The organism is uncultured Marivirga sp. (assembly GCF_963974845.1).
GTDB lineage: Bacteria > Bacteroidota > Bacteroidia > Cytophagales > Cyclobacteriaceae > Marivirga > Marivirga harenae.
Genome location: NZ_CAXBEQ010000003.1, coordinates 115,343 through 173,013, shown reverse-complemented (window position 1 = coordinate 173,013; position 57,671 = coordinate 115,343). Strand labels below are relative to the sequence as shown.

The following is a 57,671-nucleotide window of genomic DNA, read 5'->3' as shown; positions in this document are numbered from 1 at the left end:
CTTTCACTTTTTCGTCAAGCTTCAATACTTCTTCTGGGTGGTTAATTCTACCCCATGAGATGTCAGTAATGTGCAATAAACCATCAACGCCACCAAGGTCAATAAATACACCAAAGTTGGTCATGTTCTTGATTACACCTTCTAGAACTTGTCCTTTTTCAAGGTTGTTCAAGATTTCAGCTTTTTGCTTCTCAAGGTCTTTTTCTATCAATACTTTGTGTGAAACTACTACGTTATCATTGCTGTAGTTAATTTTCACAACTTTTACTTCCATTTTCTTTCCAACGAAAACATCGAAATCGCGAATTGGCTTAACGTCAATTTGAGAACCTGGTAAGAAGGCTTCAACACCGTGTACATCCACGATCAGACCACCTTTAGTTCTTCTTTTCACTAATCCTTCAATTATTTCGTCATTGTCAAGTGCAGATTGGATTTTGTCCCATGCACCAACAATTTTTGCTTTTCTTCTGGATAAAACTAATTCTCCATTTTGATCTTCACGCTCTTCCACGTAAACCTCCACTTCATCACCTACTTTTAAGTCAGGAGTGTCACGGAATTCATTGGTAGGAACTAATCCGTCAGATTTGTAGCCAACGTTCAATACCACGTCACGATCATTAATCGCAACAACGATACCTTTAACCACTTCCTGCTCTGCTAGATCAGTAGCAACATTGTCATACATTGCTGCTAATTCTTCTCTTTTAGATTTTGAGTAGCCTTCACCAAATCCTTTGGTTTCAAATGCTTCCCAGTCGAACTCTTCGTTCTTCACGTTTTCTTGATTTTCTGCCATAATGTGTCAGGGCTCTTTAATTACAATAACAACCCGAGCCAAGATTGCCATCGTTTTGGTTTACAAATACTTATCTACTCAGATAAGCCCGTTCACTTGAACGGAATGCAAAGGTACGATTTATTTATGAAGTCACAAGATGTTGGGGCTCAGATAATAAAAAAATCAATCTTCTTTTAAATCGAATAGATCGGCCTCAGAAAAGCCTACTTTGTAGTACTTGCCAAGTTCGAATTCTGAATGAATTGATTTTACAACTAAGACTTGCGATTTTGAAAACTCAAATTGATAACGGTAATAAGTTCCGATAAAAAGCTTCTCTGTCAACATCAAATCCAGCTGATATTCAGTTTCTCGTTCATCTTCAATAATAATATTTTCACTCCAGATCCCTAACACATTTTTTTGCCACTTACCTAAGGTAGCAATGGGAAGGACATTGACTTCATTTAATAAATTAGCTACAGATACAAATTCGGGATTTCTATACAGATTCTTAGGTGAAGCGCTTTTTATAATGTCACCACTTTGCAGTATATGGACGAAATCCGCAAGATAGAAAGCCTCATATAGATTATGACTTACCAAAACAATATTGCTATCAAATTCCTTTTTTACTTCTTTAATGGCATCTAAAAGGATCTGACGAGTTGGGTAATCTAGTTGGGTAAAAGGTTCATCAAGTAAAAGGACTGCAGGTTGCGTTGCTAAAGCTCTAGCTATTGCCAATCGCTGCTTTTCCCCGCCTGATAATTTTTCAATTTTTACTGATTTCAAATCTCCAAGTCTCATCAATTTTAATAATTGATTAATCTGCTCTTTCGCAAACTCGTCCTTAAAAGAAAGTAACGCATCTTTCAGGTTCTCAAGCACTGTTCTGTTCCGTAAGAGATTGAAGTTTTGTGCAACATATGCAAGTTCTTCATGCCCCGCAACCAAAACTTCCTCCGGATTTTCCAATTTCTGATTTTCAAACAACACTTCTCCTTTATCTGGAGCCACTAATCCGGCTAAAATCTTAAGTAAAGTCGATTTACCCTGTCCACTTTTACCCATGAGCACATGCGTTTCTCCTTCCTTTATCTGCAAAATAATGTTTGAAAGAATGGGCTTATCGAATGTTTTTGAGATACCTCGCGCTTCTAAAATAATTTTAGCCATGTAGAGAGAGTGATGATTAAATATCTACAAACAAAAAAAGCGAACTGATGTTCGCTTCATTTTTATATCTGCAAAAAGAAAAAGTATTAGTCTTCTTTCTTATCTTCTTTTTTCTTGGTAGCCTTTGGCTTATCGTCTGTCTTTGCTTCCTCTTTCTTAGGAGCCGCTTTCTTTTTAGGAGCTGCCTTCTTTGCTTTCGGTGCTTCTTCTTTTTTTTCAGCCTTAGCAGTATCTTCTTTCTTAGCAGCAGGTTTCTTCTTATCTGCTTTTGCGAAATCTGCTTTAATTGCTTCTATATCAACATTTTTGATAACAGGCTGCTGTTGCAACTTTTGGATACTAGTTACCCTTTGCTTTGCTACTACTCTGTTTCTTCTTGCTTTTCTTTTAAGACTTGTTCCTGCCATGATTAGTTCTTTGTCAAAATTGGATTGCAAATGTAGGGCTATAGTTCTTTTAATCAAAATATAAGTGAAATATATTTTGAGCATCAATAAAAAATTCTTTACCGAAAATTTATCAGTAAAGAATTTCATGATGTCACTGCTTTATTATTCTATTTATAACTCCCCTCTTTTTCTGAATCCTCTGGCTTGTTTTTAACGTACTGCTCTAACCATTCATGTTGTTCCCAAAGCATATGCAATATACTTTCTTTTGCACTATAACCATGACTTTCTTTAGGTAGCATAACTAATCTCGCAGTAGCTCCCAATCCTTTTAAAGCATTGAAATAACGTTCACTTTGTAATGGATAAGTTCCTGAATTATTATCTGCTTGACCATGAATTAACAGTAATGGCGTTTTCATTTTTTCAGCATGCATGAATGGCGACATGTTATAATAAGTCTCAGGCGAATCCCAATAAGAACGTTCTTCACTCTGGAATCCAAATGGGGTAAGCGTCCTATTATAAGCTCCACTTCTGGCAATCCCTGCCGCAAATAAATCGGAATGCGAAAGTAGATTGGCTACCATAAAAGCTCCGTAAGAATGACCCCCAACTGCAACCTTATCCCTGTCAATATAACCTAATTCATCAACGGCATCTATAGCAGCTTTAGCATTGTCAACTAATTGCTTCCTGAACGTATCATTTGGCTCTTCCTCTCCTTCGCCAACAATTGGAAATGCTGCACCGTCCAATACAACATAGCCTTGCGTTACCCAATAAATAGGGCTTCCATAATATGGATAGATGAATTCATTAGGATTAGAAGTATTCTGTCCTGCACTACTTTTATCTTTGTACTCCCTTGGATAAGCCCATAAAATCATTGGTTTCTTCTCTTTTTGGGATTTATCGTAGCCTACTGGTAGATACAAAGTGCCGTCCAAAGATAAACCATCTTCTCTTTTATAACTTATCACTTCTTTATGAACATCCTGCATACTTTTAAATGGATTATCAAATGAAGTAATTTGTTTTAGATCATTTTTCTTCCTAACATTTCGAAAATAGTAATTTGGATACTCGGTTTGAGACTCTATCCTTACCAAAACTGTTCCCTTCTTCATATCAATGGATGAATATAAACTCTCTAGTTTATCAGTGTAGGTTGACTTATAAAGTCTATTCTTCTTTTTTGTTTTCAAATCAAGCTCATCGATAAATGGGAACTGACCCTCAGGAGTATATCCAGCTCCCATCAAAAAAGCCTTGCTGCCATCCATTTCAATTACGTATTCGTTAAAATCGTTTTTAGTAGTTACAAAACTCCCCGGGTCACTATAGCTATCTTGATAATTTCTATCAAACAGTACTTCTGGCTGCTTTTTGTTATTGGAAGGATTAAAAATATAAGTCTTCATATTTCGAGTATTCCACCAATAATCATGAGCAATGGCTATATTATCATTTCCCCACTGGATATATCGATACCTATTGATGGTTTTTAATAACGGTTTGCCTTCTCCTTTAAAAGGGGCATCTAACTGATAGACTTCATCTCTAAACTCTACTTCATTTTCAGGATCACCCTCATCCAGAGCCATGGCATAAATCAAGCTTGCCGGTTTATCATTTCTCCAACTCATACTTCGCTTACCAGTTCTTACTGACATAAATCCTTTAGGCAAAACCTCTTGAAGGGGTACATCATTCACTTGATTGACTAAATCACCGTTCATGTCATAAATATTGGTTTCATTTGGAAACCTATAATATGGAACCAAATAAGAAAATGGTGTTTTGATTTCACTCACCATTACATATTTTCCGTTTGGTGAAACGGAAATATCGGAATACATAGCTGTAGGCAGGAATTCTTTTTGATTTCCATTTAAATCCAAAGAGACTATTTTCGATAATACCAGTTGTTGAAAATTAAACTCGTCATTAGGATTGCTCAATAAATCCTGATATGTCCTGTTTTGTGCCTTTTCGCCCTTACTAACAGAGATTACCGGACCGCTAGGTGTTGAAGTTTTTGTGTCGATAAGGTCCTTTCTATCTTCAGGGAGCACCTTGACCAGCAGTCCCGAATTGTCTTTTCTCCACTCTATGGGGTTCCCCATGTTAGCATTAGCCTTCGCCTCCATTAAACGGCTTACTTTACTTTCTTTAATATATAAGACCCAAACTTCCACGCCAACTTCAGTGGTATGAGTAAATGCAATCATACTCTGGTCAGGTGACCAATTAAAATTAGCCAGCCTCGGGTTTTTTGGCAAACCCTTTACCTCTGTTATTTTATCTCCAAGAGCTTTCTTAGTTTTTACATTATTATAATAGCGTGTTCTACTACCAATATTTGTTTTTGGATTAATTCGTAAACCACCTAATCTTAATTCCTCTTCAGACAGCTCAGCAATTGATTTGTATGGATCTCTATAAATCAACACCACATTTTCACCCTCCTTGTCAATTAAAACAGAAGGCGCTAAAGGTGCGTCTACCAATTCTAGAATGTCTTTAGGTGGTTTTTGATAGTCTAAATTCTCTTGTGCAAATGTATTCCAGCTGATGAACAACAGCAGGAAAAGATAAATTACTTTGTTCATGTCATTTAATTTAAGGGTTAAATAAGACCATTTAACCACAAGCTTAGGAATATTGTGATTAATTGATTGATATAATTGAATTTATACAAACCCGAGCTCTTTTACTAATCAAAGTACGTAAAAGGAGTAACTAAATGTTTAATGGTTACGAAGCGCATCAGTTGCTAGTATTTTCCAAATAACTAGCAAAGCTTCTCTTTACAATTGGCAATAGTGTTTCTTCGAACGGATATGGCTGTAAGGCTACTACCCTGAAGGCGGAGTAATTACTAACTAACTGGATGTTTTGTAGTATCTGGATTTTGAGCTGTTCCAAAGTAGTTCCAAGCGACTTCTTTATTTTATTGAGAAAAACAGTCTGTAAACCTCTGATTTTTTCCTCTGTAGCTTCAAAAATCGAAATTCGATATTGATAAAAAAGATAATAGGAATCATACTGAGGGTCAATCACAAGTAAACCTTCATTTTCCTCTAAGGCCTTTACTCCTACAGGCTCAATTATTATTTGCTGCTCAACTTGGTCGAAAATATCTTTTCCAATTACTATGTGATCTTTCAGCTTATTCATTGTAAATTCAACAATGTCTTCCAATTCCTTTAGTTGAGTATCTTTTTCAACTTTCGATTCAAAAAACATTCTAAAATTCTTTAAATCAAGTTTCGTTAATTTTTTAGGAAATGATTTTAAAAGCTTATCCTTACCTGCCTTTAATTGGGCTGCATTTTTATAATGCATGATTAAATCGGCAAATGTTGGATACAGCCGATGTTGCTCAAAATCCTTACTCACATGCTGCAAATAAGCCAAGAGAATATACTTTTTGTATTCAAAATCTAAACTACCTTTAGTAATCCAATCATCTGATAATTTCTCCATATTCATCAAAATTAACAACTTAACTGACATAGAAATATAGTAAAAATCTGTCAAAAATTCACAAAGAATTACGGGATTAATATTACATGACATTTTATAGATAAAAAGCCTGCAATTTTGACACACTTTAAGAAGTGGCACATTTAATGATACCAGCATCACAGATTAAATAAAAAATCAAAACATAAATAATAACTAAAATGTCAAACGTATCATTTAAACCAAACGAGGACAGGGTTCTAGTAGAACCAGCTCCTGTAGAAGAAAAAACAGCATCCGGTATTATTATTCCAGACACAGCGAAGGAAAAACCTCAACAAGGTACTGTAGTTGCGGTAGGACCGGGAAAAGATGATGCTCCTGTGACCGTTAAGGTTGGTGATTCTGTTTTATACGGCAAATATTCCGGAACAGAATTTACATTAGAAGGAAAAGAGTATTTAATCATGAGGAATTCCGACATATTCGGTACTATTTAAAAATTAACTAAAAAATTATAAGACAATGGCAAAGGATATTTCATTTGATCTAAAAGCTAGAGATGGCTTAAGAAAAGGCGTTGATAAATTAGCAAACGCAGTAAAAGTTACCTTGGGACCAAAAGGTAGAAACGTAATTATTGACAAGAAATTCGGTGCTCCTACTATTACTAAAGATGGTGTTTCTGTTGCTAAGGAAATAGAATTAAAAGACGCAATCGAAAATATGGGTGCTCAGCTTGTAAAAGAAGTGGCATCTAAAACAGCCGATGAAGCTGGTGATGGTACTACTACTGCTACGGTTTTAGCACAGTCTATTTTCAAACACGGTTTGAAAAACGTAACTGCTGGTGCAAACCCAATGGACTTGAAAAGAGGAATTGAAAAAGCAGTAAAAGTTGTTGTTGAAAACCTAAGAAAGCAATCTAAAGATATTTCTAACAGCAACGAAATTGAGCAAGTAGGTACTATCTCAGCAAACAATGATGCCACTATCGGTAAAATGATTGCTGAAGCAATGGACAAAGTGGGAAAAGATGGTGTTATCACTGTAGAAGAAGCAAGAGGTACTGAAACGGAAGTGAAAACTGTAGAAGGTATGCAGTTTGATAGAGGGTATCAATCACCATATTTCGTGACCAACACAGAAAAAATGGAAGCGGAATTAGATAATCCTTATATTTTAATTTATGATAAGAAAATTGGTAGCATGAAAGAGTTGCTTCCAATCCTTGAAGCTGTTTCTCAAACGGGTAAACCTTTGTTGATTATTTCTGAAGAAGTTGAAGGCGAAGCTTTAGCTACTTTAGTGGTAAACAAAATTAGAGGTTCTTTAAAAATTGCTGCTGTTAAAGCTCCAGGCTTTGGAGACAGAAGAAAAGCAATGTTAGAGGACATCGCTATCTTAACTGGAGGAACAGTTATTTCTGAAGAAAGAGGCTACAAATTAGATGGAGCTACTTTAGAATATCTTGGTACTGCTGAGAAAATAACCATCGACAAAGACAATACTACTATTGTTAATGGTGCTGGTAAGAAAGAAGACATCCAGGCGAGAGTAGGTCAAATCAAGTCTCAAATGGAGAACACTACTTCTGATTATGACAAAGAAAAATTACAAGAGCGATTGGCTAAATTGTCAGGTGGTGTAGCTATACTTTACATAGGTGCTGCTACGGAAGTAGAAATGAAAGAAAAGAAAGATAGAGTAGATGATGCATTGCATGCTACAAGAGCTGCAGTTCAAGAGGGAATTGTTGCAGGTGGCGGTATTGCCTTATTAAGAGCTATCAAATCTTTAGAAAAAGTTGACGTGGAAAATGAAGATCAAGAAACTGGTGTTAATATCATCAGATTAGCTCTTGAATCACCTCTAAGAACAATTGTTGAAAATGCTGGCCAAGAGGGTTCGGTAATCATCAATAAAGTATTGGAAGGAAAAGACGACTTTGGGTACAACGCACGAACTAATAAATTTGAGAATCTATTCAAAGTAGGTGTCATTGACCCAACGAAAGTAACACGTTTAGCACTAGAAAATGCAGCTTCTATCTCAGGATTGTTGTTAACTACGGAATGTGTGGTAGCAGATGAAGAGGAAGAAGAAGCCGGTGGTGGAATGCCAGGCGGTGGAATGCCAGGTGGCATGGGCGGAATGGGTGGAATGATGTAATTTCACCAGTTCAAAGAAGAAAATTAAGGCTTTGTCGATTGACAAAGCCTTTTTTATTTTTTTATTCTTAAAAAGCTTAGATTTACATAAACATAACTAAGAAATGGACAAGCATCATATTTTTAAGAATTACGAAAGCTTTATTTTATTCCTACTGATTCACGTTGGAAGCTCAGATTATAGCTTAAAAGGATCTGAAATTGAAGTTATTCTATCTAAAATGGAAGATTATTTTCCAGATATTGAAGATATGGATCAACTTCAATCAAAATTTGTGAGCTTGAAGGATGACTACGAAGAACTATCTGATTCTGACATCAACCATATCATATATCATAATTACCTCCAGTATAAAAATGATAATATCAACGCAAATAGAATCATGAATGATTTACAAGAAGTAATTATGGCCGATGGATTTATTCATGATATGGAAACTAAAACCATTGAAGCCATAAAAAAACTTTTAAATATCCGTGAATCAGATTATTAAATCTTATAAAAGATACATTACGGCTATGAAATGCGTTATCGTTCCAATCAACACAAACACATGCCAAATAGCATGTGCATAATGCATTTTATGGTTCGTATAAAAGATTGTTCCTAAAGTGTAGCTCAGCCCCCCTCCTATCAATAATAACAATACAGTAGTTGACAGTTCTTCATATAATGGTTTTGCAATAAAGATTGCAATCCACCCCATCCCCAAATAAAGTATTAGAGAAAGCTTAGGAAAACGATGAGTAAAAAAGATTTTAAAGATGGTCCCGAATAAAGCAATGCCCCAAACAATCCCAAACATAATCCAACCCATTGTACCTCCGATTCCTAATATCAAAAATGGAGTATAAGTGCCGGCAATAAGAAAATAAATGCTGATATGATCAAATACTCTTAAAATTGCTTTTGTTTTTTGATGTTGAATAGCATGGTAAAGCGTTGAAAACGTGTACATTAACAAAAATGCTCCACCAAAAAAACTACTACTTATTATATGTAGCACACTCCCTTCTAAGACGGAAAATGTGATTAAGAGAGATATGGCAACCACGCTAAATAAAATACCAAAGCCGTGAGTAAGGCTGTTGGCTAGTTCTTCTTCAATTGTTTGGGATCTTTTCAAATTAATTCAATTTAATATGAACCAAAAGTAAAACTTCTGACTTAGCAATACAAGAATACTAGCGAGCTGATTGCTTTAAATAATAGTTATTTCAAAAGCTTTTTGGTAGCTTTGTATCTACTCGAAGTCAGTTTGACCATTTGTGCATCTATCTTTAACGATACCTTCCCATGGTTACTCTACTTTGAACCCTTTCAAAGGGGGTATTTATATTCAAGTAGAATGCTTGTCTTACACTATTAATTAAAACCCTACTTTATGGCAAGATCACAAAATAGCTTTATCAAAAAACAAAAAGAGAAAAAGCGCATGAAGAAAAAAGAAGAGAAGCAAGAGAAGAAAGAATTGCGCAAAGAACAATCCAAAGGAGGCAATTTAGATGACATGATAGCATATGTTGATGAATACGGTAATATATTAGACAGCCCACCAGAAGAGCCTAAGAAAGACAAGAAAAAAGACAGAGAAGAAAATTCTGAAAATAAAGAGAATTAATTCTTTAGAAGTTACTACCCCAAAAATCAAAAGGCGAGCTTAAACTCGCCTTTGGGGTGATAATGGCGGTACTTCACCATTAATCCTACCTCTTGATAACGTTTGGGAAATCAAATCTCCCTACTCGTTGATATGAATGTACATATTCTAGTCAATCTTTACAAGAAAATTCAAGATTATCTTTTTACAATTTGGCTATCCATTTCTTGAATTTTGTGCGTAGAAACATTAAATAGCATCTATACTAGATCAGAAATGAAATAATGAAAAAAGAATGCCCCTCTTGTGCTATGATGATTGAAAAAAATGCTCATTTCTGTCCTATTTGTCAATATGAATTCCCAAGTCGTAGCTACCAGAATAATCTTAAATGGATTGCCATTTTACTTGCTATTCTTTTTTTAATTGTAATTTTAATTTAAATAAAATTCTATGAAATCTGCATTTCCATTTTCCATCATTAATGTATTTTCTAATTCCAAGACTGGTACTTTAGGAAACCCTTCAGCTGTAATTCTTCTTAACCAAGAACTATCTGATGAAAGGCTACAATCAATAGCCACCGAAATGAAGCAGCCGGCAACCACCTTCCTATGGAGAACAAATCATGAAAATGAATTTAAGATCAGGTGGTTTGCGCCAGACGCTGAAATTGGTTTATGCGGTCATGGGGCAATGGCGGCCACAGTATTCCTAACTCAAGAATTTACAGAACTAGCTTTAGGGAATGGTTTCAAACTATTGAAAGGTAACATAATTATAGAAGCAGATAAACACTCGGAGAATGAACATTTCATAATTTTGAAAAACATCAAAAGAAGTAAAGTCCAAACTCCCCCTGAAGGATTGGAAAAAGCATTGGGACAAAAGATTGTAGAATATTATTCTACTGAAAACAAGCATATTGTGCTCTTAGAAAATGAGGACAGTCTTGCCGACATGAAACCGAATTTTGAAGCATTAAGGAAAATTGACGTATTTGGATATAGCGTGACTGCTCCTTCTTCACTCAATGATGATTTTGTTTGTAGGACTATTGTTCCACATGTTCAGCAATTAGAGGATCATGCTACGGGCTCAACCCAAGCAGTTCTAGTAGACTTTTGGGCAGAAAAATTAGGCAAATCCCAATTAGAATCACGGCAGTTAAGCCCAAGGGGAGGATATTTTAAGACTATTCATAATTCAGAAAATTTTAAACTAATAGCTCAATCTTATTATACAGTAAACGGAACTTTTTTCTTAAATTAGAAATTTAGATTATTAAAATAATAACCACCTACTATGGCAAAAATGAAAAGTCTTCTCGCTTTTTTAATGCTCTTTTCTATTATTCTGATTTCATCTTGCCGGGAACAGGAGCCGGAGCCAGAGGAATTTGAAAAAGGAACCAATGAATATGTGAACAATTGGATTTATGATAATATGAATCTTTACTATTATTGGAATGAGGATTTACCGGATAAAAGTATAAATGGAGCAAGCCCTGACGATTTTTTCTATAGTTTACTTTCAAATCAAGATAGATTTTCTTGGATTCAGCCAAATTTTCAAGAATTACTTAATTCCCTTCAAGGAATCACCTTAGAATCGGGCTATGAGTACATCTTATATAATGACCCAAATAACGAGAATGGCGTGATTGGACAAATCGCTTATGTGAAAAATGGATCTCCAGCAGAGCAGAGTGGTCTAAAAAGGGGCGATCTTTTTACTAAAATCAATGGGGGTGCCTTGACTTTAGATAATTACAGAGATCAACTTGGCAATCTCAGTCAAAACCATACTTTAACGATTGAGCGATATGATTTCGAAAACGAGGAATTTTTAGAAATAGGAGATTTCGAGCTGGGTGCAGTACAATTTGCTGAAAATCCTAATCACCTTGATACGGTTTATACACGAAACGATAAAAAAATAGGCTATTATGTATATAATTTATTTTCAGTAGGGATTGACACTGATAGTGCCAAATATGCCGAGGAAATGGATCAAATATTTGAACAATTCAAATCTGAAGGGATCGATCATCTTGTGCTTGACTTAAGATACAACGGTGGCGGTGCTGAAAGAGCAACAATTAATTTGGCAAGCTTAATAGGCTCCAATATCTCCGAGCAGGACATATTTGTGAAAAGGGATTATAACGAAGGACTAAAACAAGCTTTTATTGATGAGTACGGTGAAGATTTTTTGAACCGGAAATTCGTTCAAAAAACTCAAAATATAGGCTCAAACCTTAAAAGTCCGCAGCTAACTGTGTTAACATCCACCAGAACAGCTTCCGCATCAGAACTTTTGATAAATGGATTAAACCCTTTTATGGAAACTTTTATCATAGGAGATACGACTGTTGGTAAAAATGTTGGTTCCACTAGTTTCTACGAAGAGAACAACCCCGACAACACTTGGGGAATGCAACCTATCATTACCAAGTCTTTTAATAGCCTGAATCAATCTGATTATGATTTAGGATTTTATCCTGACATCCCCTTAAGAGACAATTCTTTAGTAAAGCTAGATTTAGGTGATGTGAATGAAAAACTATTGAGGGAGGCTTTAATCTATTTGGCTGGTTCTGATGAGGTCAGTAGACAGACAAAACTGCAGGAAATTCCTGCCAAAGACCTTATGGGAAGTATGGAGCTAAAAAGAAGGTTTGGAATCTATGATATTGACTTGAAATAAGACTCCAACTGTTTATTTGATTAAGCTAGGCTGATAATTGAGCACTCAATTGACGGAATAGCTTAATCAAATTTTCCTATTTGAAGTATTCGTTACAGTACATGTCCTGCCAAAATCTTTTGCACCTCGTAAACATCTACCGACTTATTAAATTCCTTTTCTAAAATTGGTTCTTGCTGCCCAATGAGCCATATTTTTAAAATTGCCTTGGGATCTAGATTCTTACTTGTTACCAGAGAGAAAAAAGAGATTTGAGTAAATGGAATTGATAGAGTACTTATATCAGTGCTTTCCATCACTTGCTTACCGATAAATATCAACCTCTTATTTGTAAAAACAAAGGTGTCATTGTTGAGTTTAAAACCTACTTCTATCTGTTCCTCATCAAGGAAAAGATGTCCATAGTTTTCCATTATCTTGGAATTTTCCAAAACACCTGAGCTATTGAGAAAGTTTGAAAAGAAATTCATATTATTTTTAGTAAAAACAAACCATGCAAAATATCTTCTTCTTGGCTTAACTATTTTAAAATCTAAATAAAATCAATCAGTATACTTTACACGAAACAACCACAACTGAGTTTCTTGCTCTTGATTAAAATTATCATCTGAAATAAACAACAGACTTTTACTGCCATCAGGGAAATTGGGGCCAAAAGTCATCCCTTCCACATTATCAATTTTCTGATTGAAGTTTGAAAAATCCAGAATCATTTTTTTGCCTACTGCCTTATATTCTTCTTTACTCAAGGCATTAACCTCCTTAATATTTGTAGCGCCTTCAAGATTTATTTGAAATAGCTTCGCAAAATTCCCTACCCCTTTGGTATATGATCTTTCTATTGCCCACAGACTACCATTGTCAATATACAATAATTCAGGTACTGAATTGATATAGAAACCACCTTCAGGAATAGGTCTCTGAACCAAATGACTGATATTATAAGCATATTGACCTAAAACATTATTATTTTTAATATCATGGCGCACCAGACGGACAGGAAAACTACCAACTTCAAATCCAGCTTCATCACCATCTTCCTTTAATGGCAATTCATTGGCATACCAAATGATAGTGTCATTTTCAAACGTCAAACCTTCAAATCCTCCATTAACTCTCAACCCTTTCTCATTGCGAAAGTGAAAAATTTCAGGTACCTCCACTGCTGAAATAAACTCACCTGCTCGATTTATTTCCCAAATAAATGGATTCACCCACTCCTTTGTTCTGCCGCCTTCACTGCCATATAAATAAGTATCAGTTGATTTTCTGTATCTGATTGACTCCGGATCGATCTCATTGTATGCAAAATGTGACTTATCCTTTTTAGATAAAAAGGTGGTCTTAGTAAGAGCATACTCCTTTATTCCACTAGAATCAAAATCTATTTTCATTTCATAGATTCTGGCTGGTGAAAATTCAGATCTGTCATCAGAAATCAATACAAAATTATCTTTACCTAAAAAGTCAATTGAAGATAAGCCTCCAAATCTAGTACTATCAGCAAAATCAGAATTAGAAATAGCTATTTTATCTATAAAATCAATAGTGTAATTGGTGATAGATTGATCAGTTTGATAATTAGAACATGAAATAGATATAAGACCAACAAAAATTAGGCATAAGAAACTTCTAATCATACTATTAAATTAGGAGGTAAATTTTTTGGTAAAATTAATAGAATTAAAATGTGAACTAGTCAATTCTATGTCTTTTCTGAAAAAATTCTTGGTATTTAGATTTTCTTAATAATAAATTAAAAGAGCAAAGTGATAGTAATTGAAAATAAAAGACGTAGCTTTGTGAAAATTAAAATTATTATAATGAATAAAGGAACAGTAAAATTCTTTAATGATTCAAAAGGTTTTGGATTTATTATTGATGAGAGCACACAACAAGATTATTTCGTACATGTATCTGGTCTAATTGATGACATCAGAGAAAATGATGAGGTTGTTTATGAACTTCAAGACGGAAAAAAAGGTTTAAATGCAGTGAATGTGAAATTAGCTTAATTGATAAATATACATTTTAAGATCATTTAATTGAATCAAGGTTTCTCAAATTTGGGAAACCTTTTTTTATGTCTACTACTTAAACCATCAAGAACTTTCTGATTTTAGTAAAACATAGCATCAACTCATCAGTTTATTACTGTATTAAATAATAGCTAACGAATGAACTGGAACGAAGTAATAAAATTTGCAAATAACGGTAGTCCTCAACCCCCGAAAAGAGTTGAAAAAACTGATGAAGAATGGCTAAACATTCTATCTGAGGAAGAATATAGAGTTACTCGAAAAAAAGGAACAGAAAGGGCTTTTTCTGGGGAATATTGTGAAGCTCATGAGGCTGGACAATATGCTTGCAGATGCTGTGGGACAACTCTCTTTGATTCTACCTTGAAATTTGATTCAAGTTCGGGCTGGCCTAGTTTCACTGAACCATTTGAAAATAACGTCATCAAATATGTGAAAGACGTTAGCTTTGGAATGGTGAGAGTCGAAGTCCTTTGCAACGTTTGTGATGCTCATCTTGGCCATGTCTTTCCTGATGGACCTGAACCAACAGGCTTGAGATATTGCATCAATTCTGCATCAATAAAACTTTTAGACAAATAATTATCTAATTAGATTGACGAAAGACGTCCCCAAATTATCTGCCACAATCTTTTTGTAGGTAACGCTTTCTTTAAAGGTAGGTGTAAGAAATTCTTCCCATACCTTTGTCCAATCACTTCCTTTTGGGAAAATGAAACCTAATTGATCTTCTAGTTCATCTAAAGCAACGGGGTGTCTTGTAACGTTCATTTTCTTCCTGACCGCGTCAAAATACTCCGTAAAGTCAATTAAAGTAAAATACTTGTCATTACTCCTTAACTTAGTATTCACTTCAGTTCCAGAATTAGCATATTCGATATTCAAATTAGGATAGTATTGGTCTGCTATCTTCTTAAGGTACTTTTCATGCGTGGAGCCTTTGATGATAATCGCTTTATAACCTTCAAAGGTTTCAGCCATATTAGAAAAATCCCTTAGCGTTTCTGCATCTTGGTTGGAAAGTAAAACAGAGGGATTGTTCATGTAAGCAGGACTAAAACTTAAGTACTGCTTTCTTTCCGATGTAATACTGGTATTACAAACTCCCATCACATTCTTACCATTTCTCACTGTATTAATGAAATTTGTAAAAACTGGCACCTTTTTTTCAAAATTGAAAGTTACATTTACTTTATATTTATCACTTACAAAAGCTTTAAATTCATTCATAATGTCAATACATACCCCTTGCATCTTTCCGTTTTCTTCAAAAACCAGTCCAGGCGTTTGATAATAAACGCAAGTAAGTTCACCTTGCCCTGCGGTTTTAACTTCATTCCAGCTTTTCCCACTAATCTGAGCCTGGGCACCAGAATAAGCAATAGCTAGCAAAAATAAGAGTTGAATAGTAAGTGATTTCATAAAAAGGAGGTTATAAAAAAAGTCAATATACAGAATTGTGAATAAAATTTCAACAAAGCCACTTAGGCATGACGAACTCCCATCAAATCTAATTCAGGAATGTATTGAAGATTCTCTTTTTGGATGCTGTCAGGAACAAAGACAAATTTCTTATCAAAAACCTGGTCGAGAATAAAATAACTCACCCAATATTCATTGTTCAACTTAAAGAGTTCAGGTTGAATGGGCTCAATGCGTTCAAAACTTTGTTGCTCCACTTGTTCAATCATATGACGTAAAACGGAGGTCTCCTTTTCTTCTCCATTGATTTCACCATAACCTTTCGAAGTAATCATTACAGTGGTTAATTCAATCAGGTTTTTATTAATAAGATAAACATCCCACTGGGCATTTCCCTCATTTTCCGATCGAGTAATTACTAACTCTACACCCGTTACAGGTGAAAAATCAATATCTTTTTTCATATCTCTTCCAACAATTTCATTTCAAATAGTTCTGCAATGTATTGCTTCAATTTGCTACTAACCTCAGAAAAATCTTGCTTCTCCCCTAGTTCGGCTTCCATAGACGTAACCGCTTTATCCTCGATTCCACACGGAATAATATTCTTAAAGTAATCTAAATTTGTATTCACATTAAAAGCAAAGCCATGCATAGTAACCCATCTGCTTGATTTCACACCTAAAGCACAAATTTTCCTAGGGTTTGTAGCGCCTTCCTCGTAGTCTAACCAAACACCTGTTAAGCCTTTTATCCTACCAGAGTCAATCCCATAATCTTTCAAAGTGAGGATAACAGCCTCCTCCAATAATCTTAAATATTTATGAATATCAGTGAAGAAATTATCTAAATCTAAAATAGGATAGCCAACAATCTGTCCTGGTCCGTGGTAGGTAATGTCTCCCCCCCTGTTTATTCTATAATAGGTAGCCTCCTTCTCTTTTAATCCATTTTGATCCAATAGGAGATTGCTTTCTGAACCGCTTTTTCCAAGCGTGTAAACGTGTGGATGTTCCAAAAAAATGAGGTAGTTTGGAGTTATTTTGTGACTTACTTCCTCAAGCTTTCTGTTAGAAGTTTTTATCTCTATGGTTTTGAGAAACAATTCTTCCTGATAATCCCAGGCTTTCTTATAGTCCATCATTCCTAAAGAAAGAAACTGAGTTTGTTTATTGAGTTTGAAATTCACGATTTACTCTGCTAATTTATTTTTTAAAAAGTCAATGTTATCAACAGGAAAAGGATCAATTTGGTTTTCCATGGCTAAATAGAAACTTGTCCAATCAATCAAATGAATGAAATAATATAACTGTTGTATAAAGCTATCTCCTTTTCCATGAAGCTCAATTACTTCTGCCTTCTCTGCTATAATTGCTTTACTTATGTTCATCCTTTTTTGATTACGCTCATGGTCAAAATCAGATCTTAAAACCAATGCTTTAGAACTTTTGACATGTTCCTCTGGAAATCTCCAACCTACTAATTCATTGTGATTAAGCTCTGGAAAAACATGCGCATGCGATAACTGCTTACTATTCTCTGCCAATTGTTGCTGAAACCTCAAAACAGCAGGAAAAAACCTTTGATCTGCATATAGTAAAGTGAAAAAACCTTTGATTCGTTTTGACAATTTCTCTGCTTCTGATTGTATTTCAGGTTGAAGCTTATCTAGCAGGGATATAGAAGACTTTATTTCTACCTCAATTTCTAAACCTGGACAAAAACCCAATTTCTGAAGTAGCATTAAAATTGATACTGATGGATACGCAAGTCCTGCCCTTGGACACTTAGCTTCACCTGAAAAATTATATTGTGGGATTTTACCCTTGTCAGATATCGATTTTAATGCCCCGCCAGTTGTAATTGAAAAAATATGATTCGTCCTTTTATTTGCCAGTTCTAATAACGTTAGCGTCTCTTCAGTATTTCCACTATAAGAACATGCAATAAATAATGTATTGCTGTTTAACCATGCTGGTAAATTATATCCTTGAATCAAAGTAACAGGTAAACTGCAGTGATTCTCTACTATGCTTTTCACAAGATGGACTCCAATTCCAGACCCTCCCATTCCACTGATAGCGATATGCTGAATATCTTCTTTGGAAAAGTCATTTGGGTTAATTTGATTTGTTAATTCCAATGCTTCTTTAAGTTGCTCTGGAAAAGTTTTTATTAATTTTATCACAATGGTTATTTAGTTCAGTTTTTTTTCGATTTACAAATATAATATTAGAATGACATCTTCAACATGAACACGAAAGAAATAGGAGATAAGGGAGAAGATTTTGCAATAAATATACTGAAATCTAAAGGTTTTGAAATTTTAGAGAGAAATTATAGGTTTAGAAGAGCTGAAATTGACATTATTGGTCTGCATAACAACTTACTTATCTTTATAGAAGTAAAGGCTTTACATTCTTTTAAACATGGATTTCCTGAAGAAAGAGTAAACCAGGGAAAGATCAATAAAATACTGGAAGCGGCTGAAAATTACATTTTTGCAATAAATTGGCAGAAAGATATACGATTCGATGTCTTAAGCATTGATTTAAATAATCCTGACAACCACTATCATATAGAAGACGCTTTCCATTAAGGCAACCAAAAATCAAATACAATTTTATTCATACAATTAAAATGGCCCTTAGGACATTTTTGAAAACCTATTTTCGAACAGGGCCTGCAATTCACTTTTGTATTTTCTAATATCGTAAATTTGGCCTTGTACGGATACATCCCAAACATGGGAATGGTATTACCCCAAATACAAAATATATTCTTCTTAAACGCAGCCGCTATATGCATTAGACCAGTATCGTGCGAGAAGACGTAAGAAGCATTTTTAACCAAAGAAGCTGATTGATTTAAATTAAATTTTCCACATGCATTAAATATTTTAGCTTTTTTACCCATTTCAGTTAACTTCTCTTCATAAGCAGCAGAATCATCGGTCTGTTTGAAAAACTGTTCAACCCGCTCCCCCATTGCTGCATCTTCTGGGCCACCTAACAAGATAATTGGCTTATTAATTTTATCACATAATTCCACCATTCGCTTAAATGGTAATTTTTTGGTGTTATGCTGTGCACCAATCACGTAAGCTACGTATTCCTTTTGGTGAGTTTCTGGCAACCAGGTAGTTTCCACTTCATCTTTCTCAGGAATGAAATAATCTAAACCAAACTGATCTTTTTTAACCCCTAATGCTGAAGCAGCTTCCAGATACCTATCAACAATATGCTGATTAGGCAGCTTATTGACTTTCATATTGACCATTAACCACTTCTCCCAATTTAATTTGTCAAAGGATTTTGATGGCAAACCTAATCTTAACTTTATAATGCGAGTTCTAAGGTTATTATGTAAATCAACTACATAATCAAAGTTTTCTAATTTTAATCTAGAAACCAAATCGTTTAAATCATTATCTAATTGATGAACCTTATCTATATAGGGATTATTTTCCAGAATACTCGCGTAACTATTTTTAGTAGCGAAATGAACTTCCACATTATTTAACTGTAATTTTACTGCCCTTACAACAGGTGTGGTAAGCACAATATCACCTATAGATGAAAAGCGTACAATTAAAACTTTATTTATATTTTTCAAATTTTAAACTTTTGAAAGTGCAGACGCTTTACGGTCTTTAAAATATTTCGACAAATCATTCAAGCTCTTGGCATTTAAAGTATCCTTAGCTGTTAGACCCGCTTTTCTACCAACGCAGAGTCCATAATACATATCGTGATATCCAATTGTTTCATGAGCATCAGGATTTATTGAAATTTGTACACCTTGATCCAATGCATATCGGACATACCTCCAGTCCAAATCCAGGCGCCAGGGATGCGCATTAATTTCAATCACAACTCCATATTCAGCACAGGCATCTATAACAGCTTTGTGATTGATTGGATACCCCTTTCTTTGCAGTAACAATCTTCCCGTAGGATGCCCTAGTATGGTTGTAAAGGGATTAGCTATAGCATTTAACAACCGCTCTGTTGCCGTTTTTTCATCCATGCTTAGCGGTGAATGGATAGACGATACTACAAAATCGAAACTTTCTAACACATCATTAGCATAATCCAAGGAACCATCATTCAAAATATCGGATTCAATTCCTTTGAAAATCTTAAATGGAGCTAGCTTCTTGTTTAGTTCATCAATTTCTTCATGCTGCTTTTTGACTCTAAATTCTTGCAATCCATTGGCATAAGTTGCTGTTTTACTATGATCGCTTATACCTAAGTACTCATATCCTAAGTCTTTGCAATAAACCGCCATTTCTTCCAAAGAATTTTTACCATCACTGTATGTACTATGATTATGTAAAATCCCTTTCAAATCTTTCATCTCGACTAAGGCAGGCATCTTTTTTTCCTTTGCCCAATCAAATTCCCACAAGCCTTCTCGCAATTCGGGAACGATAAAAGGAAGTCCTGCGGCTTTATAGATTTCTTCTTCAGAAGCAAACAGTTTTTCATTTAAAATAGAATGGAAAGTCTTTCCGTCCTCTAATTCAAAATTCAAATGTTTAGGATTTGCTGTAGTTTTAAATAGTTCATTGGTGAACTGATTCTTGCTTGTAAAAATTAGCTTAATTTCAGCTTTCAAAGGCTTGAATTTAAATCTTAAACTTAAAGGCCCCGAATTTTTTTTATCTAATTCATAATTTTCATTTTTGGCAACAAATTGCACAAGTTTGGCCTTATTTTCAGTGGCAATCAATAGCTCAAGAGGCTTAATGACCTCCATCTTTCGTCTCAAATCTGATGTAATGGACAGTTCAATGACTCCTTCGATCTTTACTAAATCTTCAATGATTTTTTCAGCCAATTGAATGGCTTCTCTGTAGTGGACATATCCTCTCCAATTCAATTTAAATTCAACTGCCTCCATCAATTTGACTTGAGTCTTTTCTCCAAAACCTTTTAGTGAAGCTACTCTATTTTCTTTACAAGCAATCAGAAGATCCTCCAGATTATCAATATTTAACTGATCCCAAATCAATTTTATTTTTTTGGGTCCAAAGCCACTTAATTGAATCATTTCCAAAATGCCCTCAGGTGTTTTATTGCTTAATTCGTCAAAAACATCAAAAGAACCATTTTGGCTAATTTGAGTAATAGACTGGGCTAAACTTTTTCCAACTCCTTCAATATTTTGAAGTTCCGTTAAATCCATTCCCGCCAAACTTTTATTAAATCTCTCGAGCTTAAAAATAGCAGATTGGTAACTTTTAATTTTAAAATCATTCTCGCCATGAAGCTCCATGAGTTTGGCGGTATTCTTTAAAATTTTTATAATTTGTTTATTTTCCAAAGCTTCTTGATTTTTTGTAAAATTAAAGGATATATTGAGAAGGATAATGGATAGCTTCTGTATTTTTTTCTTTTAACAATAGAGATGTAGATAAGTTACTACGAATGAATAAAATATCATGACTTTTAATATGCACTTAAAATTTGTATTCCTGATAATAATATTGTCATTTGGTGAATCCGTAATAGGTCAAATTTCACAGCCTTTAAGGTATGAAATTGAAATCGATAATTTTACTGATGAGTACTATATTGTTTCCGCTAAAGAAAATGGACTTTTCCTTTTTAAAGAAATGGACAAAAGAACAGAAGATAACGAATCAATTTGGGAAATTATCAGACTTGACACTAGTCTCCAGGAAGTAAATAGAAGTGAAGTAATAATCAATAATAAATTTTCATTTCGGGGCTACAGTTATGACAACGGTCAATTTGTAATGCTTTTCCAGGAAGGGTATGATTTTGCAAAAGATCTGCTGTTTCTAACTTTTTCCATAAACAGCGATACTTTCAAATCATATGTATATGAAAATGTTGTGCCTATCAGATTAAGTGAATTTGAAGTTAAAAATGATGCAGTGGTTCTAGGTGGTAACGTAAATATGCGGACTGTGGTATTGATGTACAATTTTACAGCAAAACGAGGGGTGGTCTTGCCTGGTTTTTATGATGAAAGAAGCTCACTTTTGCAAATTGTGTCGAAAACAGATGATGATTGGATACGGGTCATTACCTCTGACCGCTTACCGAGCAAAAGATATGGAATTACTGTTCGGGCTTTCAACACCATGGGAGAACCGATTTTCCAAGAAAATCTACAGGCGAAAGATGACTTAAGTCTTACTGACGGACGAATTATTAACAGCAGTGACGGTGGAAATCTACTAGCTGGTACTTATTCAATCAAAAGAAGAACAGAAACTTCCCGAGGAATCTATGTTGCTGATCTTGAACGAGAGAATCAAGACAAAATTAGATATTACAACTACGCCAATTTAGAAAACTTTTTCAACTACATGAAGGAAAGACGGAAGGACAGAGTGCTAAAGCGAATCGCTAGGAAGAAAATTAAAGGAAAAAAGCTAAGATTCAGTTATAGACTATTTGTTCAAGATATAGTCAGACAAGATAATCAGAATATATTAATTGGAGAAGCTTATTACCCGACCTACTCTAATAGATCTAGTGGTTATGGTTATTCATCTTATACTTATGACGCAGTTTTCAATAATACGAGTTCTCAAGTATTCGATGGATATAAATATACGCATGCTGTCATCATTGCCTTCGATGATGACGGAAAATTACTTTGGGATAATAGCTTTGAAATCAATGACCTAAAAAGCTTCCAGCTGGAAGAACATGTTCATCTAGCTTTTCTTGAAAATGAAATTGTGATGCTATATCTCTTTAATCAAGAGCTGAAAATTAAAGTCATAAAAGGCAGCGAATTAATTGAAGGTAAATTTACTGAAAGCCTAAAATTAATGTATGAAAGTGATGAAATGAAAAGCAATGATGAAGAATTAGAAGGCTTGAAGCAGTGGTATGGTAATAATTTTTATGCTTATGGGGTAAATAGAGTTAAAAATCTAAAAGAAAAAAATATAAAATTGAACAGAAAAGTATTTTTTATCAATAAAATCGTGGTCGAATAAATAGCTAGTTTACTATCTTTGCCCCAGCGCCATGGAAAAACGTCTAATCCTAGATACCGATCTGCTGCAAATAACCATAAACAGGTTAGTGGAAGAACTGATTGAAAATCACAAAGACTTTCAGAACACTGTATTAATTGGTTTGCAACCAAGGGGTAAATTCTTAGCCCAAAGAATTCAAAAAAGATTAAATGAACGTCTCAATAAAGACCTCCCCTTGGGCTTATTGGATACCACATTTTATCGAGATGACTTTAGAAGACGGGACACTCCGCTGCAAGCAAATGCTACAAAAATTCCTTTCATTATTGAAGATAAAAAAGTGATCTTAATTGATGATGTCCTATTCACAGGAAGAACAGTAAGGGCGGCCTTAGATGCTATGATCGCTTTTGGCAGGCCCAGACTCGTTGAATTATTAACGTTTATTGACAGGAAATATACTCGAGATTTACCTATTCAAGCTGACTATGTTGGTAGAAAAGTAAATACAATCAAGACGCAACGGGTGTTAGTGGAGTGGACGGATCAAGGCGCAGAAAATGATAAAATCTGGTTAGTGACAAACGAAGAACAATGACAAATTTAAGTGTAAATCATTTATTGGGTATCAAAGACTTAACAGCTGATGATATTCAATTGATTTTTCAGACTGCAGACCACTTTAAAGAAGTTATCAATAGACCCATAAAGAAAGTCCCCTCACTCAGAGATATAACCATTGCTAATATATTTTTCGAAAATTCTACTCGAACCAAATTATCATTTGAATTGGCAGAGAAACGACTATCTGCAGATGTGGTTAATTTCTCCTCTTCTAATAGCTCTGTAAAGAAAGGAGAGACTCTTCTTGATACTGTCAATAACATCTTATCCATGAAAGTGGATATGGTTGTGATGAGACATTCAAGTCCGGGAGCAGCACATTTTTTAGCACGAAATATTCAAGCAAATATTGTAAATGCAGGTGACGGTACTCATGAACATCCTACTCAAGCATTACTAGATACTTATTCAATAAGAGAGCAAATTCAAGATCTTAAAGGAAAAAAAGTTGCAATCATTGGCGACATCTTACACTCCAGAGTCGCATTATCAAATATTTACGCACTAAAAAAACTCGGGGCAGAGGTAATGGTTTGTGGGCCTGCCACTCTTCTACCCAGATATATATCCGAATTGGGAGTAGAAATAAGTTGGGATGTTAAAGAAGCCTTAGAATGGTGCGATATTGCCAATATTTTGAGAATTCAGCTCGAAAGGCAACAATTGAAATACTTCCCGTCTCTAAGGGAATATTCTCTTTATTATGGAGTAAATAAAAAGTTATTGGATGGATTAGGCAAGGAGATCATTTTGATGCACCCTGGTCCAATAAACCGAGGGGTAGAGATCAGTAGTGATGTTGCAGATTCAAAGCAGTCTATTATCCTCAATCAAGTTGAAAATGGGGTTGCCATCAGGATGGCTGTGTTATACCTACTGGCACAAAAAAGGCAGAATTAAGATTCTGCCTGTAATACAAATTCTGTTAGTTCTTGATTTGCATTTGGGCCAAACCCATCCGCTATTGTTCCTTTTTTTCCAGACTTCGTAGTAATCTGGTATAAAATCGACAAGTCATCAGGGTTGGATTTACCTTCAAATCTATATTCTTTTATCTCTTTAATGTCGTTTTGCTCAAAGGCATCACTTTCAGTTTGAAGCTTCCCATTTTCAAAGAAAAAGTTTTCAACAAACCCCTTCTCTTTCAATTCATCTATCTTTTGAGCCACTGTTTTCATTGGATCCATAATTACATTGTTTGTTTTGGTAAATCAACGGATACAATAAAATATTGTTAAAGAACATTATTCTTCTATAGCCTCAAAATATTTGAGTAATGGGAATTGACCTGTTGGATCCATAGTATCAATAGCATAACCCAACTCACCATCGTTGGTCATGAAAGTAATTACAGCGGATCCTTTATCTTCATATAAGTACTCAGCTTCAACAGAAACTTGTTCTGCAACATAATGCTTTTCAATTTTACGCTCTTCTACTTCTTTTCTTAATACCAATTCTCCGTTTTCAAATTGAAAACTATTGTTGTAACCGTAGTCTGACAACTCACTGATTTTAAATAAGATTTGTGGATTAAGGCTCTGCATATTTTTTTTTATTTAATACTTGACAAATAACGCCACTTTAAAACTGACTGTTCTTCTTAAAAGAATATGAATATTACATACGTCACATTTCAATGATGATTATAAATAACTAACTTTGCGGAAAGCAAACTATTAAAAAATGTACTACAACTCTATTATAGAGACCATTGGCAACACTCCATTGGTAAAATTAAATAAGGTCAACAAGGGAATACCAGGTACAATTCTGGTTAAAGTTGAATATTTCAATCCCGGCAACTCCATGAAAGATCGTATGGCGATCAAAATGGTTGAAGATGCTGAAAAAGAAGGTAAACTGAAACCCGGAGGTACTATAATTGAAGGGACATCTGGCAACACAGGGATGGGCTTAGCATTAGCTGCTATCTCTAAAGGTTACAAATGCGTTTTCACCTTGGCTGACAAGCAGTCTAAAGAAAAAATGGACATTCTTCGCGCCATGGGAGCGGAAGTCATTGTTTGCCCTACCAACGTGAGTCCAGACGATCCCAGATCGTATTATTCTGTGGCCAAAAAAATACACCAGGATACTCCTAACTCTATTTATCCAAACCAATATGATAATATGTCCAACGCACGGGCACATTATGAAACAACTGGACCTGAAATTTGGGAACAAACAGAGGGCAAAATAACGCATTGGGCAGCTGGCGTTGGAACAGGTGGGTCAATGTGCGGTACTTCGAGATATTTAAAAGAACAAAACCCGGAAATACGAAGCATTGGAATAGATTCCTATGGCTCAGTATTTAAGAAATATAAAGAAACAGGCGTTTTTGACGAAAAAGAAATTTATCCATACTTGACAGAAGGTATAGGGGAAGATATATTGCCTAAAAATGTGGACTTCGCCATGATTGACCATTTTGTAAAAGTGACTGATAAAGATGGGGCAATTATGACTAGAAGATTGGCTAGAGAAGAAGGTCTTTTTTGTGGATGGTCTTGTGGTTCAGCTGTACATGGTGCACTTGAGTACGCAGAGGAACACATGAAAGAAGATGATGTAATGGTGATAATTTTACCCGATCACGGAACTCGATATTTAGGTAAAATTTACAATGATGATTGGATGCGTGATCATGGCTTTATTGAAAATAATGATTATGCTACAGCCAAGGATATAATTAAGAAAAGAAGTAAAAGCTACAAATTAATTAGTATTGACAGTGAAAAGAAGATTGGAGAAGTTGTAAGGTTATTAGATGAACTTTCCATATCTCAATTACCTGTTACAAAATCTGATGAATTTGTAGGAAGTATTTCAGACACTAAATTATTAAATAAACTAGTTGAAAACCCTGATTTGAGAGACAAGCCAATTGCAGAAATAATGGATGATCCCTTTAAATTCATTGCAATGAACACGACTGTAGACACAATTTCTTCTATGATGAATCATGGAGATAAGGCCTTGATGATCTTAGATGATAGAAATGAGGCTCATATCATTACTAAGCAAGATTTGCTAATGGCTTTTGCAGATTAAAAACTAGCATTGTGACGTCCTAAAATAGCGTTACAGTTTTACAATAATAAACATTTAGATAGCATCATGAATATTCATGATGCTATTTTTCTTTTATAGGTTTTAATTTTAATTAGTCTTTTTTTGTGCGCACGAGAAGATTCGAACTTCCACGGGCTTTCGCCCACCACCCCCTCAAGGTGGCGTGTCTACCAATTTCACCACGTGCGCTTCACTCTAGAGGCAAATATACATCCTAAAACTAAAAAACCTATCTATTTCTCAATAGATAGGTTTCGCAAATGTGACCCGCTTGGGGTTCGAACCCAAGACCCCATCCTTAAAAGGGATGTGCTCTACCAGCTGAGCTAGCGAGTCATTTATTTCATCAATACACTTTCTCTTTCTTGGGTTCGGAACCCAAGACCCTCCCGACTCTTGTAGTCGGGATACTCTACCAGAAGAGCCAGCAAGTTGTTTTTTAAAGAAAAAAAATGCCCTAGTTCACTTAACTAGAGCTTTATAAAGAATTTGTTATTTAAAATTGTTTTCACAATTCAAAAAAAGTGACCCGCTTGGGGTTCGAACCCAAGACCCCATCCTTAAAAGGGATGTGCTCTACCAGCTGAGCTAGCGAGTCATTTATTTCATCAATACACTTTCTCTTTCTTGGGTTCGGAACCCAAGACCCTCCCGACTCTTTCAGTCGGGATACTCTACCAGCTGAGCTAGCGAGTCATTAACATTAAAATTTATCTCTTGTTAATTCGTTTAATTAACTCACTCGATTCATTGAGTAAAGAGTATTTTTATTGCTTTTAAGGAGTCGTTTTCCTTAATTGCGTTGCAAAGGTAAGTACTAATTAATAAAATGCAAATGCAAAAGTTTAAAATTCTGATTTGGCTACTGATTCTTTTTACTGCAAATAGCAATATCGGTCTTACACAGTCCCTTGAAAAGGAATTAGTTATGGCCGATTCTCTATATGAAAAAAAACAATATATTAGTGCAATAAAAATTTACGATAAAATTTATAAGGAGGGAAAATCTAGCCCTGCAATGCTCTTAAAGCTAGCAAGAATTGAAGAAGGTATGGGTAATATCGGAAATTCTATTTTCTATTTAGAAAACTATTTCCAACAAACTAAAGACGAAACAGCCTTGCAATATCTTAAAGAAACTACAGAGAAAAAGAATGCTATTGGATTTGAATATGGATTAAGCTATAAAGCTGATTTATTTTATAAAGAATGGAAGATATACCTACAATCTTTCCTTTCAATTTTATTACTCTTTGGTTTTGGCATGATGATTAAAAATCAAAAATCAGCTACCAAAAAAAGGAGTTACTTTGCATTTACTATTTTTCCCATTTTAGTAATTGCATTATTAAACAATTACCAAGGAAAATCAGAAGCTATTATAATTAGTACACCAAGTTTCCTTTTGGAAGGTCCTTCATCAGGAGCAAATTTGATTGAAAAAGTAAATTCACCAGCAAAAGTCCAAGTAAAGGATCAAATTGATGTTTGGAGTAAAGTGGTTTTTGAAGATAAAGTGGCGTACATCAAAACATCACAAATTAAAAGTTTATAGGATTATTTTTGAGGCTTTGCCAAGACCTGACAGGTTTGAGTTGGGCATTAATGTTGATGTTAGTATCAATAGACTATTGAAATTTCTGGAAACCTTGCAGGTTTTCATTTCTTCAATAAATCTCTCAAAATAACTGAAATAATAATTGAATTTAAGTTTTCGTATAACTGACGATTTAAATCATCGGATCAATATATAGTATCCAGTTTTTATAATAATGATTTTACAAGTTACATCGTCAACACAGAATATAAATACGTCCAACATTTTCAATTGCTGACTAGAGCAGCGAACATAAATTCAACGCGCTAGCTTTTCCCTTCAAAATTATTAGCCTAATTTTGCTGACTATGGGAAGAAAACCACATCCGATTATACAAGAATTAACAATTGAAAAAATAGCTTCAGAAGGCAAATCATTGGGCTATTATAAAGATAAAGTAGTATTTGTAGCAAATACAGCTCCTGGAGATGTTATTGACGTAAGGGTTCATAAAAAGAAAAAAAGTTTCCTAGAAGGAAGCGCCATAAAATTCCATAAAAAATCTGACTTAAGAATTGAGCCGTTTTGCAGTCACTATGGAGTGTGCGGTGGTTGTAAATGGCAACATTTAAGCTATGAAGATCAGTTGGGTTTCAAAAGTGAACAAGTGAAAGATGCTTTGGAAAGAATTGCTAAGGTTGAGCTGCCAGAAATGCTACCGATCTTAGGTTCCAAAAACACTACTTTCTATAGAAATAAAATGGAGTACACCTTCTCCAACAACAGATGGCTAACGACTGAGGAAATCGAATCAGGTGAAAAATTTGATTCAGACGCGTTAGGTTTTCATATCCCTAAGAGATTTGATAAGATAGTCCAAATAGAAAAATGCTATCTTCAAGCTGATCCTTCCAATGCTATCCGGAATTCTGTTGATCGTTTTGCGAAAGAACATAACATTAGTTATTTCAATTTAATCAAGCAAGTTGGCTTTCTAAGAAACTTAATCATCCGTACCTCTTCTACTGGTCAGACTATGGTAATTCTGCAAGTTGCGGAAGAAAATACTGAATGGCTTAATTTGATGATGAATCACATTAAGGAGAGCTTCCCGGAAATCACGTCCCTGCTGTACATCATAAATCAAAAAGGAAATGAAACTTTCCACGATTTGGACGTGCATGTCTTCCACGGAAAAGACCACATCATTGAGGAAATGGAAGGTTTGCAGTTTAAAATTGGACCTAAATCTTTCTATCAAACAAATTCAGAGCAAGCATACGAACTATATAAAGTGGCTAGAAATTTTGCTGACTTGAAAGGGACCGAAACTGTATATGATCTTTATACTGGAACCGGTACCATTGCAAATTTTATAGCTAAAAGTGCCAAAAAGGTGATTGGAGTGGAATATGTCCCTGAGGCCATTGAAGATGCTAAAGTGAACGCACAATTAAACAATATTGAAAACACTGAATTTTTTGCTGGTGATATGAAGGATGTTTTCAATGATGAATTTTTAGCACAAAACGGCAAAGCTGATCTTATTATAACGGATCCGCCAAGAGCTGGCATGCATCCTGATGTCATCGAAACTATACTTGGGATAAAGGCCCCGAAAGTGGTTTATGTAAGCTGCAATCCAGCAACTCAAGCTAGAGACATCGCCTTACTTGACGAAAAGTACAAAGTTTCTAAAGTACAGCCAGTAGATATGTTCCCACAAACACACCATGTAGAAAATGTGGTTTTATTAGAGTTAAGATAACTACTCAGATTCTGGACGGTAGATTTCAAACTCTACCCTCCTGTTTAATCTTCTATCGTCATCGGTTTTTTCATCTTTAACCACTGGCTGATTGTTTCCGAACCCAACAGCTACCACGCGATTTTCTTCAATAGGATGGAGAATAATTATGTAATCGCGAATTGCATCTGCTCTTTCTTGAGACAATGACTTATTCCGTAACTCATCTCCTGAAGAGTCAGTGTGACCAGATATCTTAAGCTTAAATTCTGGATAATCTAACAGGAAATCAACTACTTTATCCAAATCACTGTACATATCTGGTCTTAATTTGGAAGAATTTTCTTCAAATTCAATCGATTTAAACCGTATTTTACTTGAGACGGGATCAATATTTTTGTTCATCACTGTGTCTCCAGAAAGGAAAAACATTTCTTCTATTCTGAACAATTTATCAGACTGCACAACCATTACATAATTTGCATTATTAATCAAATTAAACTCAAAACTACCATCTTCTCTTGTAAATTTTGGTGCAATTTCAATTCCGTTTTCAATATCTACTATGGAAACAATACCTCTAAATGGTTTACCCTGAACTGTATCAGTCACTACTCCTGATACGGTAGTACTTGCACCAGGCTGCGCTTCCATGGGTAAAGGAAAAGAAAATAGATCTAGATTACTGCTTCTCATTGAAGAGGAACCAGCGTAAAATAAATCTTCTGAGTCTGAATCGATAGTGAAATAATACTCATCACCTTCAGTGTTTATTAATGGCCCTATATTCTGAGGTTCATCCCACAAAAATAATTTCGAATTAGCTTTATAGATATCAAAGCCTCCAAAATTTAGTAAATGACCATTCGAACTAAAATATAGAATTTTATATCGTGGATGAATAAAGGGACTTACTTCATTCCCTCGGGTATTCACCACAGGGCCGAGATTTCTAGCTCTTGTCCAATTACCATCCTCATCCTTTATAGAAAAGTAAATATCTGACAAACCAAATCCCCCAATCCTATCTGAAGCAAAAAACAGTGAATCACCGGTTACGGACAAAGATGGATGAGAATCCCATGCCTTTGAGTTCAAGTTTGCACCTAAATTGATTGCAGAACTCCAAGTGCTATCCTCTTGAAGATGCGTTTCATATAAATCGCAATTCCCAAAACCATCTGGAGAACCACATCTAGCAAAGATAATCTGATTACCGTCCGCATTTAAAGTAGCTGAACCCTCATTATATCGGCTATTAATATCCCTTAATTGAACGGCATCTTGCCACATTCCATCTTCCTGGATTGCTATATATAAATCCTCATTAGAATTGTTTGACAATAAACTCCCACTCAAACTCCTTTTGGAGGTAAAAATCATAGTTTTATTATCCAAAGTTAAAGCCGGAGCATAATCTTCCATATTTGAATTGATTTGCTTGCCCATGCTTAATAATATGCCGCGAGGGGGCACAAGGGTATCAATTGATTTTCTAAAATCTACCAACTCGTAATAATAATCGATCGGGACATAATCATCAGTCTGCTCAAGTTGAACAGAATCCATAAAAATCTCCATTTGCTTTAAATCAATTCTACTTTGATGATGTTTTAAAGCGAGTCTGTATAAGCTTTTTGCAGTTTCAAAATCCCCGTAGAGTTCCTCCATCTTGGCCAACTGCCAGATCAAACGTGTGTCTTTATAGAAGTTTTCTGTTGCAAACTTCTTGACGTAATCCTCCAGCAAATCCTTAAATTTTTCCCAGTTTTTATTCTCTTGTGCTCTTTCAATTCTATTCATGGCATTTTCATCCACATAAAAATTAAATTGATTTACATTGGGAAAATAAAAGGGGAATAACTTTTCGGCTTCTTTCTTTGATAATTCTACTTGAGGATTGAATTGACCTGATAGATCTATTGAAATAAAAAATAAGGTTAGGAAAAAGCAATATTTAAATGCGTGCTTCAAGACAATTTGATAGTTTTACGGTAAATATGTCAGTATATTAAACTTTAATATCCGAAAAATGTCGGTTTTGAACCTAAAATAATTCCAAAATTAGGAAATATTTTATTGGCATAACAATTGAATAATGGAATAAGCCCAATTAAAGGGTTCAAAAAGAGATTTCAAATGCCAAATTGGCTGTAAGAATTAAAATAATATATGGATTCAATATTTAAACATCAACAAGTATTTTCAGATATAAATGATGATGAAACTGGTGAGTTAATCCAACTCATTTCAACAGATGAAGAAAACAGTATGCGAGAGGAAGAATTACCTGATCAACTTCCGATATTACCTATCCGCAATACTGTTCTTTTTCCAGGAGTAGTGATACCAATTACCGTAGGAAGGCAAAAATCTATTAAGCTGGTGAAGAAAGCTTATAAAGGCGACAGAATAATTGGAGTAGTAGCCCAATCAAACAGCAAAGTAGAAGATCCTGGTAAAGATGACATTTATGGCGTTGGAACTGTTGCCAGAATCCTTAAAATGATTGTTCTACCAGATGGTAATACCACTATCATTATTCAAGGGAAACAAAAATTTGCAGTAAAAGAAATTGTACAGGAAGATCCATTTCTGATTTCTACTTATGAAGAATTGAATGATGAGGAATTGGATCCTAAGCAAAAATCCAATAAGGCAGTTATTCAGTCTTTGAAGGATGCAGCAAGTAAAATTCTAAAGCTGAATCCAGAAATTCCACAGGAGGCACAAGTTGCTCTAGACAACATAGAGAATCCAAATTTCTTAACTCATTTTCTTTCTTCCAACATAAATTCAGATGTAGCTGAAAAACAAAAGCTGTTGGAGAAAACCAATGCTAAGGAAAAAGCAACGCTTCTCCTAGAATTTATGCTTAAGGACATCCAAATGCTGGAATTGAAAAATGAAATCCATAAAAAGGTTCACACTGATATTGATCAGCAACAGAGAGACTATTTCCTTAGACAGCAAATCAGAGTGCTTCAGGATGAGTTAGGACAAGATAGTCCTGATCAGGAATTAGATAACCTAAGATTAAAAGCTCAGGAAAAGAAGTGGTCTAAAGAAGTACAAAAACATTTTGATAAAGAAATTGATAAGCTTTCACGCATTAACCCACAAGCTGCAGAGTATCCTGTTGCAATGAATTATGTAGAGCTATTATTAGAATTACCTTGGGGAGAATTGACGAAAGACAACTTTGACCTAAAAAGAGCCAAGAAAATATTAGATCGTGATCATTATGGTCTTGAAAAAGTCAAAGAAAGGATCATAGAGTATCTTGCTGTTTTGAAATTAAAGCAGGATATGAAAGCCCCTATTTTGTGTCTTTACGGACCTCCAGGTGTTGGAAAGACCTCATTGGGAAAATCAATCTCCGATGCATTAGGCAGGAAATATGTACGTATGTCGCTAGGTGGTGTACATGATGAAGCTGAGATTCGAGGCCATAGAAAAACATATGTGGGCGCTATGCCTGGGAAAATCGTCCAAAACATGAAAAAAGCAGGAAAATCTAATCCTGTTTATATTCTAGATGAAATCGATAAAGTTAATTCTGATTTTAGAGGAGACCCTTCTTCTGCTTTGCTTGAGGTTTTGGACCCTGAACAAAACGAGACTTTTCAGGATAATTATCTTGAAGTTGAATATGACTTATCAAACGTATTATTTGTTGCAACAGCAAACTCTTTAGATACCATTCATCCTGCACTAAGAGATCGGATGGAAATTATTGAGGTGACTGGGTATACTTTAGAAGAGAAGGTAGAAATTGCTAAAAAACACCTTATACCTAAACAGAAAAAGGAACATGGCTTAAAAGCTAAAGATGTTAGTTTTAGCAGAAAAGCTATTGCAAAAGTAATTGAAGATTATACCCGTGAATCAGGTGTTAGAGGATTGGAACGAACAATTGGTAAAATTGTGAGAAACATTGCCAAATCCATAGCAATGGAGGAAGAATTCAACAGTAAGATTGAACCTGCAGATGTATTAAGGATCTTGGGTGCAGAATCATTTGAGAAGGAAATTTACCAAGATAATGAAACTGCTGGATTGGTGACTGGTTTGGCTTGGACATCAGTAGGTGGAGAGATTTTATTTATAGAGTCAAGCTTGAGCAGAGGGAAAGGTAAACTGACACTTTCTGGTCAATTAGGGGACGTCATGAAAGAATCAGCAATGACTGCTCTCTCCTATTTACGATCTCACGCAGAAGAATTAGGAATTCACCACAAAATATTTGATCACTACGATCTGCACATCCACGTTCCGGCTGGGGCAGTACCAAAAGATGGGCCTTCGGCTGGAATCGCAATGATTACATCATTAGCATCAATCTTCACGCAAAGAAAAGTGAAATCGAGATTAGCTATGACTGGTGAGATTACTTTGAGAGGGAAGGTATTGCCAATTGGAGGTTTGAAAGAGAAAATTTTGGCTGCCAGAAGAGCTGGAATAAAAGATGTGATCTTATGTCAGCGTAATAAAAAAGATATTGATGAAATTGATTCTCGCTACATTAAAGGTTTAAATATTCACTTTGTGGATCAAGTAAGTGAAGTATTGGAAATTGCTTTATTGAAAGAGAAAATCAAAAATCCGATTGATTTTGTGATTCCCGAAGAGGATAATAAAAAAACAGTACCTGCTAGTACCTTATGATTGGAAAAAAGGTCATAGTAATCCTCATTATTTTCAGTTTGACTGGTTCAATTTCATTTGGTCAAATTGGAGGATTGCGTGCCTTTGAATTTTTAGAAAAACCTAATCACGCTAGAGTTGCTGGTTTGGGAACTGCCAATGTAAGTTCAAATGCAGGGGATGTCAATATGGTGTGGCAAAACCCTGCCTTGCTAAATTCAGAGATGGACGGTCAGCTGTCATTTAGCGTAAATCCTTATTTTGCTAATATTTACAATAGTCAAGTGACCTATGCTCAAGAATTTGAAAACCTAGGTTTGTTTAGCTTTGGTGTTAGCTATTTTCATTATGGGCAGTTTGAAGGTTTTGATAATACAGGAGCGAGAACTGAAGACTTTAGCGCGTCTGACTATGCCATCCAGATTAGCCATTCAAGAGAAGATGGAGTTTTCCGCTATGGATCTAGTCTGAAGTTTGTAGGATCTCAAATTAGTGGATTTAATCAGTCCGCTATATTAGTTGATTTGGGTGGGGCATTTGTCCATCCTGATGAAGAACTGAGTTTTGGATTGGTTATTAAAAACTTAGGCTTTTTCACATCAAAATATGTGGTGGGAAATCGAAATTTACCTTTTGATATACAAGTAGGTGGAACTTACAAACCTGAGTTCATGCCCTTCCGTTTCTCACTAACATTAAACAGGCTCTATCAATATGATCTAAGCTATTTTGACGAAAGTTTGTTGAGTGATGATGATAATGTGGTATTTACGGACGTGAATAATAATTCCCCCAATACATTTGATAAAATATTTCAGCACCTTACCATTGGGACAGAGGTAGTTTTAGGGAAAAATGTAAATCTAAGGGCTGGATATAACCACTTAATAAGACAATCATTGAGGGCTGAACAAGTTGGTGGAGCAGGTGGTTTTACATTTGGAGTTTATTTCCAAACCAAAAAATTTAATATGGCTTATTCAAATGCCATTTACCAGGCGGGCGGTTTTGCGCATTTTATAACGCTGGGATGTAATTTGAAAGAATTTGTAAAAAAGAAATCATGAACAAGAATTTATTTTTGACACCGAAAGAAATCGTTGCAGAACTTGATAAATATATTATTGGACAAAATGACGCTAAACGAAATGTGGCCATTGCCTTGCGTAACCGATGGAGACGGATGAATACACCTGAGGATATTCAGGGAGAAATTGTACCCAATAATATTTTAATGATTGGAGCAACGGGTGTAGGTAAAACAGAAATTGCCAGAAGATTGGCAAAAATAGCAGATGCCCCATTTACGAAAGTGGAAGCATCTAAATTTACAGAAGTGGGCTATGTTGGGCGCGATGTGGAAAGCATGGTGCGTGATTTGGTTGAGCAATCAGTAAATTTAGTGAAAGCCTCGAAGAAAGAAGAAGTGAAAGAAAAGGCTTCGCAAGCAGTGGAAGACATTATTTTAGATGCCTTAATTCCACCAATGAAATCAACAAATCAGCGCCCTGTAAACACTACAGCTGATAATCAAGTACCTGAGAATGATTATGATTTAAACCAAAAGACTCGTGAGCGATTCAGAGAAAAATTGCGAAATGGTGAATTGGAAGATAGAAAAATTGATATCAATGTGAAGACTCCTGCCAATAATGGCATGGGCATGGTAGGCGGAGGTATGATGGATGAGACATCTATGATCAACCTTCAGGATATGTTGAGCAATATGATGCCGAAGAAAAATAAAAAGCGAAAAGTAACCATTGAAGAGGCTAGGAAAATATTGATTGATGAAGAAGTTTCCAAGCTTATTGATATGGATGAAGTGAAAGAAGAGGCCATCAAGAAAGCTGAAAACACTGGAATGATTTTCATTGATGAAATTGATAAAATTGCGAAAGGAAGTGGGAACTCAAGCGGTGGTGATGTTAGCCGAGAAGGAGTACAAAGAGATTTGTTGCCAATTGTGGAAGGTAGCGCAGTAAATACCAAATATGGGCTTATACACACAGACCATATATTATTTGTGGCAGCTGGAGCATTCCATGTAAGCAAGCCCTCTGATTTGATTCCTGAATTACAGGGTAGATTCCCAATCAGGGTAGAACTGGACAGCTTAACGAAAGCTGATTTCTTAAGAATTTTAAAAGAGCCTAAAAATGCGCTGACAAGGCAATACACGGCCTTATTGAAAGCAGAAGAGGTAGATTTACAATTTGATGATGATGCCTTGGAAGAATTGGCTGAAATAGCATATCAAGTCAATTCTGAGGTAGAAAATATTGGAGCAAGAAGATTGCAAACTGTCATGAGTAGATTATTAAATGAATTACTATTTGATATTCCAGATAAAATTGGAGCCAATGCCAAAGTAGTGATTACTAAACAAATGGTAGGCGAAAAATTAGATGGTTTAGTGAAGGATAAAGACTTGAGTCAGTATATTTTGTAATCTAAAATTCATCAATTATTAAAGCCCGTAATTTTAAATGAAATTCCGGGCTTTTTTGTACGCCATAAAACAAAACTTAAATTCATCTCATTCGATTATGTATAAGGTATTAATATTTACATTATGAAGAAATCACTATTCATTATAACAGGAGCAAGCAAGGGTATTGGAAGAGGATTGGCCGAAAAAGCCTTAAAAACTGGGGCTGAAGTATGGGGAATCAATAGAACTCATTCTATTGAGCATGAAAATTACAAAGCATTGACTTATGATTTGTCTAATATTCCTACGCTTCTTGAAAAATTGCCTCAAATATTTTCGAATACTTCAGGTTTTCAAAAGATCGTATTAATAAACAATGCCGGAACTTTAGGGGATATTGAGCATTTAGGAAAAATTGACAGTAAAAGCATTCCCGCTTTATTTGATTTAAATGTAAATGCTCCTCTCCTTCTGATGAATCAGTTTATACGTGATTTGAAAGATAATGAAAGTGAAAAAATCATCATTAATATAAGTTCTGGAGCAGGTAAAAATGCTGTTGACGGCTGGTCAGGATATTGCGCTTCAAAAGCTGCATTAGATATGGCTTCAAAAGTAGCAGCGAAAGAAGCTGAAATGGATGGAACCGGCTTCATCATCAAAGCTATTGCACCTGGAGTAGTAGATACTGAAATGCAAACACAAATTCGAAACACTAATGAAAAATCCTTCAGTGGGGTAGATAAATTCAAAAATCTAAAAGCAGACAACCAGCTAAGTAGTGAAGCAGAAGTAGCTGAAAAGTATTTCCACCTCATTAATAATTTGGGTCAATACACGGACGTCATTTTGGATGTAAGACAAGTGTAAATTCTCTTCCCAGTTAAAGTAAAATACAGTACAGAAATAGAAATCCTTAGTTTTAACTAACTATTAAATTAGATTTTAAATCAAATTCACTACTAATTCAGTCAAAAAGCTTATCTTAAGCTTTTAGATTTCTATGAACCGAAAACGTAAAAGATTATACCGAACTATCGGCTTTGCCATACTTATTTTCGCTGTTGGCTTCATTGTAAACGACCAGTTAAGAAAAGTAGGAAACAGAATTTCGGGCGACTATTTACAAGAACTAATTGCAAAAGAAAGCCAAGGACTTTATCGAATTAATTTCGATGATATCGAATTAAATCTCTTTAAAAAGTCGATCACCATCAATAATCTAGAACTTACAGCCACTCCTGAAAACAGGCAAGATTCCATTAACGCTAAAAACATTTATGAAGCACAAGTGGCTCAAGTCTATATCTCACTAGAATCAGTAATCAGAATTTACACAGATAAGGAACTAGTTGTAGATGGAATCGAAGTGATTGACCCGAAGTTATTCATGACCAAAATAAATCCTGAAAAAAAACCACTAAAATTTGGGCGGGAAACAGGTCAACTTTACGATGTTATATCTCAATATCTAGATTTATTGCAAATCAATTTCTTAAAAGTAAGAAGCGGATCTGTAAATCATTCACCTAGTAATTTCAAATTGAAAGCCATTGACTTTTCAGTGGAAGAATTTACTGTTTCACAACAAAGGAAAAAGAAGAAAATCTTCTACTCTGAAGCCATTAATTTAGGTGTTAACCAACAATCTATATTACTTCCTGACAGCATTCATGAATTGAGTTTTGAAGGCTTTGAACTTTCCACCAAAGATTCAATTCTCAATTTCAATGATCTCAAAATTACTGTTCGAAAGGATATTGATGGAGCAGAAGTATTTGAAAAACAAAATCAAAATGTATACGATATAGATGTCCCTACTTTAGAATTGAAAGGAATCAATTATCTAAAAGCATATGAGGATAATTTTCTGGTAGTTGAGCAAGTCAATATTCCAAAACCTAAGATCAAAATCCAATCTGTTCTGAAATCTAGAAAGCTAAATACAGAGCAAGCTGAAAACAGCATAGGTGCCTCATTACTAGCTCTCTTTGATTTAATAAAGATAAATGACTTTAGAATTCACGAAGGGGGTCTCAATCTAACTTTAAAGGGCGATAATCAACAAAGATTTTTATCCGACAACATAAGTATCGATTTATTCAATATTGAGCTGGACTCCACACAAAGAGATATTCAAAACATTATTCACTATTTTGAAAATGCTTCAGTTGAAATTAATGACTATGATTATCTTTTGCCTGACAATCTTCATAACATCAAATTCAAAAAGTTGAATTTCAACACTCTTGACTCTACCCTACTTGTCAAGAACCTAGAAATAAGACCGTCCAGAACACTGAAAGACAGCACTTTAACGCAGTTCACCTTAAACCTTCCCATACTTGAAATGCGAGGAATAGCCCACAGAAATATTTATGATAACGATCGCATTGATTTACAGGATTTGACACTTAGAAATGCAAAAATAGAAATAACTCCTCCCTATTTTAAAAATAGTGACAAACAGCAAGCAATCATTACACCTGAAGAATTGTACAAAATACTAGGTAAAAATTTCACTGAAATAAAGTTGAAGAAATTTGCAGTGCTCAATTCTGATCTGCAGGTTGCGGATATATTTAAAGGAAAGTCTTTAAACATTCAAGCGCACTTTTTACAGATAGATTCAACGCTACAATCATGGCACAAAATATCTGATAGTACCTTAATAAATGGACAGGAATTGGTTTATAATATGACGAACGGAAAAGTTCGTATAAGCACTTTTCAATCGCAAAATAATCTTCACTCGCTGGATCTAAACAATTTAAATTTAGATTTTCAAGGGTTGAGAGACCAAATAAAAATCGATTACTTAAGTCTTAGGGGTGTTGAATTGGATAGCATCATTAATAAGAAAAAGCTCAATATAGACAGTTTAACACTTTTAAAACCTCAATTAAAGCTTAGCTATAAAGACTTGAAAAAACAATCTAACAAGGGTAATGCATGGATATTTCCTCAAAAACCAATCAATATTCTACTTCAAGAAGGTGCATTAAAATACCAAATCGATAAATACCGAAGTTTGAATATTGCTGATTTTGATATTGATCTTAATTATCAAAATGAAGTAAGGCTTTTTCAGATTTTAGCTAAGGATTTACGATTTGAAGATGAGCAATTAAAACATCGGATTAGCGTGACAAAATTAGTTCTTCCGAAAAATCAAAATCAATTATCTCTTCAGCAATTGAATATACAGCCTATACAACGAAATGACAGTTTATCTCTTGATGTAAAAATACCAGAAATCAAATTTAGTAATTTCAATAAAGATGCGCTTTTTCAAAACAACAGTTTTGAAGCAGATAATATGTTGATCAATATTGAACAATTGAATTACATTGGGACTACAGCTTTAAATAAATATTTCGAATCAAAAAATGAAAATGCTAGTAAATTTAAATTTGCAGTTGGGAATGCCAATGTTAATGTAGTGCGATCTAGTGTTTCACTTTTGAATGCCGAAAATAAAAATAGCAAATTTCAGAGTTTTAACTCAAAATTGGAATTTCAAAATCTTAACTTTCCTAAAAAAGCCAATAGCGATCTGGTTTATGCAGAGGATTTTACAATTAATAATGAAACTTTTACTCTTTATACAGCAAATTCAGATACAATTGCCGTCAAAAACTTGAGCTATCGAAGCTATGATAAAGCGGGAGAAATAAGAAGTTTTAGATTTATGGGATCTGACAGTGCTACTTCTTTGGAAATTCAAAATCTAAAACTTCAAAATGCCTATTTGGGTGAGTATTTACGAAAAAATAGAGTAGTTATTCAAGAAATTAGCAGTACGAAAACGAACTTTAACTTTAAGATTGAAAATCAGGATAAATCTTCAATAGCCGAAAGTATCGAATTACCTTTCAAGCAATTGAAGATCGAGCAATTGAATTCCAATAATATCAACATTAAGATTTTTCATAAAGAAAGAAAAAGAAATTTCTACGTTAGACAAGCAGACTTATCTATAAATGCTTTAAAGGTAGATTCGACATTAAATCCAAAAGAAATACATCATCACATTGAATCTTTAATTTTCACAGGTAAAGATTATAGAGAAAATTTTGGTAAACACTATACTGTTTATGCCGATGAATATACCTTCAGTTATCCTGCATCCAACTTTCAGGCTCATAATATAAAAATGAGGTCGAAATATGACCGTTTTGAATATAGCGATCACATTCAATCACAAAATGATTGGTTTAAGTTAGATATATCATCACTAGAATTAGAACAGCTAAATATTGATAGTTTGTTAATTGCTGAAAAATTCATCCTTAATAAATTAAAAGTTGCAAATGGAGATCTTACGGTATTTCGCGACCTAAACGTCCCTCATAATGATCAGAGGCGAGTACCCATGCCACAACAAGTACTTTCAAAATCTGACTTTGCTTTCAGCGTGGATTCCGTTTTGGTAAACTCTGATATACATATTCATATAGTGCCAAAGGAAGCTTCGGGTATTGGAACCATGACCCTAAACATTGACAGTGGATTTATTTTTAATATGAGAAGCCACCATTTTAAAAGTGGGAAGCCAATGTTGTTGCAAGCAAAGGGGAGATTAAATGAGGCCGCTAAATTTAATACCAAAGTGAATTTCCCTATACCTTCGGAAAAAGGTGAATTTCAATTTCTTGGGAATATTAGTCCAATGGAATTAAGAAATTTGAATGAAATGTTAATACCACTAGGGGCAATTGAGGTCCGCTCTGGATATAATGAAGGCGTAAATATCAATTTTAAGGGAAATGAAGATTATGCTGAGGGATTGATGGAATTTCGATATAATAATTTGAAAATTGACATCTTAGACAGGGAAACGTATCAATCCAAAGGATTTGGAAACAACCTCAAAACCATATTTGCGAACAGCTTCGTAGTGAGTAACAAAAATCCCCGATGGTTTAAACTGCAACAAGGAAATATCTTTTATGAGCGAATTGAAAGTAGATCAATTTTTAACTTGTGGGCAAAAGCCCTTTTAAGCGGTGCAGTAAGTAGTATTGGCATCAAAAAGAGCAAAGAAGAAGCAAAGGCCTATTACAAAGAAAATAAAGACCAAATCGAAGACTAAATTTCAAGTATTTCTCCCAGTCTGAAATCACTCAATAGAAAATAAGTTTTAGGTTTGCGATCCTTAAATTAGCTTGTGACTATAGATTTGATATAATCTAATTGTAAATATTACAGACAAAGGGATATTATTATTCGATGAATAGCTATTTTTCTTCTTTTTATTAATATTTACGTCAAAATATCAAATATGAAAAAGCTAGGATTCCTCTTTTTATTTCTGCCCTATTTAATTTCTGCACAAAATGAGCAAATTCTTTATCAATTAGTAGAACTCAATAAAGAAGTTAACTCACGCTATCATGAAAGTGCTCCCCTTGTCACTCCTGATAATCAAAGACTATATTTTACCATTTCAAATCATCCTGAAAATAACGAGGGACGGGACAATTCTCAGGATATATGGTATTCGGATAAGCAAGCGGACGGAAGCTGGGGTCAGGCCATACATATGGAGTCACCATTCAACAAAAGAAAGTTTAATCAGGTATACACGATTTTAGATGAGGGAAATGCCTTGTTCATACGAGGAGGAAGAAATAAAAATAAAGATGGCTTTTCGATTGTAACAAAGGATAATAAAGGTTGGGGCAAAACGGAAGAGTTAGAAGTGGAAGATTATGAGGAAATGAATCAGGGTGTGTTTTCAGGTGCAACTATTAGTCAGGACCGCAGCGCAATCATAATCTACATGAATGAACGTTCGAAAAAACCGTATAGCGACCTTTACTTAAGCATGAGAAAAGCAGATGGCAACTATTCCAAACCCATAATGATAAAGTCTCTTAGCACCTATAAAGATGAATTTGGCCCCTATTTAACCGAAAATGATAAAGTGATGTACTATGCTAGTAATCGAGATGGTGGGATGGGAGGAGTGGATATCTGGAAAGTAAAAAGACTGGATGACAGTTGGCTGAATTGGAGCGAACCAGAGAATATTGGCACTCCTATTAATACTGATGGATTTGACTCTTACTTTTCTGTTGATGAGACTGGGAATAATGCTTTTACAACCCGAACTTATGTTAGCGCTGATGGAAGCAACATGAACGTATATGGCTTAATTCCTAAAGCAAAAATTATCGTCAAAGGCCAGGTATTCAATGCAGCTAGCAAAGAACCTTTAGCCGTCTACTTAACTGCTGAACCTGAAGGTAGCAAGGCACTAAATTTTGATGTTAAATCCGATGGAAAATACAAATTCACAACCTATCAAAATAAAAACTTCAGTTTCATTTCTGCAAAAATAGGATATGAACAATTAAATGAAACCTTAGATTTAACAAACATTTTGAAGGATACTGTAATTAATAAAGATTTCTATTTAACTCCAATAGAAACAAAAGTTACTTTAAACGGCTTGATTACGGACGCTAGAACCTTAAACCCTGTAAATGCTAAAGTAATCGTTAAAAAGAAAAATTTCACGGACTCTGCTGGGACTAGGTTTAAAGATGGTGGTTATGCAATCAATTTAAATGGTGCTGGAGATTATGAAATCAGAGTTCTATCAGATGAGTATGAAGACATTATAGAAGCATTTTCGGTGAAAATACCAGAAGGTGAATACACCTATGAGATCAGAAAGGATTACCAAATGAACAAAGCTTATAAACCCTACCTTATTTCTGGCATAGTGATAGACGAAAAATCTAAAGAACCATTAGAAGCAGAGCTTAGCTTTGAAATTCAAGACTCTACTTTTAGTAGTTTAACTAGCAATACTGATGGTACTTTTCAGCTCAAAGTTCCGAAGCATGGCGAACTAGTCATTAGGGGTAAAAAAATAAATTATCTGAATCTGGAAGACAGTTTGACCATTGGCGATAATCAAGATTTTAGAGAGTATTCTACTACATTGGAAATGTCACCTATTGAAGTAGGTAAAACAGTAATCATAAACAACATCTATTTCAATTTTGATAAAACCACACTAAAAGAAGTTTCATTCCCGGAATTAGATCGGCTGACAGATTTAATGATTCAAAATGCAGGTATCAAAATAGATATTATTGGGCATACTGATAGCAAAGGCAGTGATGACTATAACTTAACTTTAAGTGAAGGCAGAGCGCAATCAGTAATGGAATACTTAATTGAAAAAGGAATTGCATCAGATAGAATGACTGCGAAAGGGATGGGAGAAACGGCTCCGATAAATAGCAATGATACTGATGAGGGCAGAGCTAAAAACAGGCGAGTAGAGTTTACTATTGTGGCAAAGTAACTATTTGAAGCTCCCAAATACCTTGGATATCATTTGGTAAAAATTTCCTTGATGAAAACTGTAAGGGGATTCAGTGTCTACTCTATGGATTAAAACCATGTTACTTCCTGGGTAAACACCCAACATATGAACACCATTTCCAGTATGGTAATAGGATTTAGTACTTCTATTTTCATTTGGATACAATACATACCAAAGCATTCCATAGGCGATACCATAGTCAGGATTCGTAATGCTGTGAGGAGTAGTACTAGCTTCTATCCATTTTTTTGGTACAATCTGCTTTCCATGCCACCTTCCATTTTGTAAATAAAGCTGTCCATAGCGTGCCATATCCCGAGATGAAAGCCTAAAGTGATAAGCTGGATATTTAGATTTTGAAGATTCTTTCTGATAGAACCCATCAGTTTCAGGAATTTCAGAATCCGGGTTTTCACCGTCTATTTCAATAAATTCACCAGCATAGTCTTCCATACCAATAGGTTTTGCAATTTTCTCCTCAAATAATGCGTATATAGTTTTATTGGTAGCCTCTTCTAGTATGTAACCGAGAACATTGAAATCCCAGTTATTGTAATAAAAATATTCGCCTGGAGCATATTGACCCCGTTGAGGCATATTTTCCAACATTCCCTCTGAAACTGCTCCTGCATGGTGATAAACACCAGAACGAGACTTTAAAAGATCTGCAACACTAGCTTGTTTTTCTTGCTTGGTCAATGTATTAAGATCATCAATTCCCAACTCTTCTAGTGTTGCGCTAGTATCTATCAATCCCTCTTCTATAGCAATTCCATACAAACTATTAATTAATGATTTCCTAATGGAATGTACAGTATGTTTTTTAGTAATGTCGCCATATTGATGTGCAATTTTACCATCAACCATGATCATTAAAGATGACGAGCCTGCAGAACCCAAAAAGCTATCTAAACTATCCAACATATGTGATTCTAAACCACTTTCCTGATGAGAAATATATTCCAATCCTGCTTCTTTTTCGGCACATGCAAAAAGAAATATAATGGATAAAAGGGGAAGTATTTTTTTCAAAATCTTTAAAATTTTTGGTGGTGACTAAGGAAGAGATGCATTGCAAAAACGATTGGTTGCATCAAAAACGGAGCAAATATACTTAAATTCTATAATCAATATTCTACTTTCATTTCAACTATACTAGTCGATAACTTCTCAACTGATTATTGCCTCAATCAATTTTTTGATTTATATATTTTTAATAATTTTAAAGTATATATTAACTGATTAACACATATTGAAGTCTATCTACATAAGGATTAGTTTAAAATTATCAACCAATGCAATTAACTAAACAACAATCCTCCATTATCACATCAAATGAAAACATCAAAATTAATGCAGTAGCAGGATCTGGCAAAACCACTACCTTGATTGCTTATGCAGAAAGCAGATCTAAAAACAGTAAAATTCTCTATCTGGCTTTTAACAAATCTGTAAAATTGGAAGCCACCAAAAAATTTAAATCTAAAAAGCTTTTCAATGTTGAAGTACAAACTGCACATTCGTTGGCATTCAAGCATGTAATCGTTGGAAACAATCTAGAAATTAATAGCACCGGGTACAAAAACCATGAATTGGCTGATATTTTAGACCTTAATATAAAAAGTGAGCCCATGGCCGAAATGATAATGGCCAACCATATTAATAAATTCACTGCATATTTTTGCAATAGCAATGCTACCAAAGTGGGAGAATTGAATTATCAGGACACCATTTCTGATAAAAAGGTCTATACATTTGTAAAAGGTAACAACTCGTACATCAAAAAGAAAACCCGAGAGTTTTTGGCCAAAATGAACAGTGGCGAAATCGCGATGACTCATGACTTCTATTTAAAGAAATTTCAACTACTCAAACCCCAGTTAAAATATGATTACATTCTTTTTGACGAGGGGCAAGACGCCTCTCCTGCCATGCTGGATGTGTTCCTTCAGCAAAAAGCAGTGAAGGTAATAGTGGGCGATACTCATCAGCAAATTTACTCATGGCGCTATGCGGTAAACTCATTGGAAATGGTAAATTTTAAAGCGTTTGAACTATCCAGTAGCTTTAGATTCAATGAAAAAATAGCCCGATTGGCTCAGGCCATTGTGGAAAGAAAAAAACATCTTCAAGCAGATGTGAAGTTCCACATAAAAGGTAAAGGTGAGCCTTCAAAAGGTGAACAGAAGGCAGTATTGGCTCGCACCAACCTTGGTTTATTAACGAAAGCAATCGACTACATATCCGAACGGGCGAACTTAGAGGGAATTTATTTCGAAGGCAATATTAACTCCTACACTTATGCTGATGATGGCACTTCGCTCTATGATGTTTTGAATCTGTACAATGGGAAAAGGAAATTCATCCGTGACCCATTAATTAAAAAGATGAATACGCTGGAAAATTTGGAAGAGTATATTGAGAAGACCGAAGATATGCAATTGGGTATGATGGTGGAGTTGGTGAGAGAATATGGAAATGAAATACCGGAATATATCAAGCAACTAAAAGAAAAACATGTAGAAAATCAGGATAGAGAAAAAGCCAACATCATATTCTCTACAGTTCATAGATGTAAAGGAATGGAATATGATTCAGTGCATTTGGTAAATGATTTCTTGACAGAAGAAAAATTAAAGAAATTATCCCAACAAAAGAATCTTCCTGATTTGATAAAGGAAAAATTGAATGAAGAAATCAATTTGTTGTACGTGGCAATAACCAGAACCCAAAATAAACTTTACATTGAGGAAGAACTTCTACCGGAGAATTGGCCTAAGAATGAGCACATCATTTTACTGAAGAAAAAGAAAGTGAATGAAGATGCTTCTATTAAAGATTTAAAGGTTAACAGCTTCGAAGAAAAATCCTATGATGTCGAAGAAATCAGGGAAAAGCACAAAAAAGCCTATGCGCCATGGAATGATGAACTGGACAAAGAATTGAAATACATGTTTGAAGAAGGATTGAGCACAAAAGATTTAGCCAATCATTTTGGGAGGACTAAAGGGGCTATTAGATCAAGGATTAGAAGGATTTATAATACGGAAGAATTTTGATGTCCAACAATTTTATAATGTAGGCGCAGGACATGCCCTATGCCTACATTATAAAATCTACCTCAACCCAAATTCCTTAATTTTCTTTGCTATTCTTTTGGACAACCCATCAGTTGCTGGCAATAATGGCAATCTAACATAATTTTTACAAACACTTTGTTGTCGTAATGCCTCCTTTGCCCCTACTGGATTACTTTCCTCGTACATGAGCGAATTGATTGGCAATAACTTAAACAGACTTTCATTTGCCTTTACAAAATCTCCCTTCAAAGCATTATGAACCATATTAGCGAAAACTTCCGGAAATGGATTGGCCATTACGGAAATTACGCCCACCGCACCCAATGTAATCATAGAATTGGTCAACAAATCATCTCCTGAAATCAAAAGAAATTCTTCGGGCTTATTAGCCATGATTTCCATACATTGACTTAAATCACCTGATGCTTCCTTGATGCCAATAATGTTTTTATGCTGGGCCAATCTTAAGGTGGTTTCTGCCTTCATATTCGAAGCAGTTCTTCCTGGAACATTGTATAGAATGACGGGGATTGGTGATGAATCTGCAATTTTGACAAAATGCTGATATATCCCTTCTTGCGAAGGTTTATTATAATGAGGAGAAGCAGATAGAATTGCGTCCACTCCAGACAAATCCATTTCGCCAAGCAAATCAATTACTGCCTGAGTATTATTGCCCCCAGCACCAAATACGATAGGTAATTGCTTAGGATTATGTGCTTTTACAAAAGCTAATATTTCTTGCTTCTCTTTTAATGTTGTTGTAGCAGATTCACCAGTGGTACCCTGCACCACAAAATAATCTGCTCCTTTGGCAGTATGTCTCAATAGCTTTTCTAAAGCTTCTCTATCTACTGTTAAATCTTCCTTAAATGGGGTGATTAATGCGGGTCCCACCCCTGTAAATTTTTTAGTTGTTTCCTGAAATTTTTCTGACATAATGAATTATCTCTTCTGTTAAAATTTTGGTATCACCACTTTCTCTTGGCTTGATCATCAATTCAAAAAATGACGCATTATCTGAATTAGCCTGGTAGGCACCAATTCTCGTGTCGGACTTAGTATTCACTAACAAATATTGCATGTACAAGTTTAGCGTGTCATCTAAGCAAAATAAATACTCCAGTTTTTGATCTATAAAACTCAAAAAATACGGGTTATCAATCTTGCCAAAAAAGCCAAGATCTCTATCTTCAAAAAAGTCAAAGTAGAACTCAAAGTTCTGTGTTGACTTTGGTTTATAGGCAAGCGCTTTTACCTCTATTCCGTCTGCCTGTAATACTTTAATGAATTTTTTGACTGCTTCGTGTTTTTTTAGATCCTCAAAGGAGAAAATTACTCCTACTTTCTTAAGCTTAGTATAGGGATAAGCCTGATGCAAAAATTTGCTCTTTTTCTGTCCTCTTTTAACTTTATACGATAAAATCTTGTGCTTAATCACTGCTTTAGTTTTCTTTTATAAGGCTCCGAAATTCAGTTTCGTTAATAATTTTAATCTCTAATTTTTCTGCTTTCTGCCTTTTTGCTGGCCCCATATTTTCTCCCGCCACTAATATATCCACTTTTCCTGAAATAGCCGAAACTACTTTTCCTCCATGTTGCTTTATTACATCCTTTATCTCATCTCTGCCGTAATTGTCAAAAACTCCAGAAACAACTAAAGATTTCCCTTCCAAGGCATTACCCTTTTGTTCAATTATGTTTTCCTTAATTTCAAATTGAAGTCCAACTGATTTCAAACGCTCAATTAATGCAATATTATCATCATCATGAAAATATTCCACCACACTTTGTGCAATTCGCTCACCGATTTCAGGAACTTCGGTCAGTTCTTCGAAAGAAGCTTCAGACAAATTTTTAATGGTTTTAAAGTGAGCCACTAATTTCTCTGCCACAGTTTTGCCTACGAACCGTATGCCTAGGCCAAATAAAATATTCTCAAAAGGAATTTTCTTTGAAGCCTCGATGCCTTTCAAAAGATTTTGAGTACTTAAATCTTTAAATCCTTCTAATTCGAAAACATCTTCATATGTCAAATCATATAAATCGGCTATATTTTTGACTAAGCTTTTTTCATAAAGAAGGTGAATGGTTCGTTCACCCATAGAATCAATATCTGCTGCTTTTCTCTGAATATAGTGCTCAATAGAACCTTTAATTTGTGGCGGGCAACCTTTTCTGTTGGGACAATAATGTACAGCTTCTCCTTCCGCCCGCACTAATTCTGTACCACACTCAGGACAATTTTTAATATAATCAACTTCTTTACTTCCTAAATCTCTTTTCGTCAAATCAACTGCAGTAATCTTAGGAATAATTTCACCGCCTTTTTCTACATGTACCGTGTCTCCTACTCTCAAATCTAATCTAGCAATTTCATTGGCATTATGCAGGGAAGCTCGTTTTACAGTTGTCCCGGCTAACGAAACTGGCTCAAGATTCGCAACCGGAGTAACTGCACCTGTTCTCCCTACCTGATAGGTGATTTCTTTTAAAATTGTGGTAGAACTTTCTGCTTTATACTTATAAGCAATTGCCCATCGTGGACTTTTTGCCGTGAACCCTAATCGCTCCTGTTGTGCCAGGCTGTTTACTTTGACTACGATACCATCAGTATCAACGTCTAATGCATGTCTTTTTTCCTCCCACTCTTTAATGAAATCAAAAACTTCATTAATATTTTTACACTTTTGGTAGGTCTGAGATACATTAAAACCAAATTTCTCTAATTGCTTGATTCCCTCTTCGTGAGAATCTATAGGTAGATCTTCACCAGCATAAGAATATAAAAAGCAATCCAATTTTCTCTTGGCTACAACTGCAGAATCTTGCATTTTCAAGCTTCCTGAAGCTGCATTCCTGGGATTAGCCAAAAGCGCTTCTTCATTTTCTTCCCTTCCTCTATTAATCTCATTAAAAGCCTCCCTAGGTAAAAAAACTTCTCCTCGGGCTTCAAAATATTCGGGAAATTTTTCTCCTCTTACTTTCAAAGGAATTGTTCTGATTGTTTTAGCGTTTTTGGTAATATCATCTCCCTTACTACCATCTCCACGAGTTACACCCCTAATTAATTTTCCATTTTCATAATGCAAACTAATAGCTACGCCATCAAATTTGAGTTCGCAAAAATATTCGTATTCCTCTTCACCTAGCCCCCTTTTTACCCTACCATCAAAATCCTCCAGCTCTTCTTTAGAATATGTATTTCCTAAAGAAAGCATAGGGATTTTATGTTCAACAGTCTCAAAATTTTTCGTAATATCTCCACCTACTCTTTGACTAGGAGAGTCATCAGTTTTTAGTTCCGGGAATTGACCTTCTAAATTTATCAGTTCCTTTAGCATCATATCGAACTCAAAATCAGATATTTCAGATACACTTTCCTGATAATATTTGTAGTTGTAATAATGAAGCTTTGCGCTTAACTCCTGAATTTTTTGTTGAGCTGTGTTTCTATCCATTTTTAATGCTAAGGCTTAAATCACAAATCTAATGATTTGCCTATTGGTTTGGCTAAAAAGCGCGGAAAATTTGATGTCAGGATGAAAGGTTCTTGCAGATACTATGTTCTGTGCGTCATCCCTTGCGCAAACCTGTCCCCTACTTTAGTGGGGAGGCAGAGATCTATTCAATTATAAAAGTTAACTTACGATGACGCACGGAATGAATGGTATCAAGACAACTTCTAAATTTATAAATCGATCTATCAGCATATTTAAACGTCTATACATCGAAATATCAGCACATCAGGACTCTATCCACATAAAAACTAGCAGACAGGCCAACCAAATATACCACTCAACCGCTCCTCTCACCACTAATTCAATTTCAACCTTTTCATTTACTAAAAGCTTACTATTTTTGGAATTGAATCAAATTTATCATGATGAAAAAATTACTTTTTATACTTTGTTTTACAAGTGTTAGCCTTGCTTTCGCACAAAAAAAAATTACCGTTTCTGATATTTACGAAAAAGGTACATTCCGTCAAGAATCTGTTTATAACGTTAACTGGATGAATGATGGTAAATACTATTCTGCTTTGGAAGAAAATAAAGTCCAAAAAATTAATGTGGAAAATGGCGAAGTGGTAGAGACTCTTGTGGATGGTAGCGAGTTAGATCCTAATCTTGAAATTAGAAGCTATTCCTTCAGCAAGGATGAACAAAAATTATTACTGGCAACTGATGTCAACTATATTTACAGACGCTCATTTACTGCAAAATATTATGTTTACAACTTGGAAGATAAGACTGTAACTGCCTTATCAGAAAATCCACAAATGTTTGCCACATTCTCCCCTGATGCAAAAAAAGTGGCATATGTATTTGAAAACAATATCTACATTTTCGATATAGAATCAGGCAATACTACTCAGGTTACTTCCGATGGAAAAATTAATGAAATCATAAATGGTGGTTCAGATTGGGTTTATGAGGAAGAATTTTACGTGACCAAAACTTTCTTCTGGTCTCCTAATAGTGAAAAATTAGCATTTTACACCATGGATGAAAGTCACGTAAAAGAATACACTTTGCAAAAGTGGAATGATGGGGAGTTATATCCTGAAAACTACGTTTACAAATACCCAAAAGCAGGAGAAGCTAATTCTTATGTTTGGATTTCAGTTTACGATTTAGCCTCGGCAGTGAGTAAAAAAATGGATATTGGCAAAGAAAAAGATCAATATATTCCTCGTGTTCAATGGACAAAAGACTCTAATCTATTGAGCATCATCCGCATGAACAGAAGGCAAAATATATTAGAGATTTTGCACGCCAATGCCACAACAGGTGAAAGCAAAGTAGTTTTAAAAGAAGAGTCTGACACTTATGTTGCATTGAATTATTGTGATGATTTGACCTATACCGATGATGGCAAATATTTCATTCAGTCTAGTGAAAAGGATGGATTCAAGCACCTTTATCTATATACTATTGATGGTAAACTAGTAAGGCAAATTACAAAAGGAGAATGGGAAGTTGTGAGCATAGTTGGCATCGACCAAAAGGAGAGCAAAATTTACTATATCAGCACTGAAGTTTCTCCATTAGACAGAACCTTCTATTCCGTGGGCATGAACGGAAAAAAGAAAAAGCTGATTGGAGAAGAAATAGGATATACTCGTATCAATATGAGCAATGACTTTCAGTACTATCTTAAATACTATAGCAACCCCACAACACCAAACCAAGTAAGCTTACACCAAACCAAAGGAAATAAAAAACTTACAATTTTGAAGGATAATGAAAGCTACAGAGCAATTACAGAGGAATTCGGTTTTGTGGAAAAAGAGTACTTTCAATTTAAAACTTCTGAGGATGTAAGCTTAAATGGCTATTTCCTAAAACCTGAAGATTTTGATGATAATAAGGAATATCCTGTAATAGTATATCAATATAGCGGACCAGGCAGTCAGCAAGTCCAAAACACATGGGGAGGCAGTCAATTCAACTGGCATCAAATGATGACACAGAACGGCTATATCGTGGCTGTGGTTGACCCAAGGGGTACTGGCGGACGAGGAGAAGCTTTCAAAAAAATGACTTACAGACAATTGGGTAAATATGAAACCCTAGATATGATCGAAACCGGAAAATATTTGGGTAGTTTAGCCTATGTAGATGCAGATAGAATTGGTATTTGGGGTTGGTCTTATGGCGGTTACATGGCAGGAAATGCTATTTTAGACGGTGCTGATGTTTTCAATGCGGCCGTTTCTGTGGCCATGGTTTCCAACTGGCGCTATTACGATAGTATTTATACTGAGCGATATATGGATTTACCGCAAGACAATGCTGATGGCTATGACGATAATTCTCCTTTAAGCAAAATAGAAAAATTAGAAGACCCGTATTTGATTATCCACGGAACAGGTGATGATAATGTACATGTTCAACATACGGTTGTATATCAAGACGCATTACTAGAAGCAGGAAAGCAATTTGATTTGTTCTATTATCCAGACAGGACACACGGGATTGGAGAAGATGGAGCACGGCCACATCTTTTTAGAATGATGACCAAATGGTGGTTAGAAAATTTATAATCTTTAGAAGCCCGATCAGATCAAAGTCGGGCTTTTTTTATAATCCAATTAGAGGGATTAGAAAAAAAAATAGAACCAAGGATAAAAGAAAAAATCAGGGCTAATTTCAAGTTTTTATTGGTCAACTTATAAATGGAAAATACAAGATAAATTAAAGCAGATATTCTAAATAAGTTATAGCCAGACAATAGAAAATACTTTACTTGATCAGTGTTTTCAAAACTATAAAAATCAGCTAATGAAAGCATTTGATAATTATCAAAATGCTCACTTGAAAAATCATCCATCATAGTAAAATAAAAAAGCTTCATTAGGTAACCGAATAATATAATAAGATAAGCTTCAGAGATCACCTTGAGGACCTCATTTGATTTATACTCAACATCAAATCCCCTCAACAATCCGATAGAAATACCAACAACAAGCACAAAATCAAAAAAAAGGATAGTCATTTCCACTGCATAATCAATGGACTTCCACATTTGCCCTTCTGCAACACTAATATTACTCAATTGGAATAACTTATTGTTTACAATCTCCATTTCAATCACCGAATCTGTTACTAAAAACTGTCTAATTAGTGTAGGAGTGATAATAAGGACAATAAGGAATAGTATGAATGATTTATACTTTTGTATATTCATAGTTTGGGTATTAGAAATATTAAATCTTTAAAGCAAGAATAGATTTACTTTTGCCACTGCCAATTTCTTCCGCTTTGGATTTTTGTAAATCAATCTTTATTATGAAAAAAGGCTTCCCATACCTGAGAAGCCCTTCAATTAATAATTTCAAAAATATTGATTATTAAGTCCTAATTATTATTCTCCCGTAAGTGCCTCCTAATAATTTTTCCGACATTCGATTTAGGTAATTCTTTTTCGAAAGAAACGGATTTGGGACATTTATAAGCTGTTAAATTCTCTTTGCAGAAATCAATGACTTCTTGCTCAGTCAGACTCTCATCCTTCTTTACTACAAAAGCCTTGACCACCTCAGTAGATTTTTCATCTGGTATCCCGATGACCGCCACTTCCAGTACTTTTTCCATTCCAGCAATTACGTCCTCAATTTCATTTGGATAAACATTAAAACCAGAAACGTTGATCATATCCTTTATTCTATCCACAATTTTAAAGAATCCATCTTCATCTTGAACGCCAACATCTCCTGTTCTGAACCATTCACCATTAAAGAATGTAGTGTCATTTAATTCAGGTTTTTTCCAATAACCGGACATTACTTGAGGTCCTTTACCACAAATTTCACCAGCTTCACCCACTGCAACTTCCTTACCGTCTTCGTCCAAAATTTTCATATCTGTACTAGGTGTAGGAATTCCAATAGTCCCGATTCTTTCAGTTCCATCTAAAGGATTCACACTTAATACTGGTGATGTTTCACTTAAGCCATAACCCTCTACTAACGGACCTCCAGTCAATTTTTTCCATTTTTCGGCCACCGCTTTTTGCACGGCCATCCCTCCGCCAATAGATCCTTTCAAATGTGAGAAATCTACCTCATTTATATTAGGCTGATTTAAAAGCCCATTAAATAAAGTATTCACACCTGTCATCAAGGTAAATGGATGTTTTTTTAGCTCCTTAATGAAAGCTGGCATATCTCTTGGGTTCGTTATTAATATGCTCTTAGCTCCTATGCTGAACATTAATATACCATTTACCGCTAAGGCAAAAATGTGATAAAGTGGAAGTGCTGTGATCATTTGCTCTTGTAAACCATCTGTAAAAAGGGGCTTAAACCATTCTTTAGTTTGCATAGTATGTGCCACTAAATTTCTATGAGATAATTGAGCTCCTTTACTTACACCAGTAGTTCCACCGGTATATTGCAAGAATGCCAAATCACTTGATGCTATTTCAGGTTTCTTAAAGCTATGATTTCTTCCTTTCTTCAAGGCATCTTTAAACTTTATTGCCGTTGGTAAATTATAGCTAGGTACCATTTTTTTGATATTCTTCACTACGAAATTTACAATCCCTCCTTTAAGTCCACCTAGCAAGTCACCTAATTGAGTATGGATTATCGTTTTAATCTCAGTTTCTTCTAAAATTTTTTCAAGGTTACTGGCAAAATTAGCAACAATTACAATGGCCTTGGCACCCGAATCTTTAAATTGATGCGCCATTTCTCTTGCTGTATATAACGGATTAGTCCCCACCACCACAAGTCCTGCTTTAAGGGCACCAATCATAGCAATTGGGTACTGCAAACAGTTTGGCATTTGAATGGCCATCCGATCTCCTTTTTTCAAACCCGCTTCATTTTGCAAATAGGAAGCAAAATCATTGGATAATTCATCCACTTCTGCATAGGTCAATACTTTGCCCATATTTTCATAGGCTTCATTGCTCCCATGCTTCTGGAAAATCTCTTCAAATAATTCAGGGAGGTTTTTATATTGATCGGGGTTAATCTCTCTCGGTACTCCTTTCGGATAATGATTGTACCATGGAAAATCGCTCATAGTCGTCTATTTAGTTTCAATTTTTTCGTTTCGAGATGGAAATTAATAAAAAATATTATTCTTACATAGACCTATTTAAAACAACATTCCTACACTTGAATTTAATTTTACAAAATATACTGTAATTCAGAAGGTTAGAATTCGTCAAAATGCTGTTAGAGTTTAAAAAATTTAGCGACTAGCTTGACGTAACTTTGTAAAGTCCTAAATTAGTCCTTTTCGTCATCTGATAAAAGACCTGTTTCACCCTACAGTTAACATTATAAGAAGCAGGCTTATACTTAAAAGCACCAGGTCCTTATAAGCGATAAAAATATTCGCTCTTCCTATAATTGCTTGATAGTGGCAAAAATTTCCAAACGTAATAAAGTAGCCATCATCTACAAAGGTGAGCCAAAAATAGGATACTGGGTGCGTAAATTGATTCAAACGAAGCAATTACAACACCTGTAGACCGACTGGTGCGACTTCAAGGACATACAATTATGCTTTGTCTATTCCCGAACCTCAAACTGCCATTGCCGTACACCCCTTGTATAGCTTTTATCAATAATTCGATCACTAAAAAATATAGATTTTTGATAACTAAAACGCACAATTTGTGTTAGCTTTGTACTTAAATTGAAATTAGTCTAAATAAGTCATATATGAGTAAAGACGATCAAATACTGGAAGAATTTGCCTCAAAAGAATATGAGCATGGTTGGACAGTAGATTTTGAAGCGGACTCTGCACCTCCAGGCCTGAATGAAGATATAGTCCGTTTTATATCAGCTAAAAAAGAAGAGCCAGAATGGCTTCTAGAATGGAGGCTGAAAGCTTATAGGAATTGGAGAAAAATGACAGAGCCTAAATGGGCCAATGTTCATTATCCAAAACCAGAATTTGAAGATATCATATACTATTCTGCTCCTAAGCCTAAGGATAAACCAAAAAGCTTGGATGAAGTAGATCCTGAAATGAGAAAAACCTTTGAAAGATTGGGGATTTCTCTTACCGAGCAAAAAAGATTGACTGGAGTTGCGGTTGATGCTGTAATGGATTCCGTTTCTGTTGGAACAACATTTAAAAAGCAATTAGGAGAATTAGGGATCATATTTTGCTCATTTAGCGAAGCAGTAAAAGAGCATCCTGAATTGGTTAAAAAATACATTGGTTCAGTCGTTCCTTCTAATGATAACTTTTACGCAGCTTTAAACTCAGCTGTATTTTCGGATGGTTCATTCTGCTATATCCCGAAAGGAGTAAGATGCCCTGTTGAGCTTTCCACTTATTTTAGAATCAATGCCGCCAATACAGGGCAGTTTGAAAGAACCTTGATTGTAGCAGAAGATGATTCATACGTTAGTTATCTGGAAGGTTGTACTGCACCTATGCGTGATGAAAACCAATTGCACGCAGCCGTTGTAGAGATTTATGCCGCTAAAAATGCTGAGGTAAAATATTCTACAGTTCAAAACTGGTATCCTGGTGATAAAAACGGAAAAGGTGGAATTTATAATTTCGTGACGAAACGAGGAATTTGCGCAGGTGACTATGCGAAAATTGCATGGACGCAGGTCGAAACAGGATCAGCAGTTACATGGAAATATCCTAGCTGTATCTTAAAAGGAGATTATTCTCAAGGGGAATTTTATTCTGTTGCAGTAACAAATAATATGCAACAGGCTGATACTGGTACGAAAATGATCCATATCGGGAAAAACACAAAAAGTAGAATTGTCTCGAAAGGTGTTTCTGGTGGAAAGAGTCAGAACTCTTATAGAGGACTTGTAGAAATCCACAAAAGAGCAGAAAACTCTAGAAACTTCTCACAATGTGACTCCTTATTAATGGGGGACAAATGTGGAGCTCATACATTCCCATACATAGAAATAAAAAACAGTTCTGCTCAGGTAGAACACGA

At 35.0% G+C, this 57,671-nt stretch carries 47 protein-coding genes and 3 tRNA genes (2 of these 50 running past the window's edge); 24 read left to right on the top strand and 26 right to left on the bottom strand.

Annotated features, from left to right (window positions below; all coding sequences use genetic code 11):
• The 5 genes from rpsA to AAC601_RS08390 form a co-directional block, all read right to left on the bottom strand.
• Window positions 1–802, bottom strand: the start of a protein-coding gene (gene rpsA, locus AAC601_RS08410; protein ID WP_303268703.1) for a 30S ribosomal protein S1. 1,181 nt of this gene lie to the left of the window's left edge; 802 of the gene's 1,983 nt are visible here — the first part of the coding sequence; its start codon is at window positions 800–802; its stop codon lies beyond the left edge, outside the window.
• A gap of 165 nt (window positions 803–967) precedes the next feature.
• Window positions 968–1,963 (bottom strand): ABC transporter ATP-binding protein, encoded by a 996-nt coding sequence (locus AAC601_RS08405; protein ID WP_303268702.1) that lies wholly within the window; start codon window positions 1,961–1,963, stop codon window positions 968–970.
• An 86-nt stretch (window positions 1,964–2,049) separates the two neighbouring features.
• On the bottom strand, window positions 2,050–2,499 hold the full coding sequence (locus AAC601_RS08400) for a hypothetical protein (protein ID WP_303272128.1): 450 nt from the start codon (window positions 2,497–2,499) through the stop codon (window positions 2,050–2,052).
• 20 nt (window positions 2,500–2,519) lie between these two features.
• Window positions 2,520–4,967: a prolyl oligopeptidase family serine peptidase gene (locus AAC601_RS08395; RefSeq protein WP_303268701.1), complete on the bottom strand. Its 2,448-nt coding sequence runs from the start codon at window positions 4,965–4,967 to the stop codon at window positions 2,520–2,522.
• Between the two features lie 157 nt (window positions 4,968–5,124).
• Window positions 5,125–5,844 (bottom strand): hypothetical protein, encoded by a 720-nt coding sequence (locus AAC601_RS08390; protein WP_303268700.1) that lies wholly within the window; start codon window positions 5,842–5,844, stop codon window positions 5,125–5,127.
• Window positions 5,845–6,044: 200 nt separating this feature from the next.
• On the opposite strand from AAC601_RS08390, the gene AAC601_RS08385 reads away from it, so the two are divergent.
• From AAC601_RS08385 to AAC601_RS08375, 3 genes are all read left to right on the top strand, one after another.
• Complete coding sequence (locus AAC601_RS08385; protein WP_302126104.1) at window positions 6,045–6,323, top strand: co-chaperone GroES; 279 nt, start codon at window positions 6,045–6,047, stop codon at window positions 6,321–6,323.
• A gap of 25 nt (window positions 6,324–6,348) precedes the next feature.
• Complete coding sequence (gene groL, locus AAC601_RS08380) at window positions 6,349–7,995, top strand: chaperonin GroEL (RefSeq protein ID WP_303268699.1); 1,647 nt, start codon at window positions 6,349–6,351, stop codon at window positions 7,993–7,995.
• Between the two features lie 103 nt (window positions 7,996–8,098).
• Entirely contained in the window at window positions 8,099–8,488 is a 390-nt protein-coding gene (locus AAC601_RS08375) for a TerB family tellurite resistance protein (protein ID WP_340153000.1), read from the top strand.
• A 3-nt stretch (window positions 8,489–8,491) separates the two neighbouring features.
• Here AAC601_RS08375 and AAC601_RS08370 read toward each other — a convergent pair whose 3' ends face one another.
• Entirely contained in the window at window positions 8,492–9,121 is a 630-nt protein-coding gene (locus AAC601_RS08370; protein WP_303268695.1) for a hemolysin III family protein, read from the bottom strand.
• A gap of 258 nt (window positions 9,122–9,379) precedes the next feature.
• Between AAC601_RS08370 and AAC601_RS08365 the strand changes: the two genes are divergently transcribed.
• The 3 genes from AAC601_RS08365 (at window position 9,380) to AAC601_RS08355 (ending at window position 12,304) form a co-directional block, all read left to right on the top strand.
• Window positions 9,380–9,616 carry a cold-shock protein gene (locus tag AAC601_RS08365; protein WP_303268694.1) on the top strand — a complete coding sequence of 79 codons (237 nt, stop codon included), beginning with the start codon at window positions 9,380–9,382 and terminating at the stop codon, window positions 9,614–9,616.
• Between the two features lie 432 nt (window positions 9,617–10,048).
• Window positions 10,049–10,867, top strand: a complete 819-nt coding sequence (locus AAC601_RS08360) for a PhzF family phenazine biosynthesis isomerase (RefSeq protein ID WP_340152999.1) — start codon at window positions 10,049–10,051, stop codon at window positions 10,865–10,867.
• Between the two features lie 42 nt (window positions 10,868–10,909).
• Window positions 10,910–12,304: a S41 family peptidase gene (locus AAC601_RS08355; RefSeq protein WP_340152998.1), complete on the top strand. Its 1,395-nt coding sequence runs from the start codon at window positions 10,910–10,912 to the stop codon at window positions 12,302–12,304.
• A gap of 92 nt (window positions 12,305–12,396) precedes the next feature.
• On the opposite strand, the gene AAC601_RS08350 is transcribed toward AAC601_RS08355, so the two are convergent.
• Both AAC601_RS08350 and AAC601_RS08345 read right to left on the bottom strand, forming a co-directional pair.
• A complete protein-coding gene (locus AAC601_RS08350) occupies window positions 12,397–12,774 on the bottom strand; it encodes a PH domain-containing protein (RefSeq protein ID WP_303268689.1) in 378 nt (125 codons plus the stop codon).
• A gap of 72 nt (window positions 12,775–12,846) precedes the next feature.
• Complete coding sequence (locus AAC601_RS08345; protein ID WP_340152997.1) at window positions 12,847–13,944, bottom strand: esterase-like activity of phytase family protein; 1,098 nt, start codon at window positions 13,942–13,944, stop codon at window positions 12,847–12,849.
• A 183-nt stretch (window positions 13,945–14,127) separates the two neighbouring features.
• Here AAC601_RS08345 and AAC601_RS08340 point away from each other — a divergent pair, with 183 nt between their 5' ends.
• Together AAC601_RS08340 and msrB are read left to right on the top strand one after the other, a co-directional pair.
• Window positions 14,128–14,319, top strand: a complete 192-nt coding sequence (locus AAC601_RS08340) for a cold shock domain-containing protein (protein ID WP_013452942.1) — start codon at window positions 14,128–14,130, stop codon at window positions 14,317–14,319.
• Window positions 14,320–14,481: 162 nt separating this feature from the next.
• Complete coding sequence (msrB, locus tag AAC601_RS08335) at window positions 14,482–14,925, top strand: peptide-methionine (R)-S-oxide reductase MsrB (protein WP_340152996.1); 444 nt, start codon at window positions 14,482–14,484, stop codon at window positions 14,923–14,925.
• On the opposite strand, the gene AAC601_RS08330 is transcribed toward msrB, so the two are convergent.
• The 4 genes from AAC601_RS08330 to AAC601_RS08315 all read right to left on the bottom strand — a co-directional run bounded on the left by AAC601_RS08330 (window position 14,926) and on the right by AAC601_RS08315 (window position 17,953).
• The gene (locus AAC601_RS08330) at window positions 14,926–15,765 is read right to left on the bottom strand and encodes a transporter substrate-binding domain-containing protein (protein WP_303268683.1); all 840 of its coding nucleotides are present in this window, start codon (window positions 15,763–15,765) and stop codon (window positions 14,926–14,928) included.
• 62 nt (window positions 15,766–15,827) lie between these two features.
• On the bottom strand, window positions 15,828–16,229 hold the full coding sequence (locus AAC601_RS08325) for a hypothetical protein (protein ID WP_303268682.1): 402 nt from the start codon (window positions 16,227–16,229) through the stop codon (window positions 15,828–15,830).
• Window positions 16,226–16,954 carry a lipoyl(octanoyl) transferase LipB gene (gene lipB / locus AAC601_RS08320; protein WP_303268681.1) on the bottom strand — a complete coding sequence of 243 codons (729 nt, stop codon included), beginning with the start codon at window positions 16,952–16,954 and terminating at the stop codon, window positions 16,226–16,228. Before lipB ends, AAC601_RS08325 begins: the two co-directional genes overlap by 4 nt.
• A gap of 3 nt (window positions 16,955–16,957) precedes the next feature.
• Complete coding sequence (locus AAC601_RS08315) at window positions 16,958–17,953, bottom strand: bifunctional phosphoglucose/phosphomannose isomerase (protein WP_303268680.1); 996 nt, start codon at window positions 17,951–17,953, stop codon at window positions 16,958–16,960.
• 63 nt (window positions 17,954–18,016) lie between these two features.
• Here AAC601_RS08315 and AAC601_RS08310 point away from each other — a divergent pair, with 63 nt between their 5' ends.
• Complete coding sequence (locus AAC601_RS08310; protein ID WP_303268679.1) at window positions 18,017–18,364, top strand: YraN family protein; 348 nt, start codon at window positions 18,017–18,019, stop codon at window positions 18,362–18,364.
• Here the strand turns inward: AAC601_RS08310 and AAC601_RS08305 are convergent.
• Window positions 18,361–19,380 (bottom strand): glycosyltransferase family 9 protein, encoded by a 1,020-nt coding sequence (locus tag AAC601_RS08305; RefSeq protein ID WP_303268678.1) that lies wholly within the window; start codon window positions 19,378–19,380, stop codon window positions 18,361–18,363. The genes AAC601_RS08310 and AAC601_RS08305 overlap by 4 nt on opposite strands.
• A gap of 3 nt (window positions 19,381–19,383) precedes the next feature.
• Window positions 19,384–21,096: a DNA polymerase/3'-5' exonuclease PolX gene (gene polX / locus AAC601_RS08300; RefSeq protein ID WP_303268677.1), complete on the bottom strand. Its 1,713-nt coding sequence runs from the start codon at window positions 21,094–21,096 to the stop codon at window positions 19,384–19,386.
• A 130-nt stretch (window positions 21,097–21,226) separates the two neighbouring features.
• Here polX and AAC601_RS08295 point away from each other — a divergent pair, with 130 nt between their 5' ends.
• Genes AAC601_RS08295 through AAC601_RS08285 form a run of 3 tightly spaced genes read left to right on the top strand, consistent with a single transcriptional unit; the run spans window position 21,227 to window position 24,259 of the window.
• The gene (locus AAC601_RS08295; RefSeq protein ID WP_340152995.1) at window positions 21,227–22,753 is read left to right on the top strand and encodes a hypothetical protein; all 1,527 of its coding nucleotides are present in this window, start codon (window positions 21,227–21,229) and stop codon (window positions 22,751–22,753) included.
• 31 nt (window positions 22,754–22,784) lie between these two features.
• Window positions 22,785–23,333 carry a bifunctional pyr operon transcriptional regulator/uracil phosphoribosyltransferase PyrR gene (gene pyrR / locus AAC601_RS08290; RefSeq protein WP_340152994.1) on the top strand — a complete coding sequence of 183 codons (549 nt, stop codon included), beginning with the start codon at window positions 22,785–22,787 and terminating at the stop codon, window positions 23,331–23,333.
• Window positions 23,330–24,259, top strand: a complete 930-nt coding sequence (locus tag AAC601_RS08285) for an aspartate carbamoyltransferase catalytic subunit (protein WP_340152993.1) — start codon at window positions 23,330–23,332, stop codon at window positions 24,257–24,259. Before pyrR ends, AAC601_RS08285 begins: the two co-directional genes overlap by 4 nt.
• On the opposite strand, the gene AAC601_RS08280 is transcribed toward AAC601_RS08285, so the two are convergent.
• Window positions 24,256–24,546 (bottom strand): hypothetical protein, encoded by a 291-nt coding sequence (locus AAC601_RS08280; RefSeq protein WP_303268671.1) that lies wholly within the window; start codon window positions 24,544–24,546, stop codon window positions 24,256–24,258. The genes AAC601_RS08285 and AAC601_RS08280 overlap by 4 nt on opposite strands.
• A gap of 57 nt (window positions 24,547–24,603) precedes the next feature.
• Window positions 24,604–24,906: a hypothetical protein gene (locus AAC601_RS08275; RefSeq protein WP_340152992.1), complete on the bottom strand. Its 303-nt coding sequence runs from the start codon at window positions 24,904–24,906 to the stop codon at window positions 24,604–24,606.
• Window positions 24,907–25,045: 139 nt separating this feature from the next.
• On the opposite strand from AAC601_RS08275, the gene AAC601_RS08270 reads away from it, so the two are divergent.
• Window positions 25,046–26,416, top strand: a complete 1,371-nt coding sequence (locus AAC601_RS08270) for a cystathionine beta-synthase (protein ID WP_340152991.1) — start codon at window positions 25,046–25,048, stop codon at window positions 26,414–26,416.
• A gap of 126 nt (window positions 26,417–26,542) precedes the next feature.
• Here AAC601_RS08270 and AAC601_RS08265 read toward each other — a convergent pair.
• The 3 genes from AAC601_RS08265 to AAC601_RS08255 form a co-directional block, all read right to left on the bottom strand.
• Window positions 26,543–26,626: transfer RNA gene (locus AAC601_RS08265), tRNA-Leu, on the bottom strand.
• 74 nt (window positions 26,627–26,700) lie between these two features.
• A tRNA-Lys gene (locus AAC601_RS08260) sits at window positions 26,701–26,773 on the bottom strand.
• A gap of 189 nt (window positions 26,774–26,962) precedes the next feature.
• Window positions 26,963–27,035, bottom strand: a tRNA-Lys gene (locus tag AAC601_RS08255).
• A 237-nt stretch (window positions 27,036–27,272) separates the two neighbouring features.
• Between AAC601_RS08255 and AAC601_RS08250 the strand changes: the two genes are divergently transcribed.
• Together AAC601_RS08250 and rlmD are read left to right on the top strand one after the other, a co-directional pair.
• Window positions 27,273–27,992: a hypothetical protein gene (locus AAC601_RS08250; protein ID WP_303268667.1), complete on the top strand. Its 720-nt coding sequence runs from the start codon at window positions 27,273–27,275 to the stop codon at window positions 27,990–27,992.
• A gap of 350 nt (window positions 27,993–28,342) precedes the next feature.
• Window positions 28,343–29,743: a 23S rRNA (uracil(1939)-C(5))-methyltransferase RlmD gene (rlmD, locus tag AAC601_RS08245; RefSeq protein WP_340152990.1), complete on the top strand. Its 1,401-nt coding sequence runs from the start codon at window positions 28,343–28,345 to the stop codon at window positions 29,741–29,743.
• Here the strand turns inward: rlmD and AAC601_RS08240 are convergent, their stop codons facing one another.
• Window positions 29,744–31,696, bottom strand: coding sequence for an OmpA family protein (locus AAC601_RS08240; RefSeq protein ID WP_340152989.1), 1,953 nt, complete (start codon window positions 31,694–31,696; stop codon window positions 29,744–29,746).
• 198 nt (window positions 31,697–31,894) lie between these two features.
• Here AAC601_RS08240 and lon point away from each other — a divergent pair, with 198 nt between their 5' ends.
• The 6 genes from lon (at window position 31,895) to AAC601_RS08210 (ending at window position 44,127) form a co-directional block, all read left to right on the top strand.
• Window positions 31,895–34,390, top strand: coding sequence for an endopeptidase La (lon, locus tag AAC601_RS08235; RefSeq protein WP_303268662.1), 2,496 nt, complete (start codon window positions 31,895–31,897; stop codon window positions 34,388–34,390).
• A complete protein-coding gene (gene porQ, locus AAC601_RS08230) occupies window positions 34,387–35,436 on the top strand; it encodes a type IX secretion system protein PorQ (protein WP_340152988.1) in 1,050 nt (349 codons plus the stop codon). Before lon ends, porQ begins: the two co-directional genes overlap by 4 nt.
• Window positions 35,433–36,821, top strand: a complete 1,389-nt coding sequence (hslU, locus tag AAC601_RS08225; RefSeq protein WP_340152987.1) for an ATP-dependent protease ATPase subunit HslU — start codon at window positions 35,433–35,435, stop codon at window positions 36,819–36,821. Before porQ ends, hslU begins: the two co-directional genes overlap by 4 nt.
• 123 nt (window positions 36,822–36,944) lie before the next feature.
• On the top strand, window positions 36,945–37,673 hold the full coding sequence (locus AAC601_RS08220) for an SDR family NAD(P)-dependent oxidoreductase (RefSeq protein WP_340152986.1): 729 nt from the start codon (window positions 36,945–36,947) through the stop codon (window positions 37,671–37,673).
• A gap of 133 nt (window positions 37,674–37,806) precedes the next feature.
• On the top strand, window positions 37,807–41,898 hold the full coding sequence (locus AAC601_RS08215) for a hypothetical protein (RefSeq protein ID WP_303268657.1): 4,092 nt from the start codon (window positions 37,807–37,809) through the stop codon (window positions 41,896–41,898).
• Between the two features lie 189 nt (window positions 41,899–42,087).
• Complete coding sequence (locus AAC601_RS08210; RefSeq protein WP_303268655.1) at window positions 42,088–44,127, top strand: OmpA family protein; 2,040 nt, start codon at window positions 42,088–42,090, stop codon at window positions 44,125–44,127.
• Here the strand turns inward: AAC601_RS08210 and AAC601_RS08205 are convergent, their stop codons facing one another.
• Window positions 44,128–45,180 carry a serine hydrolase gene (locus AAC601_RS08205; RefSeq protein WP_340152985.1) on the bottom strand — a complete coding sequence of 351 codons (1,053 nt, stop codon included), beginning with the start codon at window positions 45,178–45,180 and terminating at the stop codon, window positions 44,128–44,130. It lies immediately after the preceding gene.
• 263 nt (window positions 45,181–45,443) lie between these two features.
• On the opposite strand from AAC601_RS08205, the gene AAC601_RS08200 reads away from it, so the two are divergent.
• Window positions 45,444–47,207: a UvrD-helicase domain-containing protein gene (locus AAC601_RS08200; RefSeq protein ID WP_340152984.1), complete on the top strand. Its 1,764-nt coding sequence runs from the start codon at window positions 45,444–45,446 to the stop codon at window positions 47,205–47,207.
• Window positions 47,208–47,264: 57 nt separating this feature from the next.
• Here AAC601_RS08200 and dapA read toward each other — a convergent pair whose 3' ends face one another.
• From dapA to ligA, 3 genes are read right to left on the bottom strand one after another with little or no spacing between them, the layout of a single operon-like run.
• On the bottom strand, window positions 47,265–48,167 hold the full coding sequence (gene dapA / locus AAC601_RS08195) for a 4-hydroxy-tetrahydrodipicolinate synthase (protein WP_340152983.1): 903 nt from the start codon (window positions 48,165–48,167) through the stop codon (window positions 47,265–47,267).
• Window positions 48,139–48,669 (bottom strand): hypothetical protein, encoded by a 531-nt coding sequence (locus tag AAC601_RS08190; protein WP_303268650.1) that lies wholly within the window; start codon window positions 48,667–48,669, stop codon window positions 48,139–48,141. Before AAC601_RS08190 ends, dapA begins: the two co-directional genes overlap by 29 nt.
• Window positions 48,670–48,673: 4 nt before the next feature.
• Window positions 48,674–50,689 (bottom strand): NAD-dependent DNA ligase LigA, encoded by a 2,016-nt coding sequence (ligA, locus tag AAC601_RS08185; RefSeq protein ID WP_340152982.1) that lies wholly within the window; start codon window positions 50,687–50,689, stop codon window positions 48,674–48,676.
• Between the two features lie 422 nt (window positions 50,690–51,111).
• Here ligA and AAC601_RS08180 point away from each other — a divergent pair, with 422 nt between their 5' ends.
• Entirely contained in the window at window positions 51,112–53,277 is a 2,166-nt protein-coding gene (locus AAC601_RS08180) for a S9 family peptidase (protein WP_303268646.1), read from the top strand.
• Window positions 53,278–53,297: 20 nt separating this feature from the next.
• Here AAC601_RS08180 and AAC601_RS08175 read toward each other — a convergent pair whose 3' ends face one another.
• A complete protein-coding gene (locus AAC601_RS08175; protein WP_340152981.1) occupies window positions 53,298–53,921 on the bottom strand; it encodes a hypothetical protein in 624 nt (207 codons plus the stop codon).
• Between the two features lie 170 nt (window positions 53,922–54,091).
• Window positions 54,092–55,765, bottom strand: a complete 1,674-nt coding sequence (locus AAC601_RS08170; RefSeq protein WP_303268642.1) for an AMP-binding protein — start codon at window positions 55,763–55,765, stop codon at window positions 54,092–54,094.
• 647 nt (window positions 55,766–56,412) lie between these two features.
• On the opposite strand from AAC601_RS08170, the gene sufB reads away from it, so the two are divergent.
• Window positions 56,413–57,671: the 5' portion of a Fe-S cluster assembly protein SufB gene (gene sufB, locus AAC601_RS08165; protein ID WP_303268640.1), read on the top strand. The gene runs 187 nt beyond the window's last position; the window shows 1,259 of its 1,446 coding nt (coding positions 1–1,259); the start codon lies at window positions 56,413–56,415; the stop codon falls past the right edge of the window.

Bases quoted from the DNA above. Each gene is read 5' to 3' on its own strand.
- AAC601_RS08405 (WP_303268702.1), bottom strand. From the start codon at position 1,963: ATGGCTAAAATTATTTTAGAAGCGCGAGGTATCTCAAAAACATTCGAT.
- AAC601_RS08400 (WP_303272128.1), bottom strand. From the start codon at position 2,499: ATGAAATTCTTTACTGATAAATTTTCGGTAAAGAATTTTTTATTGATG.
- AAC601_RS08395 (WP_303268701.1), bottom strand. From the start codon at position 4,967: ATGAACAAAGTAATTTATCTTTTCCTGCTGTTGTTCATCAGCTGGAAT.
- AAC601_RS08390 (WP_303268700.1), bottom strand. From the start codon at position 5,844: ATGGAGAAATTATCAGATGATTGGATTACTAAAGGTAGTTTAGATTTT.
- AAC601_RS08385 (WP_302126104.1), top strand. From the start codon at position 6,045: ATGTCAAACGTATCATTTAAACCAAACGAGGACAGGGTTCTAGTAGAA.
- groL (WP_303268699.1), top strand. From the start codon at position 6,349: ATGGCAAAGGATATTTCATTTGATCTAAAAGCTAGAGATGGCTTAAGA.
- AAC601_RS08375 (WP_340153000.1), top strand. From the start codon at position 8,099: ATGGACAAGCATCATATTTTTAAGAATTACGAAAGCTTTATTTTATTC.
- AAC601_RS08365 (WP_303268694.1), top strand. From the start codon at position 9,380: ATGGCAAGATCACAAAATAGCTTTATCAAAAAACAAAAAGAGAAAAAG.
- AAC601_RS08360 (WP_340152999.1), top strand. From the start codon at position 10,049: ATGAAATCTGCATTTCCATTTTCCATCATTAATGTATTTTCTAATTCC.
- AAC601_RS08355 (WP_340152998.1), top strand. From the start codon at position 10,910: ATGAAAAGTCTTCTCGCTTTTTTAATGCTCTTTTCTATTATTCTGATT.
- AAC601_RS08350 (WP_303268689.1), bottom strand. From the start codon at position 12,774: ATGAATTTCTTTTCAAACTTTCTCAATAGCTCAGGTGTTTTGGAAAAT.
- AAC601_RS08345 (WP_340152997.1), bottom strand. From the start codon at position 13,944: ATGATTAGAAGTTTCTTATGCCTAATTTTTGTTGGTCTTATATCTATT.
- AAC601_RS08340 (WP_013452942.1), top strand. From the start codon at position 14,128: ATGAATAAAGGAACAGTAAAATTCTTTAATGATTCAAAAGGTTTTGGA.
- msrB (WP_340152996.1), top strand. From the start codon at position 14,482: ATGAACTGGAACGAAGTAATAAAATTTGCAAATAACGGTAGTCCTCAA.
- AAC601_RS08330 (WP_303268683.1), bottom strand. From the start codon at position 15,765: ATGAAATCACTTACTATTCAACTCTTATTTTTGCTAGCTATTGCTTAT.
- AAC601_RS08325 (WP_303268682.1), bottom strand. From the start codon at position 16,229: ATGAAAAAAGATATTGATTTTTCACCTGTAACGGGTGTAGAGTTAGTA.
- AAC601_RS08310 (WP_303268679.1), top strand. From the start codon at position 18,017: ATGAACACGAAAGAAATAGGAGATAAGGGAGAAGATTTTGCAATAAAT.
- AAC601_RS08295 (WP_340152995.1), top strand. From the start codon at position 21,227: ATGCACTTAAAATTTGTATTCCTGATAATAATATTGTCATTTGGTGAA.
- pyrR (WP_340152994.1), top strand. From the start codon at position 22,785: ATGGAAAAACGTCTAATCCTAGATACCGATCTGCTGCAAATAACCATA.
- AAC601_RS08285 (WP_340152993.1), top strand. From the start codon at position 23,330: ATGACAAATTTAAGTGTAAATCATTTATTGGGTATCAAAGACTTAACA.
- AAC601_RS08280 (WP_303268671.1), bottom strand. From the start codon at position 24,546: ATGGATCCAATGAAAACAGTGGCTCAAAAGATAGATGAATTGAAAGAG.
- AAC601_RS08275 (WP_340152992.1), bottom strand. From the start codon at position 24,906: ATGCAGAGCCTTAATCCACAAATCTTATTTAAAATCAGTGAGTTGTCA.
- AAC601_RS08270 (WP_340152991.1), top strand. From the start codon at position 25,046: ATGTACTACAACTCTATTATAGAGACCATTGGCAACACTCCATTGGTA.
- AAC601_RS08250 (WP_303268667.1), top strand. From the start codon at position 27,273: ATGCAAAAGTTTAAAATTCTGATTTGGCTACTGATTCTTTTTACTGCA.
- rlmD (WP_340152990.1), top strand. From the start codon at position 28,343: ATGGGAAGAAAACCACATCCGATTATACAAGAATTAACAATTGAAAAA.
- lon (WP_303268662.1), top strand. From the start codon at position 31,895: ATGGATTCAATATTTAAACATCAACAAGTATTTTCAGATATAAATGAT.
- porQ (WP_340152988.1), top strand. From the start codon at position 34,387: ATGATTGGAAAAAAGGTCATAGTAATCCTCATTATTTTCAGTTTGACT.
- hslU (WP_340152987.1), top strand. From the start codon at position 35,433: ATGAACAAGAATTTATTTTTGACACCGAAAGAAATCGTTGCAGAACTT.
- AAC601_RS08220 (WP_340152986.1), top strand. From the start codon at position 36,945: ATGAAGAAATCACTATTCATTATAACAGGAGCAAGCAAGGGTATTGGA.
- AAC601_RS08215 (WP_303268657.1), top strand. From the start codon at position 37,807: ATGAACCGAAAACGTAAAAGATTATACCGAACTATCGGCTTTGCCATA.
- AAC601_RS08210 (WP_303268655.1), top strand. From the start codon at position 42,088: ATGAAAAAGCTAGGATTCCTCTTTTTATTTCTGCCCTATTTAATTTCT.
- AAC601_RS08200 (WP_340152984.1), top strand. From the start codon at position 45,444: ATGCAATTAACTAAACAACAATCCTCCATTATCACATCAAATGAAAAC.
- dapA (WP_340152983.1), bottom strand. From the start codon at position 48,167: ATGTCAGAAAAATTTCAGGAAACAACTAAAAAATTTACAGGGGTGGGA.
- ligA (WP_340152982.1), bottom strand. From the start codon at position 50,689: ATGGATAGAAACACAGCTCAACAAAAAATTCAGGAGTTAAGCGCAAAG.
- AAC601_RS08180 (WP_303268646.1), top strand. From the start codon at position 51,112: ATGATGAAAAAATTACTTTTTATACTTTGTTTTACAAGTGTTAGCCTT.
- AAC601_RS08175 (WP_340152981.1), bottom strand. From the start codon at position 53,921: ATGAATATACAAAAGTATAAATCATTCATACTATTCCTTATTGTCCTT.
- AAC601_RS08170 (WP_303268642.1), bottom strand. From the start codon at position 55,765: ATGAGCGATTTTCCATGGTACAATCATTATCCGAAAGGAGTACCGAGA.